General features: G+C 39.7%; 58 protein-coding genes, 5 tRNA genes, 1 pseudogene and 1 riboswitch (1 of these 65 only partly in view). Of the genes and pseudogenes, 18 read left to right on the forward strand and 46 right to left on the reverse strand.

The window, feature by feature from the left end; translation table 11 throughout:
* The 4 genes from alaS to ribA all read right to left on the reverse strand — a co-directional run.
* Positions 1-618, reverse strand: the start of a protein-coding gene (gene alaS / locus H5157_RS11060; RefSeq protein ID WP_008138921.1) for an alanine--tRNA ligase. Its footprint begins 1983 nt before the window's first position; the window shows 618 of its 2601 coding nt (coding positions 1-618); its start codon is at positions 616-618; its stop codon lies off the left edge, out of view.
* 19 nt (positions 619-637) lie between these two features.
* Complete coding sequence (locus H5157_RS11065) at positions 638-1090, reverse strand: regulatory protein RecX (protein WP_002961933.1); 453 nt, start codon at positions 1088-1090, stop codon at positions 638-640.
* A complete protein-coding gene (locus H5157_RS11070) occupies positions 1090-1878 on the reverse strand; it encodes a BPSS1780 family membrane protein (RefSeq protein WP_024595741.1) in 789 nt (262 codons plus the stop codon). The genes H5157_RS11065 and H5157_RS11070 overlap by 1 nt, the downstream gene beginning before the upstream one ends.
* Before the next feature lie 81 nt (positions 1879-1959).
* Entirely contained in the window at positions 1960-2583 is a 624-nt protein-coding gene (gene ribA / locus H5157_RS11075; RefSeq protein ID WP_002961931.1) for a GTP cyclohydrolase II, read from the reverse strand.
* A 249-nt stretch (positions 2584-2832) separates the two neighbouring features.
* Here ribA and H5157_RS11080 point away from each other — a divergent pair, with 249 nt between their 5' ends.
* Complete coding sequence (locus tag H5157_RS11080; RefSeq protein ID WP_182724686.1) at positions 2833-3948, forward strand: energy transducer TonB; 1116 nt, start codon at positions 2833-2835, stop codon at positions 3946-3948.
* A 67-nt stretch (positions 3949-4015) separates the two neighbouring features.
* On the opposite strand, the gene H5157_RS11085 is transcribed toward H5157_RS11080, so the two are convergent.
* The 3 genes from H5157_RS11085 to H5157_RS11095 form a co-directional block, all read right to left on the reverse strand.
* The gene (locus H5157_RS11085; RefSeq protein ID WP_182693685.1) at positions 4016-4525 is read right to left on the reverse strand and encodes a hypothetical protein; all 510 of its coding nucleotides are present in this window, start codon (positions 4523-4525) and stop codon (positions 4016-4018) included.
* A 99-nt stretch (positions 4526-4624) separates the two neighbouring features.
* Complete coding sequence (locus tag H5157_RS11090) at positions 4625-5074, reverse strand: low molecular weight protein-tyrosine-phosphatase (RefSeq protein ID WP_182724687.1); 450 nt, start codon at positions 5072-5074, stop codon at positions 4625-4627.
* Between the two features lie 34 nt (positions 5075-5108).
* The gene (locus H5157_RS11095) at positions 5109-5615 is read right to left on the reverse strand and encodes a DUF3087 domain-containing protein (protein WP_024606258.1); all 507 of its coding nucleotides are present in this window, start codon (positions 5613-5615) and stop codon (positions 5109-5111) included.
* A gap of 156 nt (positions 5616-5771) precedes the next feature.
* Here H5157_RS11095 and H5157_RS11100 point away from each other — a divergent pair, with 156 nt between their 5' ends.
* From H5157_RS11100 to H5157_RS11115, 4 genes are all read left to right on the forward strand, one after another.
* The gene (locus tag H5157_RS11100; RefSeq protein ID WP_182693686.1) at positions 5772-6401 is read left to right on the forward strand and encodes an energy transducer TonB; all 630 of its coding nucleotides are present in this window, start codon (positions 5772-5774) and stop codon (positions 6399-6401) included.
* Positions 6402-6414: 13 nt separating this feature from the next.
* Entirely contained in the window at positions 6415-7023 is a 609-nt protein-coding gene (locus H5157_RS11105; RefSeq protein WP_182720545.1) for a sigma-70 family RNA polymerase sigma factor, read from the forward strand.
* Complete coding sequence (locus H5157_RS11110; protein WP_182724688.1) at positions 7010-7633, forward strand: hypothetical protein; 624 nt, start codon at positions 7010-7012, stop codon at positions 7631-7633. Before H5157_RS11105 ends, H5157_RS11110 begins: the two co-directional genes overlap by 14 nt.
* Before the next feature lie 61 nt (positions 7634-7694).
* Positions 7695-8165 carry a DUF4760 domain-containing protein gene (locus H5157_RS11115; RefSeq protein ID WP_182724689.1) on the forward strand — a complete coding sequence of 157 codons (471 nt, stop codon included), beginning with the start codon at positions 7695-7697 and terminating at the stop codon, positions 8163-8165.
* A 70-nt stretch (positions 8166-8235) separates the two neighbouring features.
* Here the strand turns inward: H5157_RS11115 and H5157_RS11120 are convergent, their stop codons facing one another.
* Entirely contained in the window at positions 8236-8544 is a 309-nt protein-coding gene (locus H5157_RS11120) for a DNA-binding transcriptional regulator (protein ID WP_182694623.1), read from the reverse strand.
* Positions 8537-8910, reverse strand: a pseudogene (locus tag H5157_RS21100) (type II toxin-antitoxin system RelE/ParE family toxin). Before H5157_RS21100 ends, H5157_RS11120 begins: the two are co-directional and overlap by 8 nt.
* Before the next feature lie 185 nt (positions 8911-9095).
* Here H5157_RS21100 and H5157_RS11130 point away from each other — a divergent pair.
* The gene (locus tag H5157_RS11130; RefSeq protein WP_182694113.1) at positions 9096-9605 is read left to right on the forward strand and encodes a hypothetical protein; all 510 of its coding nucleotides are present in this window, start codon (positions 9096-9098) and stop codon (positions 9603-9605) included.
* A gap of 282 nt (positions 9606-9887) precedes the next feature.
* Here H5157_RS11130 and H5157_RS11135 read toward each other — a convergent pair whose 3' ends face one another.
* The 15 genes from H5157_RS11135 to xerD all read right to left on the reverse strand — a co-directional run bounded on the left by H5157_RS11135 (position 9888) and on the right by xerD (position 24502).
* Entirely contained in the window at positions 9888-11630 is a 1743-nt protein-coding gene (locus H5157_RS11135) for a potassium/proton antiporter (RefSeq protein WP_182724690.1), read from the reverse strand.
* Positions 11631-11867: 237 nt separating this feature from the next.
* Entirely contained in the window at positions 11868-13244 is a 1377-nt protein-coding gene (locus tag H5157_RS11140) for a Na+/H+ antiporter NhaC family protein (RefSeq protein WP_182724691.1), read from the reverse strand.
* A gap of 191 nt (positions 13245-13435) precedes the next feature.
* Complete coding sequence (gene pbp4b, locus H5157_RS11145) at positions 13436-15094, reverse strand: penicillin binding protein PBP4B (protein ID WP_182724692.1); 1659 nt, start codon at positions 15092-15094, stop codon at positions 13436-13438.
* A 9-nt stretch (positions 15095-15103) separates the two neighbouring features.
* Positions 15104-16279 carry an exo-beta-N-acetylmuramidase NamZ domain-containing protein gene (locus H5157_RS11150; RefSeq protein ID WP_182724693.1) on the reverse strand — a complete coding sequence of 392 codons (1176 nt, stop codon included), beginning with the start codon at positions 16277-16279 and terminating at the stop codon, positions 15104-15106.
* 520 nt (positions 16280-16799) lie between these two features.
* Positions 16800-16876: transfer RNA gene (locus H5157_RS11155), tRNA-Arg, on the reverse strand.
* A 115-nt stretch (positions 16877-16991) separates the two neighbouring features.
* Positions 16992-17068: transfer RNA gene (locus H5157_RS11160), tRNA-Arg, on the reverse strand.
* 148 nt (positions 17069-17216) lie between these two features.
* Positions 17217-17293 (reverse strand) — tRNA-Arg (locus H5157_RS11165).
* A 45-nt stretch (positions 17294-17338) separates the two neighbouring features.
* Positions 17339-17415: transfer RNA gene (locus tag H5157_RS11170), tRNA-Arg, on the reverse strand.
* 38 nt (positions 17416-17453) lie between these two features.
* Positions 17454-17546: transfer RNA gene (locus tag H5157_RS11175), tRNA-Ser, on the reverse strand.
* A gap of 128 nt (positions 17547-17674) precedes the next feature.
* Positions 17675-17857 carry a hypothetical protein gene (locus tag H5157_RS11180; RefSeq protein ID WP_010553261.1) on the reverse strand — a complete coding sequence of 61 codons (183 nt, stop codon included), beginning with the start codon at positions 17855-17857 and terminating at the stop codon, positions 17675-17677.
* Between the two features lie 321 nt (positions 17858-18178).
* Positions 18179-19714, reverse strand: a complete 1536-nt coding sequence (gene lysS / locus H5157_RS11185) for a lysine--tRNA ligase (protein ID WP_002961420.1) — start codon at positions 19712-19714, stop codon at positions 18179-18181.
* A 26-nt stretch (positions 19715-19740) separates the two neighbouring features.
* Positions 19741-20839 (reverse strand): peptide chain release factor 2 gene (gene prfB, locus H5157_RS11190; RefSeq protein WP_100218355.1). Its coding sequence is split into 2 segments (ribosomal slippage): positions 19741-20763 and positions 20765-20839, totalling 1098 coding nucleotides; the frame shifts between segments, so codons are not numbered across the junction.
* 144 nt (positions 20840-20983) lie between these two features.
* Positions 20984-22705 (reverse strand): single-stranded-DNA-specific exonuclease RecJ, encoded by a 1722-nt coding sequence (gene recJ, locus H5157_RS11195; RefSeq protein WP_182724694.1) that lies wholly within the window; start codon positions 22703-22705, stop codon positions 20984-20986.
* 78 nt (positions 22706-22783) lie between these two features.
* Positions 22784-23512, reverse strand: coding sequence for a bifunctional protein-disulfide isomerase/oxidoreductase DsbC (gene dsbC, locus H5157_RS11200; RefSeq protein WP_002961417.1), 729 nt, complete (start codon positions 23510-23512; stop codon positions 22784-22786).
* A 63-nt stretch (positions 23513-23575) separates the two neighbouring features.
* Complete coding sequence (xerD, locus tag H5157_RS11205) at positions 23576-24502, reverse strand: site-specific tyrosine recombinase XerD (protein WP_002961416.1); 927 nt, start codon at positions 24500-24502, stop codon at positions 23576-23578.
* A 94-nt stretch (positions 24503-24596) separates the two neighbouring features.
* Between xerD and fldB the strand changes: the two genes are divergently transcribed.
* On the forward strand, positions 24597-25118 hold the full coding sequence (gene fldB / locus H5157_RS11210; RefSeq protein WP_024605911.1) for a flavodoxin FldB: 522 nt from the start codon (positions 24597-24599) through the stop codon (positions 25116-25118).
* A 380-nt stretch (positions 25119-25498) separates the two neighbouring features.
* Here the strand turns inward: fldB and H5157_RS11215 are convergent, their stop codons facing one another.
* The 4 genes from H5157_RS11215 to H5157_RS11230 all read right to left on the reverse strand — a co-directional run bounded on the left by H5157_RS11215 (position 25499) and on the right by H5157_RS11230 (position 29175).
* Positions 25499-25966, reverse strand: a complete 468-nt coding sequence (locus H5157_RS11215) for a YHS domain-containing (seleno)protein (protein ID WP_182694485.1) — start codon at positions 25964-25966, stop codon at positions 25499-25501.
* Between the two features lie 137 nt (positions 25967-26103).
* Positions 26104-26550: a DUF2147 domain-containing protein gene (locus tag H5157_RS11220; RefSeq protein ID WP_182724695.1), complete on the reverse strand. Its 447-nt coding sequence runs from the start codon at positions 26548-26550 to the stop codon at positions 26104-26106.
* Between the two features lie 155 nt (positions 26551-26705).
* Positions 26706-28415: a DUF4153 domain-containing protein gene (locus H5157_RS11225; RefSeq protein ID WP_182724696.1), complete on the reverse strand. Its 1710-nt coding sequence runs from the start codon at positions 28413-28415 to the stop codon at positions 26706-26708.
* A 61-nt stretch (positions 28416-28476) separates the two neighbouring features.
* The gene (locus H5157_RS11230) at positions 28477-29175 is read right to left on the reverse strand and encodes a tRNA1(Val) (adenine(37)-N6)-methyltransferase (protein WP_182711814.1); all 699 of its coding nucleotides are present in this window, start codon (positions 29173-29175) and stop codon (positions 28477-28479) included.
* Between the two features lie 75 nt (positions 29176-29250).
* Here H5157_RS11230 and srmB point away from each other — a divergent pair, with 75 nt between their 5' ends.
* Both srmB and H5157_RS11240 read left to right on the forward strand, forming a co-directional pair.
* Positions 29251-30477, forward strand: coding sequence for an ATP-dependent RNA helicase SrmB (gene srmB, locus H5157_RS11235; protein ID WP_002961405.1), 1227 nt, complete (start codon positions 29251-29253; stop codon positions 30475-30477).
* A gap of 273 nt (positions 30478-30750) precedes the next feature.
* On the forward strand, positions 30751-31071 hold the full coding sequence (locus H5157_RS11240) for a BON domain-containing protein (RefSeq protein WP_002961403.1): 321 nt from the start codon (positions 30751-30753) through the stop codon (positions 31069-31071).
* Between the two features lie 571 nt (positions 31072-31642).
* Here the strand turns inward: H5157_RS11240 and H5157_RS11245 are convergent.
* On the reverse strand, positions 31643-32599 hold the full coding sequence (locus H5157_RS11245; protein ID WP_024596180.1) for a mechanosensitive ion channel family protein: 957 nt from the start codon (positions 32597-32599) through the stop codon (positions 31643-31645).
* 120 nt (positions 32600-32719) lie between these two features.
* Positions 32720-33499 carry a peroxide stress protein YaaA gene (gene yaaA / locus H5157_RS11250; protein WP_002961399.1) on the reverse strand — a complete coding sequence of 260 codons (780 nt, stop codon included), beginning with the start codon at positions 33497-33499 and terminating at the stop codon, positions 32720-32722.
* A gap of 225 nt (positions 33500-33724) precedes the next feature.
* Between yaaA and tal the strand changes: the two genes are divergently transcribed.
* Together tal and H5157_RS11260 are read left to right on the forward strand one after the other, a co-directional pair.
* A complete protein-coding gene (gene tal, locus H5157_RS11255) occupies positions 33725-34675 on the forward strand; it encodes a transaldolase (RefSeq protein WP_002961397.1) in 951 nt (316 codons plus the stop codon).
* A 213-nt stretch (positions 34676-34888) separates the two neighbouring features.
* Positions 34889-35077, forward strand: a complete 189-nt coding sequence (locus H5157_RS11260; RefSeq protein WP_002961395.1) for a DUF3545 family protein — start codon at positions 34889-34891, stop codon at positions 35075-35077.
* Positions 35078-35164: 87 nt separating this feature from the next.
* Here H5157_RS11260 and ung read toward each other — a convergent pair whose 3' ends face one another.
* The 8 genes from ung to H5157_RS11300 all read right to left on the reverse strand — a co-directional run bounded on the left by ung (position 35165) and on the right by H5157_RS11300 (position 42997).
* Positions 35165-35827 carry a uracil-DNA glycosylase gene (gene ung, locus H5157_RS11265; RefSeq protein WP_182724697.1) on the reverse strand — a complete coding sequence of 221 codons (663 nt, stop codon included), beginning with the start codon at positions 35825-35827 and terminating at the stop codon, positions 35165-35167.
* Positions 35824-36684, reverse strand: coding sequence for a cobalamin-binding protein (locus H5157_RS11270; protein ID WP_182724698.1), 861 nt, complete (start codon positions 36682-36684; stop codon positions 35824-35826). The genes ung and H5157_RS11270 overlap by 4 nt, the downstream gene beginning before the upstream one ends.
* Positions 36684-37283 carry a cob(I)yrinic acid a,c-diamide adenosyltransferase gene (gene cobO, locus H5157_RS11275; protein WP_182724699.1) on the reverse strand — a complete coding sequence of 200 codons (600 nt, stop codon included), beginning with the start codon at positions 37281-37283 and terminating at the stop codon, positions 36684-36686. The genes H5157_RS11270 and cobO overlap by 1 nt, the downstream gene beginning before the upstream one ends.
* Complete coding sequence (locus H5157_RS11280; RefSeq protein WP_182724700.1) at positions 37276-38760, reverse strand: cobyric acid synthase; 1485 nt, start codon at positions 38758-38760, stop codon at positions 37276-37278. Before H5157_RS11280 ends, cobO begins: the two co-directional genes overlap by 8 nt.
* Positions 38761-38764: 4 nt before the next feature.
* Positions 38765-39769, reverse strand: coding sequence for an iron ABC transporter permease (locus H5157_RS11285; protein WP_165724264.1), 1005 nt, complete (start codon positions 39767-39769; stop codon positions 38765-38767).
* Position 39770: 1 nt separating this feature from the next.
* Positions 39771-40583, reverse strand: a complete 813-nt coding sequence (locus H5157_RS11290) for an ABC transporter ATP-binding protein (RefSeq protein WP_182724701.1) — start codon at positions 40581-40583, stop codon at positions 39771-39773.
* Positions 40584-40828: 245 nt separating this feature from the next.
* A riboswitch (cobalamin riboswitch) is annotated at positions 40829-40963 on the reverse strand.
* A 61-nt stretch (positions 40964-41024) separates the two neighbouring features.
* On the reverse strand, positions 41025-41957 hold the full coding sequence (locus H5157_RS11295) for a porin (protein WP_002961381.1): 933 nt from the start codon (positions 41955-41957) through the stop codon (positions 41025-41027).
* A 167-nt stretch (positions 41958-42124) separates the two neighbouring features.
* Positions 42125-42997, reverse strand: a complete 873-nt coding sequence (locus tag H5157_RS11300) for a LysR family transcriptional regulator (RefSeq protein ID WP_024596245.1) — start codon at positions 42995-42997, stop codon at positions 42125-42127.
* 91 nt (positions 42998-43088) lie between these two features.
* Here H5157_RS11300 and H5157_RS11305 point away from each other — a divergent pair, with 91 nt between their 5' ends.
* Together H5157_RS11305 and H5157_RS11310 are read left to right on the forward strand one after the other, a co-directional pair.
* A complete protein-coding gene (locus H5157_RS11305; RefSeq protein WP_024596244.1) occupies positions 43089-43463 on the forward strand; it encodes a DUF413 domain-containing protein in 375 nt (124 codons plus the stop codon).
* An 86-nt stretch (positions 43464-43549) separates the two neighbouring features.
* A complete protein-coding gene (locus tag H5157_RS11310) occupies positions 43550-44785 on the forward strand; it encodes a response regulator (RefSeq protein ID WP_182724702.1) in 1236 nt (411 codons plus the stop codon).
* A gap of 16 nt (positions 44786-44801) precedes the next feature.
* On the opposite strand, the gene rarD is transcribed toward H5157_RS11310, so the two are convergent.
* Entirely contained in the window at positions 44802-45719 is a 918-nt protein-coding gene (rarD, locus tag H5157_RS11315) for an EamA family transporter RarD (RefSeq protein WP_039488332.1), read from the reverse strand.
* Between the two features lie 51 nt (positions 45720-45770).
* Positions 45771-46226: a thioesterase family protein gene (locus tag H5157_RS11320; protein WP_024596241.1), complete on the reverse strand. Its 456-nt coding sequence runs from the start codon at positions 46224-46226 to the stop codon at positions 45771-45773.
* A gap of 133 nt (positions 46227-46359) precedes the next feature.
* Here H5157_RS11320 and recQ point away from each other — a divergent pair, with 133 nt between their 5' ends.
* The 4 genes from recQ to H5157_RS11340 all read left to right on the forward strand — a co-directional run bounded on the left by recQ (position 46360) and on the right by H5157_RS11340 (position 50991).
* Entirely contained in the window at positions 46360-48183 is a 1824-nt protein-coding gene (gene recQ / locus H5157_RS11325; protein WP_024605058.1) for a DNA helicase RecQ, read from the forward strand.
* A 7-nt stretch (positions 48184-48190) separates the two neighbouring features.
* Complete coding sequence (locus H5157_RS11330) at positions 48191-48475, forward strand: DUF3630 family protein (RefSeq protein WP_002961372.1); 285 nt, start codon at positions 48191-48193, stop codon at positions 48473-48475.
* 169 nt (positions 48476-48644) lie between these two features.
* On the forward strand, positions 48645-50354 hold the full coding sequence (locus H5157_RS11335) for a BamA/TamA family outer membrane protein (protein WP_182724703.1): 1710 nt from the start codon (positions 48645-48647) through the stop codon (positions 50352-50354).
* 64 nt (positions 50355-50418) lie between these two features.
* The gene (locus H5157_RS11340; protein WP_138489650.1) at positions 50419-50991 is read left to right on the forward strand and encodes a mechanosensitive ion channel domain-containing protein; all 573 of its coding nucleotides are present in this window, start codon (positions 50419-50421) and stop codon (positions 50989-50991) included.
* Positions 50992-51095: 104 nt separating this feature from the next.
* Here H5157_RS11340 and H5157_RS11345 read toward each other — a convergent pair whose 3' ends face one another.
* The 3 genes from H5157_RS11345 to H5157_RS11355 are packed head-to-tail and all read right to left on the reverse strand — an operon-like array spanning position 51096 to position 53483.
* On the reverse strand, positions 51096-52154 hold the full coding sequence (locus H5157_RS11345) for a succinylglutamate desuccinylase/aspartoacylase family protein (RefSeq protein WP_002961978.1): 1059 nt from the start codon (positions 52152-52154) through the stop codon (positions 51096-51098).
* Complete coding sequence (gene rimK / locus H5157_RS11350) at positions 52141-53046, reverse strand: 30S ribosomal protein S6--L-glutamate ligase (protein WP_002961977.1); 906 nt, start codon at positions 53044-53046, stop codon at positions 52141-52143. The genes H5157_RS11345 and rimK overlap by 14 nt, the downstream gene beginning before the upstream one ends.
* Positions 53047-53048: 2 nt before the next feature.
* Positions 53049-53483, reverse strand: coding sequence for an ATP-dependent zinc protease (locus H5157_RS11355; RefSeq protein ID WP_002961974.1), 435 nt, complete (start codon positions 53481-53483; stop codon positions 53049-53051).
* A 288-nt stretch (positions 53484-53771) separates the two neighbouring features.
* On the opposite strand from H5157_RS11355, the gene H5157_RS11360 reads away from it, so the two are divergent.
* Positions 53772-54743, forward strand: a complete 972-nt coding sequence (locus H5157_RS11360; protein WP_024605062.1) for a zinc transporter ZntB — start codon at positions 53772-53774, stop codon at positions 54741-54743.
* Positions 54744-54800: 57 nt separating this feature from the next.
* Here the strand turns inward: H5157_RS11360 and H5157_RS11365 are convergent, their stop codons facing one another.
* From H5157_RS11365 to H5157_RS11375, 3 genes are all read right to left on the reverse strand, one after another.
* Entirely contained in the window at positions 54801-55973 is a 1173-nt protein-coding gene (locus H5157_RS11365) for a polysaccharide lyase family 7 protein (RefSeq protein ID WP_024605063.1), read from the reverse strand.
* A gap of 610 nt (positions 55974-56583) precedes the next feature.
* Positions 56584-56919: a ribonuclease E inhibitor RraB gene (rraB, locus tag H5157_RS11370; RefSeq protein ID WP_002961968.1), complete on the reverse strand. Its 336-nt coding sequence runs from the start codon at positions 56917-56919 to the stop codon at positions 56584-56586.
* Positions 56919-57632, reverse strand: a complete 714-nt coding sequence (locus H5157_RS11375; protein ID WP_002961966.1) for a 1-acylglycerol-3-phosphate O-acyltransferase — start codon at positions 57630-57632, stop codon at positions 56919-56921. The genes rraB and H5157_RS11375 overlap by 1 nt, the downstream gene beginning before the upstream one ends.
* Positions 57633-57671 lie beyond the last annotated feature (39 nt).

Here is a 57671-nt window from a genome sequence, read left to right on the forward strand (position 1 = left end):
AAGGTTCCAAATTTCGATGAAACGGTCGCCGTCTTCCTCGGGAGTGCCCGGAGGTCCGCCCCAAATATGCTCGCCGTGGTCATAAAATATTTCAGAACACGGACCACATGGACCAGTATCGCCCATAGACCAAAAGTTGTCAGAGGTCGCAATACGAATAATACGATCTTCACTTAAGCCAATATCTTTTGACCAATACTCAAACGCTTCTTCATCATCGTGATAAATAGTAACAAGCAGTTTTTCTTGAGGTAATTTAACAACCTCAGTTAAAAACTCCCACGCAAACTTAATCGCGTCTTGCTTAAAGTAATCGCCAAAGCTGAAGTTACCTAACATTTCAAAAAATGTATGGTGGCGAGCAGTGTAGCCTACGTTTTCTAAATCGTTATGCTTACCGCCAGCACGTACACAGCGCTGCGAACTTGTCGCACGTGTATAAGGGCGGCTTTCTGCGCCTAAAAATACATCTTTAAATTGCACCATGCCGGCATTATTAAATAACAACGTGGCATCGTTACCCGGTATAAGCGAGCTAGAAGGTACTATTTGATGTTGCTTGCTGGCAAAAAAGTCTAAAAACTGTTGCCTAATTTGTGCGGTAGTCATGTGCTGCATTTGAAAGTCTCACCTGTATTTACTGTGCTTGCATTGCAAAATTAATTTCATCGTAGCTAAAACCCCGATACATTAAGTAGCGCACGCGCTTAGCTTTATCTTTGTAATCGAGATCTGGCGGTGTATTCGAATATTTTTTATTGTACGCATCCTGCGCAAGCTCAAACCAATCTATTTCAAGCTCTTCAACTACCATTTCAAGTAGCGAACGATCAATCCCTTTGCCCATAGCTTCGCTTTGTATTCGCTTAAGCCCGTGGCATTTAAATATGTGTTTTCTTACAAAGCCTTCACAGTATCGCTGCTCGTTAATAAAATTGTGCTTTTCGCACCAATCAAGCAGCGTTTCAATAAACTCTTCTGTCGCTTCTTTTTGCTGTAATTTGAGCGTTAACTCACGACGCGAATATTCTTGGCGCCCTAGTAACCAAAGTACATAGTTTTTTAGTTTTTGCTTTAATTTATCATCCATTAAGCGTCAAAACGTCCGCTTGTTTCACTGCTAAGTGGCTTAACATTAATGTCGTCACTTAATGGTACAACAGGCATAAAAATGGCTTGATAAGATACAAAAAAGCTAATGTAGCAAATCGGCATTAAAATCAACAGTGGTAAGAACGATAAGAACATCGAAAGCGCCATAAATAATGCGCAAATAAGGCCAAAAACGCCAAGTGGCAAAATGTTATGATAAAACACCATTAACGATTTTTTAAGCGCCGTTAAAATGCGTGTTTCTTTACTAAAATAAACAAGTGGCACAGCGTACGCAAATGCCGTTAAATAAATTAGCATTGCCATAAAAAATAAAATTACATTCGCGCCCGAAATACTCTCAAGCATTTGTTCTAGCGCCACGTTTGGATCAAGTCCTGGTTGGCTCATAACAGCCACTGCATCGGCAAATAAGCCATTAGCAAGTAACGCCATTAAAATACCCGCACCCATTTGGTAAAGTGCTAAGCGTAATAACCCTAAACGATTTCCTTTAGCCGTAAATGGCTTGAGAATATCGGCTAGCATAATTTTTCCGCCCTGTTGCTTACTAAGCACCGCTTGGTAAAACCCTGCGGTTAAAAATGGCGTAGCGAGTGCTGCTACTACTTGCAGCAGCGGTAAAAATAAAGACAGCAGCCCTACAATACCAATAAATAAATGCATAAAAATAAAGGTTGCTGGCTGGGTTTTAAAAATAAGCCATCCGGCTTTTAACCACTTTAGCCCTGCATCGGCTTTAAAAATTCGTAATTGTGTAGACATACTTGCTCTTAATTTAAAACGAAACACGCCAAGTATAACTTGGCGTAAGGGGGGATTAATAGACGAAACGTAATTAAATGATTAAGGTTTTTTAATTTTCTTAATATCTAACATATGCGCGCCATGCTTAATTTTTGTTTCTAGGTACGATTTATTACCCGCAACACCCGCTTTTATGTGCGCATGTGTGCCCACAACCGAGTCAACATTAATACCGGCATCTTTTAATGCATTAAGCTTTTTAGGATTATTAGTCATTAATTTAACGTGACTTAAATTAAGCGCATTGAGCATTAATACCGCATCCGAAAAGTCACGCAAATCATCAGCAAAGCCTAAATGATTATTAGCTTCGTAGGTGTTCATACCTTGCGATTGCAATACGTAAGCGTCTATTTTGTTGTATAAACCAATGCCACGGCCTTCTTGGCGTAAATACAATAAAATACCGCCTTGCTCGTGCATCATTTCAATACATTCATTTAGCTGCTCGCCGCAATCACAACGCGATGAGTAAAATACATCGCCCGTTAGGCATTCTGAATGCATACGAATTAGCGGTACATCTTGCTCTGTATCGGCGTTGTTAAACACCATAGCAATATGTTCTTTACCATCTTTTAAATCAGTAAATGAGATTATTTCTGCAGGGATATCACTATTTCTGCCAACTTTAAGCTGGACTCTTGCTCTTACTTGCGCCACGACAAATCCAAATATTTAAATAACTACGACACGACAATAAAGTGATAGTATCACAAAATAGGATAAATACACCGTAGTACAAGACTGTTTATGGCAAATATATGGCGACGACAGGCGTTATTTTCAATGATTTTTAAGCAATAAATTAATACAAATAACCGCCAATATTATTTACGTTGATTTACCTTAATCAGTGACACCTGCAGGCACGTTTGGTATTTTGTATTTTAAACAACGATAGGGATTATTATGAAACGTCAGCAACTCGCTTTATTTATAGGTTTAAGTTTGTCTGCTTTAAGCGCAACAACTTTAAGCACTACAGCATTCGCCAGCCAAGCAAGCGATCCTCAAACGGTATTTAACCAAGCATACCAAGGCTATTTAGCAGCAGTTAAAGCAGACGAAAACGTACAACAAGCTGCCAAACTTGCTTACAAATCAGGTAAAGCCGTTTACGGTAAAAGCGACGACAATACTGCTAACTTAGCTATTAACTACGCTAAAGCTATTAAAGGCTACGGCGATGAGCTATACGAACAACGTTTTGCACTTTATGATGAAGCACATACTATTTTAGCGGCTAATCACGGCAAACAATCAATAGAAACAGTTGATGCACTGCTCGGAAAAGCTAACTACACAACATCAGCTTACAAAGCAGCTAACTTTTTAGAAGAAGTAATAGGTATAGCTAAAACACAAAATAACCCTAAGTTTGTAGCCGACATGAAACTTGAAGCTGCAACGCTACTGGCTAAAAAGTTTAGTTCTAAAAAATATCGTGAGGCTAAAAACTACCTAGAAGAAGCCGACGAATACTACCAAGAAAACTTACCTGAAAACTCACTAGAGCGCATAAAAGCCGATTTTTTAATGGCCTCATTCGCAGAGGGTCGTAAAAGATACAATCAAGCGATTGAAAGGCTAAACTGTATAGTTACTGTATTCGATAGTAACTTAAACTTTGATCACAGTGCAGAGCTAACAGCTCATTCAAAGCTTGTAGGCCTGTACGAAAAACAAGGTAAAAGCGAAGAAGCAACTAAACATTGCCTAGCTATCGCTCAAATGGTGCCATGGAAAGAATCGCAAGAGCAAACACCACTCTATCGTGTTAATCCTAAATACCCAGTTAACAAAGCCAGATTTAGTACCGATGGTAGCGTTGTTATGGAGTTTGAGGTAGACGCAGCTGGCTTTGTAAAAAACCCAAAAGTACTTAGCTCAGAAGGTGGCAGCGCATTTGAAAAATCAGCCAAAGCAGCGCTTGAGCAATGGCGTTACGCGCCAAAGTTTGAAAATGGCAAACCTGTTAGCGCTATTTCTCAGGTACAACTCGACTTTAAAATTAACCGCCACTAAAAGCGGCTCATTAAAAAAGGCGCTTTAAGCGTCTTTTTTAATACCAACTAATACAAATTCTACGTAGTTAAAATTCATAACTTACGCTAATTCCGCCATCGGCTCTTTTTTCATTGCTATCGCTTGCTTTACCGTAGCCCACCTCTAGCTCTAATCTAAAACCAGCGCTGTTCAATCCATTAAAGTTGTAGTTGTACGTAAGCCCTATACCATTTGTTGTTTCTTCATCAAAAATACCGCCAATTACACAACCTAGCGTATTAGCAAAGTCAGTTGCTACATCATTAGTTGAACTTTCGCACTCTTGGTCTGTATCTCTTGCACCAATAGCGCCCACAAGTACGCCAAAAGCATGTTTTTTATTATCGCTAACTGCTTGTTCAAAACCGGCAGAAAACCCATCATCAAGGCCTAGTTTATAGTTTGCATACCAGCGCTGTGTGTCGTCGTTAGCCGACAAAGACACTTCAGGAATAACTAAATAAGGATAGCCACCCCCAATCGAAAAACTAACATCGTTAGCAAAAGTAGAACAAGAAGCGATAGATAAAGTGAGTAGTAATATTTTTATTTTCATAAAGTTCCCTTTGAGCAAGTATAAAATGTACTCACTTTAGGAACGCCATGCAATACGACAAAAAGCTCGTTAAATTTAGCTTTAGTAATAAAATAGGGATTAAATTTTAGCGAGTATTTTATCGCTAGCCGCTTCTATTAAATCGAGCACATTTTCAAAGCCATCATCGCCGCCGTAATAGGGATCGGGAATAGCGCTTTGGGCTTGCTCGCCATATTCTAAAAATAGCGCCAGCTTATAGCGTAAATGCTCAGGGCATTGCGCTGTTAAATCAGCTAAATTTTGTGTATCGGCCGCTAAAATTAAATCGAACTCAGTAAAGTCGCTTGTACGCACTTTACGTGAATAAATACCTTTAAAGCTGTAACCGCGCCTCTCCCCTGCTGCCATTGAGCGACTATCAGGCGTTTTACCTTCGTGATAGCCAATAGTGCCCGCCGAATCTACTTTAACGTTAACGCCTAGCTTTTTAGCGCGGGCTTTTAATACCACCTCTGCGGTTGGCGAGCGGCAAATATTACCTAAACACACTATGAGTACTTTCTTCATTAAGGATCCTCTAACTAATTTAAAAACCTAAGCTTTAAAACTGTTTTAAAATGCTTTCATCGTAATCTTCAACATTAAGCGTTACGTTATGTTGCGCTGCAACAGATTCGAGCTCAGCTTGTTTAATGGCTAAATCGTCCATGGTGATTAGATTATCGTCTAGCTGCCACAATAACCGAGAGCCCGCGTAGCTATAATGAATCGCTAATAACGCATCGGCATTACCTTCACGGCCAGCGGCTTTTAACTTAGCCATTTTACGGGTTATTTTATTAAGTGCTTTTTTAAGCTCCCACACATAAACAACTTCAGTCATAAAGCTATGTGTACGGTATTTATTAAGTAACCACGCAAGCCCAACGCTTGTAATAGCAACGCCTATTAAGTTCCAATGAAAGTGGCTACCACTTTCATCAGGAAATAAAGCAATCAGCGTTTGCGATATAGCCAAGCTGCCTACAGCTAAACCAATACCGCATCCTGCAATAACACGGTTTAAATGTTTACGGTAACGCGCTTTATTTATTTCAATGAGTTGCATAACAGCCTAAAAAGTTAATAAGTAAAAGAATGCGAATGGCTATTGTAACTAAACCCCACATTTTTTATAAAATTATTTCACCCCTTTTTGATTTGCCACCCGTTATAGCTTTGAAAACACCCTAATTGTAGTGGTCAATAAAATTTGGAGCGGCTTATGCACACACTTGAAGTACCTAACAACCCAGTATTTATTAAAACATCGACTGCCGTTATCGGCGGCGCCGCAATGACCTTTGCAGCTTTTGCGTTTATGCAATATTTAATAAGTGGCGAGCAACGCGCACCGGTTAAACCAGGGGGCGATATTATAGTAGAGATTTTTCAAGCACCTGAGGATTCAAAAGTCAGGCATATACAAAAAATACAGCCGCCACCGCCAATGCCTAAAGTGCCGCAAAAAGCTCCACCGCTTGATGCATCAGCGGATCCTGTGTTGGCAATTAGCGACCTTACGCCAGTTACAATTGACGATTTTGGTGGCGACATTAACAATACCATTAATCGCCCTACAGGGGATGCAACACCCATAGTGCGCATAAACCCTAAATACCCAACTACAGCCGCGCGCGATGGTATTGAAGGTTGGGTGCAACTAAGCTTTAGTATTTCGCCCACCGGTGAAGTAATCGACCCGGTAGTTATTAACGCCGAGCCAAAACGCACCTTTGACCGCGAAGCAATAAGAGCTATTAAACGCTGGAAATATCGCCCCAAAGTAATTGAAGGTGTGGCACAATTACAAACAGGTCAAACTGTACAGCTCGATTTTAAATTACAACAATAAAAGCGATGAGCCTATGCTACTAAGTATTAAGTCATGGTTATTTGAAACGCCAAGCAAGGACTGCTTGGCAAGTTACGCAAAAAGTGGCGACAATCGTTACTTAGAGCAGCTTATTGCCCTCTACAGTAACGACTTATACCACTACCTTGTTACACAATCTAATACGCATTTAGCATACGACGTAAGCCAACAAACATGGCTAAAAGTAATCGAAAAACGCCACCTTTACCAAGCCCAAACCACACCAAAAGCATGGTTGTTTAAACTTGCCCGCAACACACTCATTGACGAATACCGCAGGCAACAGCACTTTGTAGAGCTTGACGAAAACACGCATTTAGCAGCACAAAATGATAAAAGCGAAAACAACTTAAATAGTGGTGACTTAACTAGCAAAGACTCGCATATAGGAAGCTCAAACATAAGTTACGAAGCGTTCGACGCCGCCCTAAAACAACTCAGCTTTGTACAGCGTGAAGCCATAACATTACAACAAGAAGGCTTTTCGCTCACCGACATAGAACTTATAACGCAAAGCAGCCTCGAGACCATTAAAACAAGGCTGCGCTATGCCAAGCAAAACCTTAAACGTTTATTAGGAGCAAACAATGAACAAGCCTGATGAGCCGCTTGATCAAAAGCTCACACAACATTACAAAGAGCGAAAAGCGCGCACTACACTTACAAGCACTCAGCAAAAAGCGCTACTTAAAAAGGCCACGCACACAAAGCCTAAAAAGTTCGGCTTTACGCTGCAGCTAACCAGCCTTGCCTGCGCACTGGGTGTATTTTCTTTTATTGTGTTTGATAATAACGATAGCATTAACCACGCGCCAAAAACCGTGCTTAACAGCGTATTTAACACTATAGACATTCACGACTATTCAATTATTAAAACACACGAAATAAACCAAGCTGGTAGCTACGCAAGCTCCATCACAGAACAAAAACACGCACTCGACAGCCAATTAGCTAACGATTTACACCGCCACCAACAACGCCACATAGAATACGGTACGCTCCTAAAGGTAGATAACGACTGGTACATAGCCAGCTGTAATGATGAAGTACTCGTGCAAATTAAGCATTCACTGTTGAGTGATTTAAAAGGTAAACACGCGGTTGAAAACGATATAAATACGGGTGATATGCTCGCTATGGCGCATAACGGTAAAGGGCAAATTATTGCGCTAAAACATGCAGGTGCTGGGGTTAGGCAGTGTGGGGCTTAGATATATTTTAGTCTAACCTAAATTTTAGCTAAGATTAAACTAATTACACGGAGTAATCGAAATGGAATTAAATTACATAATAGAAATAAGTAAAGTAGTCGCTGTACTGTTTACTGGATGCTCATTTCTTTTTGGTATTTATATTTATATAGTTAACTCAAGAAAAGAGAGAATCAAATCAACCTTAGAGTATTGGGGGAAGTTTCATCAAGAAGTTATCCCGTATCTTGTTAAGTTTAATAATAAATACCCAGGTAAGCTCCATGCTAATGAGGTCAGGGAAGTCGTAAATTTATCCGATACTAAAGAAACTCTTCACCATATCCTGAATAAATATGAGCAGCTAGCTACAGGAGTGGATTTAAAGGCATATGAAATAAAAGCATTAAACTCACTATCAGGTCAGGAGATAATTAATAGTTACCATAGGTACGAAGCATATATTTTCTATCGTCGAGCTCACAAAGAGAACCCTGAAATATGGTTACAATATGAGAAATTAGTAAAACTACTGATTAAACTAAGGAGATAGGATAAGGCTTTAGAGCAATATCGTGGAATTGGATTTCGTATCACTCAACCTTAGCTACCGGCCGCTTAGATTAATAAACAAGTATATCTAAGCCTTTATTGGCGACCAAATTTAACAGCTTTAAGGAAGCACCATTTGGGGACTTGCCACCTTGCTCCCAAGCTCTAACTGTTGAAGCACTGGTATTTAAATAAGCGGCGAATACCGCTTGGCTAACATGAGCGTGCTCACGAATTGCTTTAATATGCGCGGCATCATATTGCTCGACTTCAGGCAGACACATTGCATCAAACTTCCGCATAGTTTGTCTATCCATAACACCGGCATCATTTAGCCCTTTAGCTGTATCATGCATTACGCCTAAAATACTATTACTCATGATTTTTTACCTCTATTAGCTCGCCTTCATTAATAGCTATTTTGAGTTGCTGCTGTGAATAACTTAGTAACTCTTTCGCCATTAACTTTAGTGCCTTTAATTCTTTTTTATCGATATTGTCTCGTTGGTTTTTAGAAAAGCCAAACATAAAAAATGCTTTATCCGCAACTTTAAAAGCAACTATGGTTCTATAGCCACCTCGTTTACCCTGTCTTTCGCTGGTGCTCGCTTTTTATAAACATGAGCACCTAAGTCCCCATCGTTAAGTCCGTTTTCTAAATCTCTAACAGCATCAATTAACACCTTGTCAGGTAAGCCCTCTTTTGCAGCCCACTTGTTAAACCATTTTGATTTAAATATACCCATAAATATCACACCACCAACTATGACACTTAGTATTATAGTTCACCAGAATTAATGTACTAAAAACTTGAAAGCAACTCTCAGCACATTTAGAAATACACAATATTAGTTCTTTAAGGCTCAGCCCTATAAAGCTATAATTTAACTTAATTTTCATAGAGCTATTAGTTTAAATTTAAGGAAGAAATATGACAAAACTACTTATATTCGTTTTTGCTATTTATACATTTTGCTGCTCATTTGTGCAGGCTGAGACTTTAGTAAATAACGAATTTGTAGTACCGATTGAAAAGCACTTTGAAAATTTCACCTTAGTTAAGGTAAACCCTAAGTACACAAAACTTGATTACAAAGCGCTTATGTCTGCTCGCGAGTTTATTCAAATTAGCTTAGGCACCACATGGCCTGCTGATGACTTTACTTTGCAAGAAAACACGCAATCATTGGAAAGTGACTTAATCGCATTTAATAATAAAGAATCTTTTACTTTTCATGTAATGAATAACGATAAAACGAAGGTGATTGGCTGTATTTATATTACAGGTACGGTTGATAGTGAATTTGATGCCACTGTATTTAGCTGGGTTGCTAAAGAGCACCTTTCTACACCGCTTTTTGATGAGCTTAAAACAAACGTTAAAACATGGGTTAAAAACGAATGGCCTTTTACAAACGTTGATTACCCGTTTAACAGTTAAATAGCATATTAAATCATTCACTTCCAAACAAAAGGCCTGCGATTAAGCAGGCTTTTGAGTGTTTAAAAAATATACGTACAAAACAATAATTCTTGAAATAAAGTAAGCAAAAAATAAAGCTAACACCCGACGCGCTAACAAGCTAAGCGCCTACAAAAACAATGCATATATTTAACGTTAAAGCTGCAAAGTGGATTGGAGATCCGTTGGGTTTCGTGTCACTCAACCTAACCTACGCAGCTATGAACATGAGCCTAGCGCTAAATAAATCACTGTTAATGATTACTGCTTTAAAAGTCGCTTTTCTGGGTTATTTAAGTACTTTAAGCCAATGGTAACTATGCGTGTATGTACCATTGTTATAACGCGTATTTGCACATTACCAATAACAACTATAGCGCCTTTACTGACTTCACCTGAAAGCTTTTGATTAATTACTTCTTCCAAGCTTATCTCTTCTGGGGCGTCTATTTGCATGTGGTAAGAGTAAAATATATCGCCTACCAACGTTACCCCTTTCACTTTGAGTTCGTTGTGGGCTAAGTGGCTATCTTGATGGTTTGTTTTATCGGTTGCTGTAAAAACTAAATCAACAAAAGGTCTGTTATCTGGTTTTAAAACAACAAATAAATGATCGTTTGGTTTTAACTTAGTTGAGCCTCGTGGCGGTATGATTGACGGGCCTCGTGTGATCATAGCAACAACCACACTCTCAGGAAGTGCAGCATGTGACAAGCTACGCCCAGAAACCCGAGAAACGTCACTTAAAGTGTACTCTACAATTTCTATATCAATATCGTTTAGTGCTGTGATTTCGAGCGTTGCAGCAGCCAAATCAGGTGGCGGCTCTACTAAATTTAGTTTTTTAGCCATCCACGGCATTGTTGAGCCCTGTAACGTGGCTGAAATTAACACTACGAAAAAAACAACATTAAAAATAAGCTCAGCCCCTGAAAGACCAAATAATAATGGGAATATAGCTAAAATAATGGGCACTGAGCCTCTAAGGCCAACCCAAGATACAAATAAGGTTTCGCGATTATTAAAGCCAAACAGTTTTAAAATAGGCGCTACAGCTAATGGGCGAGCAACAAAAATGAGTGCCAATGCAATAAGCAGTCCTTCTAACCATACATCAACCAATGACGACGGATTTATAAGGAGGCCTAATACAACAAACATGGTTATTTGCCCAAGCCATGCTAAGCCGTCATGAAACAGAAAAATACCGCGTTTATATACAAATTTGCTGTTACCTAAAATAACACCCGTTATAAATACAGCTAAAAATCCACTGCCGCCGAGCGTTGCAGAAAGGCCAAAAGAAAGCAGTCCAAATGCTGTTACCATCACTAAATACAAACCCGATGCATTTAGTTTAATTCGATTAATAAACCAAACCGATATTTTACCAATTAAAAGACCACAAATAGCGCCAGCACCCATTTGTTGAGCAAATAACTGTAGTAAACCCAGCCCTACTGGCATGTCATTAACGAGCATTTCGAGCAAACCAACCGTTAGAAAAATAGCCATTGGATCGTTCGAGGCGCTTTCTATTTCAAGGGTCGATTTAAGCTTTTTATTTAAGTGAATACCCGCACTTCGTAAAAGTGCAAACACGGCTGCGGCATCTGTAGAGCCAACAATGGCGCCCAGTAATACACCTTGTAATATGGGCAGGTCTAAAATATAAGTGGCCACAAGGCCTGTAATTACAGCGGTAAATAACACCCCGATGGTTGCTAAAGCAGACGCGGGTTTCCACACTTGTTTAATAGAACTGGTGGGCGTTTGTAAGCCACCATCAAATAGAATAATAGCAAGCGCTAGAGTACCCAGAGCATGTGCGGCCTCTGCGTTGTCGAATGAAATACCTGCAATACCATCTTCACCTGCGAGCATACCTACAAGTAAAAATAGCACCAGCACCGGTAAGCCAACGCGTGCAGATAACTTGCTCGAGATCACTCCAAGTAAAATTAAAATGGCACTAACGAGAATGATATTATCAATTACAAACATAGTGTGGGTTTACAGCCTTATATGAGTTAAAAAGTAAGAATTTATAGCTACCAAAAAGCTTAAAGCTCATGCTATACAATAACCTAAAAAATATAAATACGGGTACATAAGTCAATATTTAAATTGTTTATTTAATAGCTAGAGCGTCGTTAAGCTTGGTATTACTAGCCTCGGTCTTAATTTAAAAACAAAAAAGCCTGCAATAAGCAGGCTTTTGACTATTTAAGCAATCGTATTTTATAAAACAATAATGCTTGTTATTAAGTACGCTAAAAACGTAAGGCCACCACCAAATAAGGCATACGGTAGCTGCGTTTTAACGTGGGTGAGTAAGTCACACCCCGATGCAATAGCCGATACAGCGCTGGTGTCGGATATAGGCGAGCAATGATCGCCAAATATACCACCACCCAAAATAGCACCAACAACAAGCGACGGCGGTAAACCTAGCGCTTGAATAAGTGGCACACCAATTGGGATTAATATAGCAAAAGTACCCCACGATGTACCTGTAGTAAACGACATTACCGCGCCAGTTAAAAACAGCACCGGTACTATTAAGTAAATAGGTAAGTAGTCGCCAACAAGTGACGCTACAAATACGCCAGTGCCAAGCTCTTTAAGACTTGCGCCGAGTGTAAGCGAAAGCAGTACAATGGCGACCAATGGCATTAATTCGCCCATACCTTTAAAGCCTGTATCAACTAATTGATGGTGCGTAAATTTACGCGAACCAATCATTAAAAAGTAAGCCACAACAATGGCTAAAACCGTTGCGTATAATACTGATTTAGAACCGCTGCCCTCGGCAAGTACACCATTACCGGTGTAATACATAAAGCCAACCATGCTGGTAATTAGCGTAATAAGCGGGATTAACATGTAACGCGCTTTAGAGGCTTTTATTTCTTCTTTTAAGTCAGTTGTTTGAAGCTCTAGTTTTTCTTCGGCTTCTTTCATTGGGCCATGCACTTTATCGAACGCGATTGTGTAAAAAACAATGGCAAGGGTAATTATGGCGTAAAAGTTATACCCTACACTGCCCCACAATACCGATACAGCCGACTCACCTAGCTCGTAGTTACCTAACAAACCAAGTACAAATGCACCCCAGCCGTTAAGTAGTATTAAAATACACACTGGCGCACTGGTGCTGTCAATAATGTAAGCTAGACGAGCTCGGCTCATTTTAAATTTGTCGAATAAGCCACGCGATAGAATACCTGAGGTAAGTACGCTCAAGTTAGATTCTATAAACACCGCAATGCCGGTAAACATGGTTAAAAAGCCCACTTGGCGTTTACTTTTTGCAATACCTTTATTCATTAGCATATTGACAGTTGCTGCAACGCCGCCAGATTCGCGAATGTAGGCAAGCAATGCACCAATTAAAATACTAAATATTAGTATGCGTGTATTACCTGGCGAACTAGCTACCGAAATAATGCGTTCAATGGTATTTAAAAAAGTATCAAACAAGCTATTACCTTCGCCCTGAAGGGCAAGTAAAAACTCAGAAGAAGCAACGGCAACAAGTAGTGCCATAATCACTTCTTTTCGCCAAAACACGATAGCAATCGCAATTAGCGGCGGTAAAATAGAATACCAATGCATAAAAAGTTAACCTTAGTTATTAGCGAGTAAACCTCGCTTTGTACGCGTTTTAACGCTTATTTGTTAAGCCTAACAACATAAACCGGCTTAGTTTTATAGACCGCTTAGCTTAATGGATTGGCTTACTCAAGTCACCTGTAAATAAATCACTTAAGGTGGCACAGTTAGTACGTTTTAACCTATACGATAGCTTATTGATTTAGTAACGCTTCGTAAATAAGCGAGACGACCGATCCGTACTGCGCGGTTTCAAATTGTTTGCCTGTAAATTCGTAACGTTTTAGCGAGCCTTTAATTGCGCTATGGCGAGCATTAGTAAGTAAAACAATAGCCAAGTCGTAAGCGGGGTCTATTACGGTTACTGTGCCTGTCCAACCGGTGTGGCCATAAGCCTGCGCGCTTGCATAAGGGCCAAAGTGCCAACGCCTTGCTTGGTTATTACCGGCAAGCCTAAAGCCAAGCCCGTAGGTTTCATCGCTTGATTGCGGCGTTAAAAATTGCGCTAAAGCGCTTGCACTAAATAATTGTTGATCGCCGTAGCCGCCATTATTTAGTAATAGCTGGCAAAGCACGGCTAAGTCGTGAGCGTTACTAAACAACCCTGCATGCCCTGCTACGCCATCAAGTGAGTAGTAAGCGCGCTCATCATGCACTTGGCCTTGTAAAACAGTGGTACGAACATTATCAAACTTAATGCGCCCGTCTCGTGTGTTGCCGCTAAGCTCAGTGGCTGCAAATTGCTGCGGCTTAAAGCCTTTTTTAAGTGGATTAAATAACGTGTTAGTTAGTTTTAGTGGCGCATACACTTGCTGCTCTAGGTATTCGTCAAGGGGCTGCCCAGTTATGCGCTCAATGAGTACGCCTAAAATCATGTAATCAATATCTGAGTAAACATGCTGCCCAGATGATTTACTACTAAAAGGCACGCTGGTAAGTAATAGCTGTTTGGTGGTTTTACTGTTTTGCGAATAAAACGCGTCACCGTAGCTGCCATCTTTACGATGAAAGTCAAATACTGGCGGGTATCCGGCGCTGTGTGTGAGTAAGTCTTTTACTGTGCGCTTTGCTCGCCCTTCACCTTTATATTCGCTTAGGTAGCTTTGCACGGGTTTATTAATATTTAATAGCCCTTCGCTTACTAGTTTCATAAGTGCAAAGTTGGTGGCAAATATTTTGGTGTTTGAGGCCAAATCAAACAAGGTATTAGTTTGCATTGGTTCTGGGCGAAGTAGCATTAAGTCACTTTGCTGATATTGTTTTGCATCGCCATAGGCGGTTAACTTTATTAGCTCGCCATTTTTAACAACAGCCAATACAGCCCCAGGAAAACCTGCTTTTACATCGCGTTCAATTAATGTGTCTACTTCAGTAAAATCTATATGCTTTTTTGGTTCATCACTTAAAGTAGGAAATGCAAAACGCAGTGTTAAGCTTGCGCCAGCAGGGAGAATATTTTCAACTTTAAAGGTATTAACACCGTTGTGAGTATTTTTTGCCAAACTGTAATTATATAAGGTGTTGGCGCTTAGTTGGTTAACGTCGAGCTTTTTATTATTAATGTAAATATCGGCGCTTTGTGCGTTGTGGTTTTGTATTAATAATTGCCCGCGCCCTTTGTAAGCTTTAAACGTTCCTCGGTTATTTACATAAAACCGGCTACTTGGATTTACCTCAGGAAACGTTACAACCACTTGTGCATTAGGCAGCTCTACAAGTTGGCTCTTTGTAAGTGGTAGCACCGAGCTAATAGGCTCCGGTGGTGTACTACAACCCACAATAATAAAGCTCAATGCCGCTATAAATGCTTGTTTGATATAACCACACCTTTGATTTTTTACAGCAATAAACATGCTTAGCCCTTATTTATATAACAAGTAAGGCGCTCTTTGCGCTTTAAATTGCGCAAGCCCCGCCTGCCAGCTTTGTTTTATTTGCGCTTCTGATTGCCCTGCTTCAATAGCTAAGCGCAATTTATTAGTACCCGCTAGTTTATCCATAAAGTCAGCGCGCTCAAAAAGCGAGATGTTATTTTTACTAAGCTTCGTGTACGCATTTATTAAGTAAGTTAAATTTAAACCTGTGATATTTGCTTGTCTTAAATCGAGCCCTTGCACGGTTTGGTTTTTAAATTTAGGGTTTAAAGCAGCGCCTTTAATTGCGCGCGGTGTAAAATTAAAATCACCTAATGCTACTGGCGAATAGCCAATTACTTGAAATGCAAAGTCGGTGCCTCTACCAATGCTAATAGGCGTTGCTTCAAAAAAGCAAAGTGATGGGTAAAGCGCAATGGCTTGATCGTTAGGTAAGTTAGGGCTGGGTTTTACAGGCAAGCTGTAAGTACTTTTGCGAGTGTAATGATCAACAGGGTTCACCGTTAATTTTAAATCGGCCGCTTTATTGATCCAACCCTCGCCCTTGATCATTTTGGCAAGTTCGCCAACGGTCATGCCGTGTAAAACAGGAATTGGGTGCATGCCTACAAACGATTTAAATTCTGACTCTAATATTGGCCCATCAACGTAGGCAATATTTGGATTGGGCCTATCGAGTACTAAAAATTCTATCCCCTGCTCTGCAGCGGCTTCCATCATGTAGTGCATAGAGCTTATGTAGGTATAAAAACGCACTCCCACATCTTGAATGTCAAAAATAATTACATCAACATCGGCTAAAGCAGCTTGGCTTGGTTTTTTATTTTTACCGTAAATAGAAATAAGCGGAATACCAGTTTTACCATCAACAGCATTTTTCACATGGGCGCCCGCATCGTGATCGCCACGAAAGCCATGCTCAGGTGCAAAAATTTTAGTTATGTTTATGTTTTTAGTCAGTAGAGTATCTACTAAGTGAGTTTCCCCTACGCTTGATGTTTGATTAACGACTAGCCCTACACGTTTATTTTTTAACTGCGGTAAATATTTAGCATATTGCTGCGCACCTACTACAAGTGAGTTATTAGCTTCGTTGGCTTGCACACTTGCAATAAAAATGGCGCTAAAAATAAAAAACAACGTAATAAATAGGGTTTTAAACATACTGCAATATCCTTTTAAACAAGGCGTTTAAAATAACATAGGTAATAATAAAGAGCAGCTTTAGAAAAGGGTTAAGTGGGCTTGAGTAGATATAGTGATTAGAAGCTGTCGCTTCTCACGCGAGCAGGCTCAGTGTCTACAACGGATAAATAAACTCGGAGTTTGGATTTAAAGATTGGGTTGGTTTTACTTTTAGGCGTGCAGCTTGCTGACGCGACGAACGAAGCTCGTAAATAAAGTATCAGTTATATCGGTGGTAAGTAATTAGAAGCTGGCGCTTCTCACGCGAGCAAGCTCTGCGGCTACAGGAGGGGAGTTTACATTTCACTTTATTTTAGGCACAAAAAAACCGACTTAATGTCGGCTTGTTTATGAAAGTGGTGGGCGCAGGACGTATCTTGTAAGAGTGAACCTCCGACTGCTTGGTTCTCAATTCGCCTAAACCTACACTTCACTTCACTTCACTTCACTTTATTTTAGGCACAAAAAAACCGACTTAATGTCGGCTTGTTTATGAAAGTGGTGGGCGCAGGAGGATTCGAACCTCCGACCGCTCGGTTCGTAGCCGAGTACTCTATCCAGCTGAGCTATGCACCCACTTTCATAGATTGCTTATTTAAACTCTAAGCAGAGCGTATTAATTCAGGCATAAAAAAACCGATTTCCATCGGTTTATTTTTCTTACACTTAAAAGTGTATGAAAACATGAAAGTGGTGGGCGCAGGAGGATTCGAACCTCCGACCGCTCGGTTCGTAGCCGAGTACTCTATCCAGCTGAGCTATGCACCCGCTTTCATTTTTACTATTACTTGTTTTTACTCTAAGTGAGAGTCTATAAAGTGGTGGGCGCAGGACGTATCTTGTAAGAATGAACCTCCGACCGTTTGGCTTTAGCCAACACTTTACTTTTTTATACTCTAAGTATGAGTCTATAAAGTGGTGGGCGCAGGAGGATTCGAACCTCCGACCGCTCGGTTCGTAGCCGAGTACTCTATCCAGCTGAGCTATGCACCCACTTTATAGTTTGCTTATTTAGACTCTAAGCGAGTTATTAAAGTATGGTGGGCGCAGGAGGATTCGAACCTCCGACCGCTCGGTTCGTAGCCGAGTACTCTATCCAGCTGAGCTATGCACCCATACTTTAAAATTTTACAAAACACGCCATTAAAAGAAATGGTGGAGAGGGAGGGATTCGAACCCTCGATAGAGCTACAAACTCTATACTCCCTTAGCAGGGGAGCTCCTTCGGCCACTCGGACACCTCTCCGTCTTGTGGGGCGTATAATAAAGATTTCAGAAAATATGTCAAACACTTTTCTACCAAAAACGACTATATGGTTACAGATTGCACATATGCTTGGTTTAAAAGTGTAATTAGTTTGAAATTTAAGCGGGTTACGTATTTTTATTTGAAGGATTAACACCTAGCACGGGAACTAAGTCATCAGTTAACTGAGCCAAATACTGTTCTTGGTAACCTAATTGTTGAAATTCAGCGATACAAGCACGGTAGTAAGCGTTTCGTTCTTGCTCTGATGTGCACTCTTCTGATAAATCATCTACTCGTTTGTCTTTCATACTATTATTCTAAGTCCTTTAAGAATCTATATTTAACTGCTAAATACCAGCAGTGTAAATTTCGTGCGTATTCTAGCTAAAACCTTTGTATAAACACAACATATGTTTAAAAAACAATCATACTAAAAAGTTATAGCACTGTTAGTTTTAATATTAAAAACTTCCAATAACAATAAGTTAGTGAAGCTGAATTGCACATTAATCAGCACTAATAATTACCTTTAATTTTTAGTGTAGTACTTATTAATTAAAACACTAATTATAAGCAAAAAAACGCCGCTATTAAGCGGCGTTTATTAACTTACTTTGTTCTACTAAAGATTAGTCAGCTTGTGGACGCATATGCGGGAACAAAATAACGTCTTTAATTGTTGATGAATCAGTAAACAACATTACTAAACGGTCAATACCAATACCTTCACCAGCCGTTGGCGGTAAGCCGTACTCTAGTGCGCGTATGTAGTCTTCGTCGTAGTGCATTGCTTCATCATCGCCTGCGTCTTTCTCTTCAACTTGACGAGTAAAGCGCTCAGCTTGGTCCTGTGCATCGTTAAGCTCAGAGAAACCATTTGCAAGTTCACGGCCGCCAACAAAAAACTCAAAACGGTCGGTAACAAATGGGTTTTCGTCGTTACGGCGTGCAAGTGGTGATACTTCCCACGGGTAACCAGTAATAAACGTTGGTTGAATAAGCATGTGCTCTGCTGTTTCTTCAAATATTTCACAAAGAAACTTACCTGGACCCCAAACACAGTTTTCAGGAATTTTAACGTGCACTTGTTTAGCGTACGCTTTTAACTCTTCAAAATGGTTTTCTGGGTCGTTAAATACCGCAGCATCAAACTCAGGGTTATATTTTAAGATAGCATCCGCCATACTTAAACGTGTAAACGGTTGGCCAAAGTCGTATTCAACTGAATCGATAACTTCGCCGTTTTCGTCCTTAGTTGTATTAACTACAATTGCACTACCTAGTACGTTTTCTGCAACAGTACGTAGCATGTCTTCGGTAATGTTCATCAGGTCGATGTAATCAGCGTATGCTTGGTAAAATTCAATCATTGTAAATTCTGGGTTGTGGCGTGTAGATAACCCTTCGTTACGGAAGTTACGGTTAATTTCAAATACACGATCAAAACCACCTACCACTAAGCGCTTTAGGTAAAGCTCTGGCGCTATACGAAGGTACATGTCGATATCAAGCGCGTTATGGTGAGTTACAAACGGACGCGCAGATGCACCACCAGGTATAACCTGTAGCATAGGTGTTTCTACTTCCATAAAGTCACGGTCTGCTAAAAAGCGACGAATACCTTCAACTACTTGTGAGCGAATGCGGAATGTTTCGCGCGTTGCTTCGTTAGTAATTAAGTCAACATAACGTTGGCGGTACTTTGTTTCTTGATCTGATAAGCCATGGAATTTTTCAGGTAACGGGCGAAGTGACTTAGTTAGTAATTGATACTCAGTCATTTCTACGTATAAATCGCCTTTGCCCGATTTATTTAGCGCGCCTTTAACACCTATAATATCGCCAGTGTCTAGCTGACCATATTTTTCTTTAAGGTCTTTTTGAACATCTTTAGATGCATACGCTTGTACGCGACCTTTCATGTCTTGAATTACAAAAAACGGTCCACGCTTTGCTAAAATACGTCCAGCAATAGACACAACTTCTTGTAGTTCAACTAATTCTTCTTTGCTCTTATCACCAAACTGGGCTTGCAAATCAGCCGTGTAATGCTCACGACGGAATTGGTTTGGATGACCGTTGGCTGGGCAATTTTCGCGTATCGCGTCTAACTTGCCACGACGCTCAGCGATTAACTTGTTTTCGTCTTGGATTTTATCAGTCATTTTTTAGCTCTTTATTAGCTTGGTGGTTATAGGCCAGATTTAAGGCTGGCTTCAATAAATTTATCTAAGTTACCGTCAAGTACCGATTGGGTATTGCGGTTTTCAACGCCTGTACGTAAATCTTTAATACGTGCGTCATCAAGTACGTATGAACGTATTTGGCTACCCCAACCTATATCAGATTTAGCGTCTTCTTGCGTTTGTTTTTCAGCATTTTGCTGCTGTAGCTCAAGCTCAAATAATTTAGCTTTTAACTGCTTCATCGCTTGGGCTTTATTTTTATGCTGTGAACGCTCGTTTTGACACTGCACTACGGTATTGGTTGGTACGTGAGTAATACGAACCGCCGATTCGGTGGTATTAACGTGCTGACCACCCGCGCCTGATGCACGGTAAACGTCTATACGTAGGTCTGACGGATTAATATCAATTTCAATATTATCGTCAATCTCTGGGTATACAAACGCAGAAGCAAATGAGGTATGACGACGACCACTTGAGTCAAACGGGCTTTTACGCACTAAACGGTGAACGCCTGTTTCTGTACGTAACCAACCGTAAGCGTATTCGCCAACAAAGCGAACTGTTGCGCCTTTAATACCGGCAACATCACCGTCGGTTGCTTCAACTAGCTCAACTTTAAAGCCTTTAGCCTCGCCCCAACGTAAATACATACGAAGTAGAATATTACACCAGTCTTGTGCTTCAGTGCCGCCAGAACCCGATTGTAAATCAAGGTACGCATCGTTTGAGTCATGAGGACCTGAAAACATACGACGAAACTCTAAACCTTCTAACTGCTCGTTTAGATCGCTAAGTTCGCTTTGTGCTTCATCAAAGGTATCTTGATCTTCGGCTTCTACAGCAAGTTCAAGTAGACCTTCAACGTCGTCAGTACCGGCTACAAGGTTGTCGATTGTTTCAACAACAGCCTCTAATGCTGATTTTTCACGGCCAAGCGCTTGTGCGCGTTCAGGCTCATTCCATACGGCTGAATCTTCAAGTTCGGCGTTAACTTCTTCTAGGCGTTCTTGTTTAAGAGCGTAGTCAAAGGTACCCCCGAAGCAATTCAGTACGTTCGCGAATTTCCTTGATTTGGTTAATCACAGGATTCACTTCAAACATGTACATCACTCCAAAATGGCTAGGTAATTGCGCCCCTTTACATGGGATTTTCGCAACAAATTATCGTCAAATGATAAAAACGCCCGATTTTAACAAAAAACCGCGCGCTTTATTAGCCTTTTATGCATGATTTGTGCATATTTTTTAGTGCACTTTTTCAAGCTCTCTAACTATTAATTGCAGCGTAAATTTACCTCTAAACTCATTTATATCGAGTTGATAGGCTACTTTTACAAACTTCGCTTCTGTGTCGGGCCATTCTTTTACATCAATACCAAAGGCAATGGCGTCAACTAATCGCCCTGATTGATGCTTTAATACAAGCTTTAAATGCTTTTCGCCGACTATGCGCTGCTGTATTACTTCAAATGTGTGCTCAAACACCGGCTCAGGAAATTGCTGCCCCCAAGGGCCCGATTGCTTTAATAGCTGGGCAAACTCCATCGTAAAACAGTCGTTTGGCAGCTCGCCGTCGGTAAATACAATGCAGCGTTTACTTTCTTCACTCAGTTGCGCACTCACGGCAGCATCAAATGCTTTTTTAAAGTCATTAAAGTGTTGCTCGTTAATACTTAAACCAGCAGCCATTGCGTGGCCACCAAATTTATTAATTAAGTGTGGCTCAGCAGTATTAAGCCCTTCGAGTAAGTCGCGCATGTGCAACCCTTCTATAGAGCGGCACGAACCTTTTATTTCACCATTTTCGCCACCAGCAAATATAACGGTTGGTCGGTGGTATTTTTCTTTTAAGCGACCAGCCAAAATGCCAATAACACCTTGATGCCAATCATCTTGAAACAAGCAGATTGCGTCAGGGACGTTATCGTCGCTAAATGCGAGTCTATCAAGCACGGCTTGCGCCTCGGCTTGCATGCCTTGTTCTATTTCGCGCCTTGCAAAGTTTAAGCTATCGAGCTCGCTGGCAATACTACGTGCTTGGTTTATATCGGTGCTAAGTAGGCATGCTATACCCAAACTCATGTCGTCTAATCGCCCTGCTGCATTTAAACGCGGCGCAAGTGAAAAGCCAAAGTCGCTTGCGCTTAAGCGCGCAGCATTGCGGTTAGCCACTTCAATAAGCGCGGTAATGCCTGGGCGTGTTTTACCACTGCGAATACGTGCTAAACCTTGATGTACTAAGGTGCGATTATTTGCATCAAGTGCGACCACGTCAGCAACCGTACCAAGCGCTACAATGTCGAGCAAGTTAGCTAAATTAGGCGGCGGTTGCTGCTCAAAATAACCAAGGTCTCGCATTACGCTTCTCAGTGCTATTAGTAAGTAAAAAGCAACGCCAACGCCTGCTATAGATTTAGACGGGAAGTTACATTCGTGCCTATTTGGATTTACTATTGCATCGGCATTTGGCAGCTGCTCACCTTGTAAGTGATGATCTGTTACCAGCACTTTTATACCAACCGCTTTTAAAATATCAATACCAGCAATACACGATATGCCGTTATCTACGGTGATCACTAAATCAGGCTTTATTTGTACTATTTGCTCTGCAAGTGCGGGGCTTAAACCATAACCTAAGCTAAACCGGTCAGGAATTAAGTAATCTAAATGCTTAAAGCCAAACATCTCAAGGCCTTGCATTAATGTTGCAGTGCTTGTTGCGCCATCAGCATCAAAATCGCCGACTATTAATATTTGGCTTTGCGTCTTTAATGCTTCAATTAATAAATCGCTGGCTTTGTCGATATCTTTAAACAACTTAAAGTCGTGAAGCGTAGCTACGCTGTTATTTAGCTCGTCGGCATTAAATACATTGCGGTTAGCATAAATTTGTTTAATTACAGGGTGTAAATTACTCGGTAGATGCGAGTCGTCAACGTTTTCACGCGCAATGATCAATTTTTTCATGCAGAGTTTTAACTTATTGGGTCGTATTAAAAAGACAAAAAAAGGCCATTAAGGCCTTTTTATTAGCTATAAAACGTATTACGACGCTTTGTTAGCATCTAATGCTGCTTTTAGTGCTGCTGCTGGCTGGTAACCTGGGATCATCGTACCATCTTCTAAAATAATGGCAGGTGTGCCGCTAATACCAAAGCTTTGACCAAGCTGGTAATGCTCTGCAACCGGTGCGCTACAGCCTGCAACTACTTTAGTGCTTGTACCCGACTTAGCTTCTGTTAGTGCTTCTTGCTGATCGCGTGCACACCATACGTTCATTAAATCGGCGTAGCCTGAACCTTGTAAGCCACCACGTGGAAACGCAAGGTACTTAACGGTAATACCCGCATCAAGTAAATCGTCTAACTCGCGATGTAATTTACGACAGTAACCACAGCTAATGTCGGTAAATACGGTAATACTGTGTTTTTCGTTTGGTGCTTTGTACACAATCATCGAATCTTCGTATTCTTTAATGCCCTCAACACGCACGCCGTTTAATGCTTGCTCTGTTAAGTTGTTACGATTATTTAAATCGATTAACGTACCTTGCATTAAAAATTGACCATCTGGACTTGCGTAAAGCACGCCCTTATTAGTGATCAACTCTTTTAAACCCGCTACTGGGCTTGGGTTAATTTGCTTTACAGTTACACCAAGCTCGGCAAATTTAGTAATAATAGGATCATTAGCATCTGGTGTTACAGCAACGCCATTTGCAAATGCACTAATACTTGTGCACAACATGGCACCTGCTAACATTAATTTTTTCATAACTTCTCTCTATCCTAAAAATACTTAATATATTGACCGGCTTAATAATATTTACTTTCAAACTTACGCTCGCGGATGATGCTCTGCGTGTACCGACTTTAACCGTTCATTGGCAACATGGGTATAAATTTGCGTCGTTGATAAATCGCTATGGCCCAACATCATTTGTACCACACGTAAATCTGCCCCATGATTTAATAAGTGCGTAGCAAAAGCATGGCGCATGGTATGGGGCGATAATGGAGACTCAACTGATGCCAAAATAGCATAGTGTTTAATTCTATGCCAAAAGGTTTGTCGCGTCATGCCTACTCCGCGCTTAGATGGGAACACAAAATCGGTGGCGTGTTTTATCATTTGTGCACGCCCACCCTTTAAAAACTGCTCCAGCCAATACATGGCTTCTTCACCCAATGGCACTAAGCGCTCTTTGTTACCCTTGCCTTTTACAAACACAACCGCTTGGCGCAAATTAATTTGCTCCATACGAAGCCCAACAAGCTCACTTACACGCAACCCCGTTGCATAAAGTAGCTCTAGCATGGCTTTGTCGCGCAGTCCCATCGCTTCTTCTGTGTTGGGCGCATTTAACAATGCCTCAACTTCAGCTTCTGAGAGTGTTTTAGGTAACGACTGTCCGGCTTTTGGTTGAGCTATGTTTAGCATGGGCGAATCACTAATTATTTTTTCGCGTACAAAGTACTGATAAAAACGCTTTAGCGCACTAATGCTACGTGCTGTACTGCGTGGTTTTAAACCTAAATCAACTCGATGCGCTAAGTAGCTTTCTATGTCTAGCCCCGTTACCGTCATTAAATTTTCGCCCTTTAAAAATAGGCAAAACTTATCTAAATCACTGCGATAAGCGCTTAATGTATTTTCGCTTACGCCTTGTTCTAAGTACAGGCTATCTAAAAAGGTTTCTAGGTAGTCGCTATTACTGCTCATACTGCTGTTATTTTCAAAAGAATCGTCAGATAGCGTTGTCACATTATGCTCTCATGCTTTGCTAAGGTATCAATTAAAAATACCTTACGGTAAACTTGAGCCTATCATATCAGGCAATTACACAGTGATAAATACGATGCAAATTGGTTTATTTTTTGGTTCTACTACGTGCTACACCGAAATGGCAGCAGAAAAGATTCGCGACATTATTGGTGCCGATATAGTTACCCTGCACAATATTAAAGACGAGCCACTAAAAAATGCAGAGCAGTACGACTTTATCATCTTTGGTATTTCAACATGGGATTTTGGTGAAATACAAGAAGACTGGGAGTCAAAGTGGGACGACATAGCCGACGTAAACCTAAATGGTAAAACCATTGCTTTATTTGGCATGGGCGATCAACAAGGTTACGGGCAGTGGTTTCAAGATGCACTAGGCATGCTACACGATGAAATAAATACGCAAACATTTACTCAACTTGGTTTTTGGCCAAATGACAGTAGCTACGAGTTTGAAGCTTCAAAAGCATTAACGCCTGATGGTAAACAGTTTGTAGGACTCGCGCTCGACGAAGACAGTCAATACGAGCTAAGCGATGAGCGTATTGCAACATGGGTTGAACAGGTAATGACTGAATATAGCGAAACGCTTTAATTAGCTAATAAGTAAAAAGCCCGCAACTAGTTTAGTTGCGGGCTTTTTAACTAGGGTCTGTTGATCTTTTAAGGTTAAATTTGCAGCAGTCTGTTTGGTATTTAGGCAAGGCAGAGCCTATGCAGTGTGATTATTCCCCATAAATGGGCGATAACGTAGCATTAATGCCAAACAGGCGCTGCCCAAAGGGTTCTTCCTAGGGGCGATCAACTCTTTGTTGCCTACATGGATGTAGGTAAGGGGCGTGAGCAGGACGCGGAAGCTTTGCTCGGTTTTTACTTAGCCCACTAGGTTACAAATCTCGCGCCGCGATTAAATAGCCCCTAGTTTGAACAAATTTTAATCCGCAAAGTTCAACAGACCCTAATAATATGAGTAATTTATTGAAACGTCATAACATTGGTCGTTTGTGGGTAATATCCATCAGCCATTACAATGTACGGCAATAAATTACTTAACCATTTTTGCTGCACGCTTTCGCTATAATTTAAGTAAAGCTTACCTTCGTGAATATAAAATGCTTCTGGATCTATCCCTACGGCATTCCCCTCATCAGCCATTGCATAAGCGCACCAGCCACCGTATTGCGGTGCATAACGCTTTGGGTTTTCTGCAAATGCCGTTTTGTTTTCTTCACTCGAAAAATGCCAGTCGGCACCTAAATAACTAAACGTATATTTGTCGCTGCCTTTAACGGCTTTATTTTGGGTAAAATAAGCAACACTGTCATACCCTTTAATAGCCGTGTTATTAAACCAGCCCGTGTTTACCGCATCATCCTTTGCGTTTGCCCCACCGCTTATTAACAGTGTGCTAAGCATTATTAAAGCAACTATGTACTTAATCATATTTTACCCTCTTATTTACTCAAAATTTTATGCCAATTAAATATGGCAGGCTTAGTGAGTAAGAAAGGCAAAGCGCAAAAATGATTTCAGTTAATGCTTAATTATTTAACGTTTAGTAATTAAGTAAGTAGTTAAACTTACTCAACTCTTAGCCAATATTGGTTTCGGTAAAAAAAGCCAATGTAACCGCGCACTTCGAGCTTTTTACCTTCATCTTGCGGGGTTAATTGTAAGGTGTAGGTTTTACCATTTGTTGGGTCGAGTATTTCACCGTCTCCCCATACGCCATCATCTTGTGCTTTTACACCCGTGATTATGGTCATTCCTAAAATAGGCTGATCTTTTAGCTCATCATCACACTTACTGCATATATCATTTTGTTTTGCAGGGTTAAGAATGGTTTCAACTTTGCCGCTTAATACACCGTTGGTTTGGGTAATACGTACATACGACTTAGCTTGGTTTGTATCCTCATCAATCGTTTTCCAAAGGCCTACTGGCGTAATAGCAGCAAGCACACTTTGGCTTGCAAAAATGGTGGCTGCTAACGTGCTAAGTAATGCTATTTTATTTAACTTTTTCATTGTGTTGTCTTTAAATCAAGTAACTAATGACTTAATCATAACAGGTGATTTATAAACACACTACCAAAGCGCCCCACCTAAAATAACAACAAACCTAAACTAATAATCATTAGTTTAGGTTTAAGGATCTGTAGCATAAAAAACAAAGCAACGTATTACCTTACTTTAAAAACAACATCCCCTATTTTTAGATTTGAATATTCAGGCTCAACTAAAGATAATTCGTTATTATCAATCATGCTTTTAAGGTATCTAATCTCTTCAGGATTTTCGACATTCATATACTTTGAGCGCCACTTACCCATGTCGAATAACCAGAAATATGCGGATATATTTTCATTACTTTCGTCAATCACTATAAAATCGAGTTCATCATCTTTGTTTAAATCCATGCCAATGAAATAGTAAGTATGTTCTTTTAAAGAGTTACGATCGTAAAAATGTTGTTCAGAAAATACTGCCTCTATTAAACCTTGAGGTATTAGCACTTGTGATGGCCAAAATACACTGCGCTCAATAAAATCATCGACTGTGTGTTCAAGCGTTAAAGCAAACTCATTATTTACATACATCCTATCGATGATAGCGTATTGCTCTGGGTGACTCGTTTCAATTTTCTGTTTTAATAACTGCATAGCTAAATAACCTTGGCGACCTAAGCTGTGCTCAAAATAGTAATAGTCAAACTTTTCTATTGTTACTTTATCTGCATCTAAACGCGCTATTTGGCTGTTTGTAGATAAGCTTTGAAAATTTAATAAAGGGGAGTTAACAGCAAGCATACTAACGAGCACCACCCACCCCATCACAATATTTATTTTGCTAAGCGGCTCTAGCCAATTGTCTCGCTTTGTTATAATTCCAACAAGATAACTAAACGAAAAACACGCCAATAAAAACCAAATTAAAATGCCCCAACAACGATCTACTGTTAGCCCATGCTGCTCTACCCGTAAGTAAATTCCATAGGCAGAAATAACACTATAAACTGGAAGTAACGCAACGCTTATAAAAACGAGTCGGTGCAAGAGCATGTGATAAGGGCGAACTGATGAGTCATCTTTATAAACAGTGTTAACAAAAAACAACGTGAGCACCTGCAGCCACATTACTAATAAACTGCCACTTCCGGTCTCCCATAATTTATTGAGTCCGGTAAAAGGAAGTGTTGCTAAAAAACCGAGAGAAATAACTGATAAAACAGGCAATAAAAACTTAATTAAAGTTTGTAGTAAAAAAGCAATATTATCTTCAATGTTCAAAAGCTTTCTAAATATGACACTCGCAAAGGCAAATGCGAGCGTTAAGGTTGGGATCCAAAACCATTCATTTCTTAGTAGCTCAGAGAAAAATTCTATATCTAAAATATCAAATAAAGCCGCACCTAAATTTAGAATTCCCCAAAAAATAAGTACAAACAGCCAGCATTCTCCAAATATTATAAAATTACGCCAAGAGAGCTTAAATAAACGACTGTAACTAACATTTTCTGAGCTACCAAATTGTTGTATGTACATAAGGCCTTTAAAGCCAGCTATTAAACTAGTAAAAATAAAAACTGACATTAAAGTGTTATTACTTACGTACTCTTGAGGCTCTTGCTGAAAGCCAACATACGCCCCCAATAAAGATAACAACAAGGAAAAAGGAAGGATTAAAAGCAACGACGTTTTTATATTATTTTTATTAACGGTCATTAGCATTAATAAAGGAAAGCTCATAGAAAATGTAATAAGTGAGACTAACAATGTAGGGCTTGTTGCTGGCCACACATTATTTTCTATACTGCTATACAAAAGGGTAAGAGCAATAGCCTGTAATACGGCAAGTATAATTATAAAAGATTTTGGTAACTGACTATCCATATCTGTTCTCAACAATAGGTTTTAGTCAGTTTGCGTTATTCGTTCCTATTTTACAATTGCTTTACATTTTCAAATAAAATGCTTTGCATAGGGCTATATAATCAGCGGTGTAGGTATTATCTAAGTTTCTAATACACAGAATTGACGTTTCTAAATCGCTTTTTACGTAGCTAAATGCCATTAAACTGCGGCTAATATCTTTATTGGGCGTGGCTTTTACTTGGCAATGAGTATTTAAATAAAGCCCATTTTGAGTAGCAAGCTCAATAAATAATGCACCTTCAACGCTTGGGAGTATTAAGCTAAAGCGAGAGCGGCTATGGCTTAAACGTTTAAACGCATTTATTAACTCTTCAAAACTTAAGCCGTCGGTATGGCGTGCGGTATTACGCGCAGCATTATCGCCTTTTAAACTGTGATTAAAATACGGTGGATTAGAGATAACAACATCAAACTTAACTTCGCTACTAAAGCTTTGAATAGTTTGGTGCTTAATACTTATTGTTGGCCACGGACTATTAGCTACATTTTGTAATGCTTGGGTATAGGCGCTTTTGTCAATTTCTACCGCAGTTATATCAAGCTCATTACTGCGCTGCTTACACATTAATGCTAGTAAGCCGGTGCCAGTGCCTATATCAAGTAATGACTTTGCACCGCTTAAATTAGCCCATGCGCCAAGCAAAATGCCATCGGTAGAAACTTTCATTGCACAGTGGTCGTGTTCAACTTTAAATTGTTTAAATACAAAACCAGACATTTTTTCACCTTTTCATTCACCAAGCGCAGCATAGCGCGTATAATCAGGGTAATTGTCCCTTATTTTAGACACTCTATGCAATTTTCTGAATTTGATCTTGATAACAAGCTACTCGATGCCATTAATAAAATGGGCTACGAGACGCCAACCAGCATTCAACAACAAGCTATTCCTGAAGCACTACAGGGGCGCGATATTTTAGCATCTGCGCCTACTGGTACAGGTAAAACAGCGGCATTTTTAATTCCGGCTATTCAGTACTTACTGGATTTCCCACGTCGTGATCCTGGTTTTGCGCGCGTCCTCGTTATGACCCCGACTCGTGAGTTGGCTTATCAAATTCATGAACAATGTGAACTGTTAGCTAAACGCACACACCTAAAAATTGGTGTAGTAACAGGCGGTATTAACTACGGCACGCATAAAGAAATTTTCGAAAAAAATAACGATATTTTAATCGCCACACCAGGTCGATTAATGGAATACCTAGAAACCGAAAACTTTCATGCTGAACACGTAGAAATGCTTATTATCGATGAAGCAGATCGCATGTTAGACATGGGTTTCAAAAAAGAAATGAGCCGTATTTGTGACGAAGCTAAAAATCGTCGCCAATGTTTTTTATTCTCAGCAACACTCGAAGGTGACAGCGTAGAAAGGTTTGCTGAAAAAACATTAAACGACCCTGCACTGCTTGAAGCTGAATCGTCACGTAAAGAAAAAGCTAAAATTCACCAGTGGGTACATTTAGCCGATGACTATCATCATAAACTAGAGCTTTTAGTAAATACCTTAAATGGTCCAGACGTGACTAAAGCAATTGTGTTTGTTAAAACCCGTGAGCGTTTAGAAACACTGATTGGCGAGCTAACCAATAACGGCGTTAAAGCAGCTTGGTTACGCGGCGAAATGCCACAAGACAAACGTATGAAAGCCATGGAAAACTTTCACAGTGGCAAAACACGTATCTTAATTGCGACCGATGTAGCCGCACGTGGTATTGACGTATCTGACATTAGCCACGTTATTAACTTTGATATGCCGCGCACTGCCGACGTATACGTACACCGTATTGGTCGTACTGGCCGTGCTGGTAAAAAAGGGATTGCAATATCGTTAGTTGAAGCACATGACATTGGTATTTTGTATAAAGTAGAGCGCTACGTTGAACAAAAACTAAAACGCCGTGTAATTAAAGGTGTTGAGCCACAGCATAAAGAAGCTAAGCCGCCGGCTAAAAAGCGTAAAGATCCAGTAAAAATGAAAGCCAAGAAAAAGGCCAAGGTTAAAAAGAAAAAGTAACCTAACATATTTTTATTCTAAGCCGACTTTTGTCGGCTTTTTTAATGCAAGCCTTACAGGCTCTGCTGTTTGTACCTGTTACATATGTAACCCAAGCATGTAACTCATACTCATTTAAATGTAATTTTTGCCCACCTTAATTTCCACTTAATAAAATTATCTTATATTTCATAGCGTTAATATTGGCACCGAAATTGTAACTACAAAGATAACCTAGCCGATGGAATTTCCATTTTGTGGCTGCACTATTCACCGTAATGTAAGGATTAAGTTATGAACCGCTTCAAGTTAACTATCGCTTTAGTATCATTTTGTTGTTTATTTTTATTAGCTTGCGCTACAAAGGTAAGTGCAGCAACCAATATGGCCGTAGTAAGCAGTGTAGCCACTCAACCTAACCTACAACAAACTATCACCAACACCCTACGAACTAACCCTAACCTGGCGTTAAGTGATATTCGTGTGCAGGTAAAAAATGGTGAAGTAGATTTATACGGTGAAGCACAAACTGGTTTTCAGCGCGCACTAGCTCAAAAGTTTTTAGAAAATATAGATGGGGTTAAAATCATTCGTAACAAAATTAGCGTTATTTAATACGCACCACAAAACCTATTTGTATAACTAATTCATAAGCGCGGCTTGTTACTCCAACACAAGCTGCGCTTTTTTATATTCAGTTTAAGGCAAATTTTGCTGCTGTAAAAGAGATAAAATAAAGCCTAAGCAATACGATTATTCCTCCCCTTAAAACGATAGCTCACACTTATACTTATGAAGATAAATTTAGAATTGATGCTAGCGTGTTTGTCTTTGCTCTTTTAACCCTTAAGTTAACCCAATTGATACTGAAAAAGCTTACACAGATTCTTTAGCCGACCTAACGGGCTTAAAAAGGATGATTTAGTTATTGAAATAGATGAGGGCGTTATTTCAGAGTGTGCAGCAAAGGCAGTAAAAAAATCGTTAGGTAAACACTACTTTTACTTGTTAATACTCCCATGACCAAACGCAACTAATTAGAATTGATATTCAATAAACACAAAACTAGGTATTTAAACTTTTAGCTAATAATCCATTTATAAAAAAGCGCAATTTTACTCTGTAAAATTGCGCTGTTGGTAAGTAACTATTTCCCAATGCTTTTGCCTAATGAGTTTTAACTAAATTACTCACTTTGGCTAGAGTCAGCACCGTCGCTACTGTCTTTATTGGATGACTGCTGGCTTATTTTATCGCTTATCATGGCATCGAGTTTCTCACCGCCTTTAATACCAAAATCTAAAGTACGAATTGGGAAAGGAATACTAATATCAGCTTCGTCTAATGCTTGCTTAACGGCAACAACACCTTTGTGGCGTACCGTCATAAAGTCAGGCTCGCCTGGGTATTTAATCCAAAACCACACCAGTAAGTTAATGCTGCTGTCGCCAAAACCTTCAGCGTATACAGCGGTTTCGTCTTTACGTATTACAAAGTCAAATTCGTTAATTTTATCGACTATAACGTCTTTTGCTTTTTCTATGTCGTCGCCATACGAAATACCTACGGGTACTTCTATACGTCTTATACCTAGCGTGGTGTAATTTTTTAGTACATTTCTAAATAAGACTTTGTTTGGTACAAGTATTAGTTGCCCGTAAAAGCTCTCTATTAGCGTGTTACGTAGGTTTATAGAATGCACCGAACCAAACACATCATCGGTTTCTATTACATCACCTGTTTTAAATGGCTTACGTACACCCATTGCTATACCTGCAATTAGGTTTTCGGTCATGTCTTGAAACGCAAAACCAATGGCTAAACCCACAATACCCGCACCAGCAAGTAGCGAAGTAACAGTGCCTTTTAAGCCAACAAAATCGAGCGCTATAAATAAACCTATGCACAACACAATAACTTTAAATATTGACGCCATTAAGTCGGCAATTTGCGTTGAATCGAGAGAGCGGCGCAACACGTTTTTCATCAGCTTGCCAGCAAAGCGCGCCAATATTGAAAATACTATGGCAATTACAATTGCCACTATAAAATTAGGGATATGGCTGATAACAACATCAAACCACCCTCCGAGCTTTTCCTCTATTAGTTTTTCGGCTTCGCCAACTGACGGAATACTGATCATTTTGTTTGCACCTATTTAATTAATAATCTCATTAATATTAGATATAGTTGCAAATATAACGCCAGTATCAAAAAAGCCATGCAATGCATGGCTTTTCAATTGTTTATTTAAGCTTATGACCTAATTTTGTTCGTCACGCATAAATACCGGCTCAAGCTCTTTAACTGTTGCCTCAGGGCTAAAGTAATAACCCGCCACAGTAAACTCTTTAAGCTGACTTAATTGCGTTACTTTATTTTCGATAATGTAGCGCGCCATCATGCCGCGTGCTTTTTTAGCGTAAAAGCTAATTACCTTATATTGACCGTTTTTACAGTCTTTAAAGTGTGGGGTAATAATTTGTGCATTTAATGCTTTTTTATCTACCGCTTTAAAGTACTCGTTTGAAGCAAGGTTAACTAAGTATTGCGCGTCTTGTGCTTTTAATACGTCGTTTAGTTTGTTCGCTATTACGCTGCCCCAAAACTCGTATAAGTTTTTGCCACGCGAGTTTTCAAGCTTGGTGCCCATTTCAAGACGGTAAGCTTGCATTAAATCAAGTGGTTTTAATAAGCCGTATAAACCCGAGAGAATACGCAAATGGTTTTGTGCGTAATCAAGCTCGCTAGCTTTAAGCGTGCTTGCATCTAAACCGCCGTATACATCGCCATTAAAGGCAAGCACTGCTTGTTTAGCATTACTTTGTGTAAACGGCTGTGCCCACTCACTAAAGCGTGCTGCGTTAAGCCCAGATAGCTTATCGCTAATTTTCATTAAACTGCCAATTTGCGCTGGTGTTAGTTCACGGCATACTTTCATGAGCTCTTCGCTGTGCTCTAGTAATTCAGGCTGAGTGAACTTGTCTGTTGCGGGTGGCGTTTCGTAATCAAGATTTTTTGCAGGTGAAATAACAGTGATCATAGTTAGCTATTGACTTGTAATTTATTTAGTGTCAATTTCAACATTAAATGAAACGAAAAGCACGTTTTGTTTAAATAAATCCTCTCTTAATAACCCATGCATTGCCGTTTTTCTATTGATAAGGACATAAGACCTATCAAGCATTGTCACACTGTTGCAGTATGGATTGTATATATTAAGAGTGATTAGATTTTTCTTTTAACTTGCTTGGAATGAGGAAAGCAAATGACTTCAGCTCTACAAAGGCTAAAACAACATTCATCTATCGTAGCCGACACTGGTGATATTGAAGCTATTAAAAAGCATCAACCAGAAGATGCAACTACAAACCCGTCGCTTTTATTAAAAGCGAGCGAGATTGAAGCATATAAGCCTTACCTAGATAAAGCTTGGAGCTATGCAAAAGAAACCGAGCAAGAGCCAGCTAAACAGCTTGAACTAGCATGTGATTACTTTGCCGTGTTACTTGGTAAAGAAATTAGTGAGATTGTACCTGGTTATATTTCTACTGAAGTAGATGCACGCCTTTCGTTTAATACGCAAGCGACTATTGATAAAGCACATACTCTACTTAGCCTTTACGAAAAAGAAGGTGTAAGCAAAGATAAAATTTTAATCAAAGTAGCGTCTACGTGGGAAGGCATTAAAGCCGCTGAGCAGCTAGAAAAAGAAGGTACTAAATGTAACCTTACTTTACTATTTAGCGATGCCCAAGCTCGCGCATGTGCCGATGCAAACGTATTTCTAATTTCGCCATTTGTTGGTCGTATTTTAGATTGGCATGTTGCTAACGGTATGGAAAAACCAACCGATCCGCTACAAGATCCAGGTGTTCAGTCTGTACGCAGCATTTTTGAATTTTACAAACGCCATGATTACAAAACAGTTGTGATGGGTGCAAGTTTCCGTAATACAGGCGAAATTATTGCTCTTACTGGTTGCGACAAGCTAACTATTAGCCCTAATCTTTTAGAAGATTTAGGTAACCTTGAAGGCGCACAGGAATACTTGCTAGAAACAGATATTCCTAAAGAGCCAAAACCAGAGCCACTTACAGAAGCGCAGTTCCGTTGGTTACATAACCAAGATGCTATGGCTACTGAAAAACTGGCTGAAGGTATTCGCTCTTTTGCTGATGCACAAGAACAACTAGAAGCGCGTTTTAAAGCAATGTAATTTGCTATAATCGTGTTTTAGAAAACGTCGCAATAGCGGCGTTTTTTTATGCCTAAAATTGGCTACTTCTCTATTTAACCTTCATATAATCTTCGTATAAACCTTCATCAATTAATCACACTTATGTAACATAACTGTCACTTTTTTATTCTATTTTAACTAGGCCTGTGGTATAGGTATTCTTGAGGTAAATAAAATCAATAGGAGAAGTTCATGGATAGCCTAAACGATATATTAGAGATATTAGAAGGACCAGATACAACAAGAAAAACCTCTCAAAAAAATAAAAAAAGAAAATGGCGTGAAATAGAAGCAATAAAAGACAAACAGCGCCTACGTAAAGAACTACAAGAACTAGACTACTTTACAGACAGTATTGCAATTGATGAGCTCGATTTTTAATTCAATACGCCCCAACTAAACAAAAAGGCTTCCAGAATCTGGAAGCCTTTTTTAATGGTTTAAACAATTTGAGTTCTTTGGAATAAATTAGATTTGCCAGTTAATTGGCTTATCTTTTTGGGCTTGCAATAACTCATTCGTTTGTGAGAAATGCTGACAGCCAAAAAAGCCTCTATGCGCCGAAAGTGGCGATGGGTGCGGCCCTTTTAAAACATGATGGCGAGCGCTATCTATGCCTTTACCTTTTTTTTGTGCATGTGCCCCCCATAAAATAAATACCACACCTTCGCAGTGCTTATTAATATGGGCAATTACATTATCGGTAAATAGCTCCCATCCTAAATGCTTATGTGAATGCGCTTGCCCTTGCTCAACGGTCAATACTGTATTGAGTAAAAACACGCCCTGATCTGCCCAGCTTTGCAGGTAACCATGCTCAGGAATAATAAACCCGCTGATATCGACAGCTAACTCTTTGTACATATTTTTAAGCGACGGTGGCAGTTTTTTTACATCAGGCAATACCGAAAAACACAAGCCATGCGCTTGCCCTTCCCCGTGGTATGGGTCTTGTCCTAAAATTACGACGCGGATGTCATTAAGTGCGGTGGCATCAAAAGCACTAAATACTTGAGCTTCAGGCGGGTAAACAGCAACACCTTCATTGCGGCGATTAGCCACATACTCTAACGTTTGCTGCATGTAAGGTTGCTGTAATTCACTTTCTAAAAATGTAGCCCAATTGCTCATTGCGTACTCTTAATCTGTTTACGTGATGCGTCTATTTTAACACACATATCCGCGAGTCCATCTAGCATGCGCGGGGTAAAACGATGTAATAAATCGGCATTTACGCTAATAAATTGATCATTTTTAACTGCTGGTACTTCTGGCCACTTTTGCCAATTAACAACCGGCTGTGGTGTTTTTGATTTTTCATCAGGGATAATAATAACTTGTGGCTTAGTAACAATAACATTTTCGATACTAATTTGCGGGTAATCTGTAACGCTCTGTGCAAATACATTGCTTACATGGCATGTTTCAATCAGCTGATTTATCCATGTGTTTTTACCTACCGTCATCATAGGCTCAGCCCATAACTGATAAAATCCGGTAATATTTTTTTTATCTTGCTGGCTTTTAATAATCGCGTTTAGTTTTTGTGTAAATGCATTTGCCGCTTGCTGGCTTTGCTCAATATTCCCTGTAAATTCACCAAAAGTAAGTAACTCGTCGGCTACACCAGCGATTGTGACGGGGTTACTCAAATACACTTTTATACCTAAACGCTCTATTTGGGCTAAATCTTCGCTTTGATTTCCGCTTTTCCACGCAATAACTAAGTCGGGTTTAAGCGCCAATACTTTTTCAAGCGAGATGCCGTAATAACCCCCTATGCGCTCAATACTTTGGGCTTCACTTGGGTAGTCGGCGTAATCAACTGTGCCCACAATATTATCGCCCGCCCCTATGGCAAATAGGTTTTCGACAATGTGCGGTGCAAGCGCGATTATTCGCAGCTTTTTAGAATCATTAGCCTGCTCTGCAAGTGCACTGCCCGATACACTAAAAAGCAGCAGCCCAATAAAAAACGCTTTAAACATTAGTAATCAAACCCTTCAAGCGCTTTTATGCCTGAGTCGAATGCGTGTTTTACATTACGCACTTCACTTACTGTGTCGGCAAGGTCAGTTAAAGTGCGGTGTGCTGCACGCCCTGTGATAATAACTGACTGCATTAGCGGGCGGTTATTAAGGGCTGTTACTACTTCATCTAAATCAACATAGCCGTAAGTCACCATATACGTAAGCTCATCGAGTAATACTAAATCAATACTGCTATCAGCAAGCATGCGTTTTGACTCTTGCCATGTTGCCTGCGCGGCTGCAGTATCGGCTTCTTTATTTTGCGTATCCCAAGTAAAACCGGTGTTCATTACAACAAACTCAACACCTGCACCTTGTAATAAATTACGCTCGCCACATTCCCACGTACCTTTAATATATTGGCAAACGGCTGCTTTTTTACCATGTCCAACGCAGCGTGCTACAACGCCAAAGCCTGAGGTTGATTTACCTTTACCATTACCGGTGATTACCTGAAAAATACCTTTTACATCTTGCGCTGCCGCAACACGTGCATCCACTTGTTCTTTTACTTTTTGTTGGCGCTGCTTATGCTTATCGTTGTTTTGTTCAGTCATTATTGTGCCCTTCATAAATCGAGATAATTTGCTGTATGTTTAAATGCGTTTCGCACATGGTTGCTAATAGTTCTAACTGCTGCTCGCGGTGAGCGGCAATACTAATTGGGTTAATTGAGGCGCTTGGTTTTACCCATTTTAAAATTTGCGATGTAGCATCGGCTTCATCAAATAAGCCATGTAAATAAGTGCCCGCAATGGCGTTATCATCGCTAATAAAGCCATCAAACGTAAAGCCATGTGGGTGGCTTTCATCAAAGGTTAAAAATGGCTTATTAAGCGCTGCACCTTGGCTAATCCCTGCATGTATTTCGTAACCACTACAGGGTGTTGATTGGTTATTTAAAAGCAGTGTAGCGGTTATTTTAGTTAATACTTTTTGTGTTGTTAGCGTGGTTTCAAAATCGCACAGAGCAAGCCCATTTACTTGCTTTAATGATGACTCAATACCCTCGGGATCGTTGAGCGTATTGCCCAGCATTTGCATGCCGCCACAAATGCCAAGTACTTTGCCACCATAGCGTAAGTGGCGTTTAATTTGAGTGTCCCAGCCTTCATTTTTCAAAAAGGTTAAATCGCCCAGCACGTTTTTACTGCCTGGAAGAATTATCAGATCAACGTCTGGGATCGTTTGCGTATGGCGCACGTAATTTATATTAATGTTTGGGTGCAAACGCAGTGCGTCAAAATCGGTGTGGTTACTAATGTGGGGAACAAGCAGCACTGCAATATTAATTGAGGCGTTGGTTACGTTATTATCAATTGCGACGGCGTCCTCGGCATCAAGCGCAAGGTCGTGTAAATAAGGTAATACGCCAAGTACGGGTTTGTTTGTGTATTCTTCAAGCCAATCAAGCCCGCCTTGCAGCAAACCTATATCGCCTCTAAAGCGGTTTATAACAAAGCCTTTTACGCGCGCCTGTTCTGACTCGCTTAACAACGCAAGCGTACCTACCAAATGTGCAAACACACCACCTTTATCAATATCAGCAATTATAATTACTGGGCAATCTACCTCTTCGGCGTAACCCATATTGGCAATATCGTTTTCACGCAGGTTTATTTCAGCAGGGCTACCTGCCCCTTCAACGAGGAGTAAATCAAAGCGTTTAGCTAAGCGGTTATGTGAGGTAATTACTGCATCCATCGCCGCTTTTTTATAGTCGTGATATTTGCCCGCTTCCATATTACTAATGGCTCTTCCGTGAATAATCACTTGTGCACCAGTATCGCTATTAGGTTTAAGTAAAATAGGATTAAAGTCTATTTCTGGCTCTACTTTAGCTGCTATTGCTTGCAAAGCTTGCGCACGACCAATTTCGCCGCCATCTTTTGTTACTGCGCTATTGAGTGCCATATTTTGTGGTTTAAAAGGCGCAATCTTTACCCCACGCTTAGAAAACACCCTGCAAAGGGCAGCAACTAAAGTGCTTTTACCAGCATCTGATGTAGTGCCTTGCACCATTAAGGTTTTCATGGAATTACACCCTTCGCTTTCTAAAAAACAATAAACTCAAAAAGAACACGCTACCAATAGCTGCAGTAATAACACCAACGGGCAGTTCTTGGTTTTTCAGCAATGAGCGCGAAAGTACATCAACCCACACCATAAATGTACCGCCCACCAAGCTGGTTACCAGTAAGCCAGCGATGGTGCCTTGGGATATAAAAAAGCGCACAATATGCGGCACCATTAATCCTACAAACCCAATACCACCACACATAGCCACCAGCACAGCGGTAATTAATGAGCTTAAAACCAGCATAAGTATTCTAAAGCGCTGAACCCTCACACCTAATGTAATTGCGCTTTCATCGCCCAGTAACATAGCATTTAGCTGCCTTCTAAAGCTCAGCATTACAAACGTACACAATGTAATTACCAATAAAGGCAACCAAAGCGTAGCCCACTGCGCACGCGAAAAGCTGCCCAGTGTCCAAAATAAAATAGCGGCTACCGCCTGAGGGTCGCTCCAATAAAGCAGCAAGCTGGTAAATGCACTAAATAAAAACGACAGAGCAACACCAGCTAATAACATTGATTCTACCTGTGCACTTTGCTGCCTACCTGCAATAAGTATTAATAAACTCATAGCGAGTAAGCTACCTAATAACGCTGCTGCCGATAACATAAAACCTGCGCTAATACCTGCTAATGCCATAAGTAACACCACGCCAAATGAGGCACCCGACGATATACCAAATAAGTAAGGATCGGCTAAAGGGTTACGCGTTACCGTTTGTAAAATAAGCCCCGCAATTGCTAAGCCAGAACCGGCTAAAAAGGCGAGTAATGTGCGTGGCATTCTTAGTTCAAAAATAATACGCGAATTAAAAGACGCATCATTTGAGAGTAAAAAGCTATTAAATACATCTTGAAGTGAGGTCTCTGCTGCGCCAAAACTAAGTGCTGCAAATAAGCTAAATAAAGCAGCTGCAGCACTGATAAATAGCGCAAGTGATTGGCGAGTATTAACTGCGCTCATATTATTCGTAACCATAAAAGTAAGTGATATGAGGGATGCTATTTCCCGACTCCGATATTTGCGGGTGGTTATTTACTTGAGCGCAGACACCAAAAACGTCGCCTAGCATGTTTTCGGTTAATACCTCACTTGGCGTGCCTGTATGTGTAATTTCACCATTTTTAATAACCACTAGTTCATCGCACATTGCAGAAGCTAAGTTTAAATCGTGAAACGATGCAAACACCGTTACACCCAACGATTTAGCAAGCTCCATTACCTGTATTTGGTATTTAACATCTAAATGGCTAGTTGGTTCGTCCATTATTAACAACTGAGGTTGCTGAACTATGGCGCGGGCTATCAAGGCACGTTGCTTTTCACCACCCGAAAGTGACTCAAAGCTTTGATCGCTATGATCTGCCAACCCTACAGTGTTGATAGCTTGGGTAATTTTTTGTTTATCAATGTTAGTTACTGAGCTAAATAGCGATTTATGAGGCGTTAGCCCAAGTGCAATAACATCAAATACGCTTAAGTTAAATTGCGACGGGGTTTCTTGTAAAACAACCGCTACTTTTTTTGCGTACTCATCGCTTTTTAGCTGCCAAATATCGGTGTTGTTAAACTCTACAACGCCATCACTGGGTTTATTAAAACGATATAAACAACGCAATAAGCTCGATTTACCTGCGCCATTAGGTCCAATTAAACCAACAAATTTACCTGTGGTTATTTTAAGGTTTATTTTTTTGAGGATCGTTTTATTGCCAATACCCCACGATACGTTTTTAACGTTTAGTAATGGTATATTTAATGGCGTTTGAGTGTGCAATAGTCAGTCCTAGACGGGATTAAACTCACTAAAATGCGATAAAAATACTAATGCACTACAAGAAAAAATGAGTAAACCCGCTCGTTAAAAGAATTTATACCAATTGCACTAAATTAGTGATTTATTATAGCGACAAAGAAATAGCTTAATAACAAAGCGGAAATTATGACATATACTTGTTCTATATGAATAATTTTTAACGAAGTTAGTAAGTTATTTAATTCGCTAGAAAGATCATGTTTTTAATAAAATTGGTATTATACCATTTGTATCTGACTTAAAGCTTTGCGCTAATTACAGTTGCGGGAACAGTCGAGGACTCGCACCTCATTCCAAATGAAGCTCTATTATGGGCGGCTAAGTAAATAATTTAAAGCAAAAAAAACCGCACTCAAAAGAGCGCGGTTAAAAAGGGAGTGTTTTAACTAATTTAGCGAATAGTTAAAACTTGTATTCCATACCTAAGCCTACGTAGTCTTGGTCAACGTTGTTGTCCATGTCGAAGCTTGAGTAAAAGCCAAATACTTTAATGTTTTTATTTAATTTGTGATCAAGACCAACTGATATTGCTGACTTATCGTCGCTGTCGTCAAAGTCCATGTCTTGGTATTGTACTTTAAATGTGTTGTTACCCATGCTGTAAGCTGCATTTAATAGATAACCATCCGCTTCTGCGCTGCCGTCAACTTTTTCTTGTGTTTGGTACATTGCACCTAACTTAAAGTTTTCAACTTTACCTTGGATTGACGCGCGTACTACATCGTAGCCATTTACTTCACTATCGGCTGCGATAGAGGCATATACTGCGCTCTTTTTAAGTGCCACGTCACCGTAAGTAACCGCCATTGAGTAACCGTTATCAGCGTCTACATCATCTTCAGCTACAAAAGTAGCAAGTACTTTAAAACCTTCGTATGAGTTTGATGAATAACTAACAGTATTCCCTAAACGGTTTTCACCTTTAAATACATTTTTAATATCGCCTTCAAGGTCGTTAAACAAGTCTAACTTACCTTGAGATTGTTTAAGCGCAGTATCGTTACGACCAATAACCACTTGGCCAAACGCACCTTTTAAACCAACGTATTGGTTACGCGCAGAAATATTGTCGTCGTTATCGCCTTTTGAATCAGCATCAGACACATCAACTTGAAACTCAAACTTATATACCGCTTCTAAACTATCATTTATTTTTTCAGAACCTTTAACACCAAGACGAGATGCATTACTTTTTATCTCAGTAAAAGATCCTTCGCCGTCATCAGATGATTGCACTGTTACATTCGCTTTACCGTAAATGTCTACATCGGCAAGTGCATTAAAAGATAAACCACTTAATAGTGCTAAGCATAAGCTCGATTTTACAAATTTCATGTTATTTCCTTGGATAATCACAAAAGACTAATTTTTTAAAACTGCTGCATTTTGTCACCGCTAAATGACAGTAATATTACAATGGAAATATTAATGTCTTTTTTTATTAATAAAAATGCATTAAATTTGAAATCAAAATAACATGAAAGCCTAATAAACGGCCGAACTTACTTACTTTTCTTTAATGACAAGCTTGGGGTCATTTGCGATAGTAAATTAACTAAGGTTTCTATTAACTCTTTTTGCTCGTTGTCTCTGTGATACGCTATAAACACGTCTCGCGAGGTATTTTCTACATCTTTAACATGAAACAGTTCACCTTTTTCTAAATGCCCTTCTACCAATACTTGAGGTATAAATGCACTGCCGCCACATTGCAGTATTAAATCAAGTGCAATACGTCCTGTGCTGGTTCTAAAATAAGGCGGTGTTTTACCGGTAAACTGACGCGCATGCCAAAGTGAGAAAGTAGTTCCCCAATCAACATATACATACTGATTATCAAAAAAGTTTTCGTTCGTTGCAGTGTCGTATCCGCTTACGGGAATGATTGGCAACTCACAGATTCGCTCTACCACTAGCTCGTCTACTTTTGGTGGATCAAACAATATTGCCAAATCAAGCGTGCGTTCTAATAACAGCCGAGTGCTTTCTTGTTGTGCTTTAACTTCTGCGACTAATGACACGCCCGGCATCGCTGATACAATATTTGTTATACCAAACTGTAAAAAAGCATCCCAAATATTGGGCGTTCCTGCTAAGCTAATTTGCTTATGCATATTATCGGCAAGCGCAACATCCACTTTGGCGCGTTGCATGCCCGTAATAATCATTTGTGCATGGGGTAATAAACGCTCGCCAGGTGCTGTAAGTTGAATGTTATTACGCTGGCGAATAAACAAATTAACACCAAGTCCTTGCTCTAATTGGCGAATTCTAAAGCTCACTGCAGACTGCGTAATATAAAGGTTTTCGGCCGCTTTACCAAAGTGACGCGTACGCACTACCTCAACAAATGTTTTTAATAAATCGATATCCAATTTTTTATCCTCACGATAAAAATAATTTGTTTAATAAATTGCCAAACTTGCATCATACTCCAGCTAATTACTAAGGTATGAGGATAAAGCTATGAGCAATAACATTTCATTACTACGCCAAGCATTTGTTAGCCAACGTCAATTTTATGATGATCAAAACTTTCCACGAGGCTTTAGCCGCAGCGGAAACTTCACCTTATTAGAAGCCAGCATACTTGAACAACACGGAGTTGTTTTAAAAGGCTTATACAGTAAAACAATTGAGCCGCAAAACGAACACCAAGAACAGTTTGTAGCAGTCGTAACTGGCTCACAAGAACCTACCAACCCAATCGAACGAGCTTGGGTAAAATACTTAAAACTAACGACCTGCAAAACTAAGTTTCATACTTTATTTGGCCGTTCAAAAATGTCGAGCCCAGCGCCGATTAGCCAAGAGTATTATTCAGAAGCGGATAATCTGTAAGTATTTAAGTTATTTGCTTTTTTGCGTTTTAACAGTTACAACTTGTATAAGCAAATATTTTTGCAAAATATATATAGGGTTGTTCCGTGACGCGAAAAATACTAATAGTTGAAGATACACCTGCCATGGCGCGAGTGCAAAAGCACATCGCGCTTAAGGCTGGTTATGAAGTTGATATAGCTGAGTCATTAGCGCAAACAAAAGAGCTTATAAGTAAAAATAGCTATTTTTGCGCTGTAGTTGACTTCATATTACCTGATGCCCCATTAGGTGAGGCAATACCTTGTACTATTAATGCAGACATTCCAACTATTGTAATGACGGGCAATATTGATAAAAAAACTCGCGACACTGTAGAAAAATACCCAATCATCGATTACATCATTAAAGAAAATAAACAAGCTTATCAGTACCTCGAAAAACAGTTACAGCGCCTGCCTCGCAACGAAAATGTAAAAGTACTCGTTGTTGACGACTCTAAATCGACCCGACGATACATTTGTAGTTTATTAGTGCGCCATAAGTATCAAATTATTGAAGCACAAGACGGACAAGAAGCGTTAAACCTGCTTGAAGCTTCACCTGATATTTCAGTTATTATTACTGATAATGAAATGCCCAATATGAATGGCGATGAACTATGTAGCGAGATTCGTCGCTTATATAGCAATGATGAAAAAGCTATTATTGGTATTTCGGGTTCTGACTCTGTAGGGCTTTCTAGTTTATTTTTAAAAAATGGCGCAAACGATTATTTGCACAAACCTTTTAATAGCGAAGAGTTTTACTGCAGGCTTAGTCAAAACGTCGATATGTTAGACCTTATAGCTACCATAAGGCGACAAGCCAACACGGATTATTTAACTAATTTACCAAATCGTCGTTACTTTTTTGAAGAAGCTGAAAAATCATTAAAGCAAATAAAACATACTAAAGGTGACGGTGCTTTAGCTATGCTTGATATTGATCACTTTAAATCAATTAACGATACATACGGACACGATGTTGGCGACGAAGTATTAAAAGGGCTCTCTATTTGCTTCAGTAAATACTTTAAAAAGTATTTAGTAGCGCGTTTAGGTGGTGAAGAATTCGCAGTGTACTTTGCCGACACTGATAAACAAGAAGCACTAAAAAGGCTTGAAGGTTTTAGGTATTTTATAGAAATGAATAGCCAAGAATTTAGTAAAGCTAAAATTAAATTTACTATCTCTATTGGCTTCTCAAACGGGCCTGTTTATCAAATTGATGAACTTTTAAAACAGGCCGACTTAAAGCTTTACGACGCTAAAGAATCTGGTCGTAATAAAGTAGTTAGTTAACCATTTTATTAGTTAATTATACTTCTGCGGCTGTAATAGCCGCTTTTTTACGTTTGCGTGATTGATGGTAAGAGTCCCAACTAAAAATAGCCAGTGCACTCCAAATACATGCAAATGTTACTACCCGCTCTGCATCAAACACTTCACCATAAAACACCACAGCTAGTATAAACATTAAGCTTGGCCCAATGTATTGAAAAAAGCCAAGTGTAGTATATTGCAAACGCTTAGCTGCACCGGTAAAACACAGCAGTGGTAATGTAGTTACAATACCTGCACTAATCAGTAGTACATTAGTATGCCAATCATTAGCTGGCAGGCTTGATGTTGCTGTAGGCACCATTAACCACCAATAAATAAGTGCGACAGGCAGTAATATAAGTGCTTCGAGTAAAATGCCAGGCAAGGCTTCAACCGGTAACTTTTTACGTAATAAACCATAAAGTGCAAATGATATAGCCAGTGAAAAGGCAACTACCGGAAACGAGCCAAAACTAATTAGCTGCAGCACTACACCGCTAAAGGCAAGGGCTACTGCTACGCCTTGGAACTTACGCAGGCGTTCGCCTAAAAAAAGCATACCCAGTAATACATTTAAAAGAGGATTTATGTAATAGCCCAAGCTTGCATCAAGCATGTGGTTATTATTTATAGCCCATATAAATAAACCCCAATTAAACCCAAGCAGTGCAGAGGTGATAACAAGCATAAGCAAAAGCTTAGGTTGAACGATAATGCGTTTAATTTTACCCCAATACCGTAAAACACTTACTACCAATACTAAAAACACAACCGACCAAATAACCCGATGCATTAAAATTTCAAAAGCAGAAACATGCTGAATCAACTTAAAGTATATTGGCGCAAGGCCCCACATTAAAAAAGCAAGACAAGCAAAAATAGCACCTTTACGCTGCTCAGTATCAATCGACATAATACACACTTAGTGATTTAAAAGGCCGCTAGTTTACTTGCCATACGCGTTTTATCCAACTAAATACGTGCCGGTTCCAAAAGCAATTTGAACAGACTGTTCGTTATGTAATTCCATTCTGCATACACATACTTTATTACCTGAACGAATAAGTGTTGCGCTGGCAGTAAAGCTCTCCCCTTTACCAGGGCGCAAATAATCAGTACGTAAGTCGATAGTCCCAAGCGTGGCTAATTTTGTTTGCACGCTTGTAATATCTAAATCGGTGAGTTTATCAATTACACTTGCTGCAGCGAGCATACCGCCTACATTATCAAGTACGGCTGAAATAACACCACCATGGAGTATTTTTTGCGCAGGGTTACCAATTAGTACATCCTGCCACGGGAACGTAATTTTGGCCTGTTCAGGGCTCAACGACTCAACCGATATTTGTAAAAACTGGTTAAACGGCATGCCATTTACAAATAACGCGCCCACTTGTTCAATTAACATTTCTTTATTCATTATTATTCTCTATGTCAAAACAGGTAAGATGAGTAAAACATACATAGTGTAAAACTACGAGACTCCACTTAAATAATTTATCAAGTAACTCAGCTAAAGACATCTCACTAAAAAACCACTAAAATACCCGCCAATGAATACATCAACTCCACCTTCTAGCACCCTTGTGCGTAAACCCGAAACTGTCCTCAAACAAGTGTTTGGCTACAGTGAATTTCGCGACGGTCAAAAAGCAGTTATTGATGCCGCTATTAACGGTCAAGACTCGCTTGTATTGCTTCCTACTGGCGGCGGAAAATCGGTGTGCTACCAAATCCCTGCTTTAGTACTCGAAGGCGTAACCATTGTTATATCTCCGCTTATATCGCTAATGCAAGATCAGGTAACGCAACTGCAAGCTCTTGGGGTAAAAGCCGCTTACGTTAATAACAGCTTAGCACGAGAAGAACAGCAATTGGTGTATCAACAGCTTCATCAGGGGCAAATTAAGCTCTTATATGTGGCGCCTGAAAAAGTATTACAACACGAATTTTTAGAGCGTTTATCGCATTTAAATGTGAGTTTATTTGCTATTGACGAAGCGCACTGTGTGTCGCATTGGGGTCATGACTTTAGACCTCATTACTTTCGCTTAAACGAATTAAAGCAACGTTTTGCACATGTCCCAATGATGGCATTAACCGCCACCGCCGATAAAGCCACACGGTTTGATATAGTTGAGCAATTAAAACTACAACAGCCTTATATTCATACAGGCAGCTTTGATCGCCCCAATATTCGTTACACCATAGAAGAAAAATTTAAACCTATGGTGCAATTGCTTCGCTACCTAAAGGAGCAAAAAAGCCAAAGCGGTATTATTTATTGCACCAGCCGTAAACGCGTAGACGACATTGCTGAAAAGCTTGCAGATGCAGGACTAAACGCTGCCGCTTATCATGCTGGTATGAGTAACGAGCAACGACAATTTGTACAAACCGGGTTTGCCCGTGACGATATACAAATAGTGGTCGCAACCGTTGCTTTTGGTATGGGCATAAACAAGCCTAATGTGCGTTTTGTACTGCATTACGATATTCCAAAAAGTATAGAGTCGTACTATCAAGAAACTGGTCGAGCTGGGCGAGATGGACTTGCCGCAGAAGCTATAATGTATTTTGACCCAGCTGATATAGGTCGCGTAAGGCGCTTTTTTGAAGACATAGACGACGAACAACGCCGCCGCGTAGAAGAACAACGCTTTAACGCAATGGCAAGCTTTGCCGAAGCGCAAACATGTCGTCGTCAAATATTACTTAACTACTTTAGTGAATATCAACGCGAACCTTGTGGCAACTGCGATATTTGCTTAAATCCGCCAAAAAGTTTTGATGGTACGTTAGTCGCTCAGCAAGCACTTTCGTGTGTGTACAGAGCGGGACAACGTTTTGGACTTGGTTATATTGTTGAATTACTTCGCGGTGCAAACACGAGCCGCATCCGCGATAATAATCATCATGAGTTAAGTACCTACGGCATAGGTAAAGATAAAAGCAGTGAGTTTTGGCTCAGTATTTTACGCCAACTTATTCATCAAGGCTTACTTAGCCAAGATATAACACAAGGTGCGTCACTTAGATTAACCGAAGCCGCGCGTGTAATTTTAAAAGGTGAATACGCACTGCAATTAGCCGAGCCACGCCTGCAAGCCAAACACGTTTATCAAGATAAGTTAGCGCAATTTAATTACGACAAAAAACTGTTTGCTCGCCTGCGCGCACTTCGTAAAGAACTTGCTGATGCCGACGATGTGCCACCTTATGTAGTATTTAATGATAAAACGTTAGCCGAAATGGCGCAGCTTATGCCAACAAACGACAGTGAATTTTTAAAGGTCTCAGGTGTTGGTTTTACTAAGTTAAATAAGTACGGCGGCGAATTTTTAACGGCAATTCGACATTACCTAGCTACTAATTAAGAGCATTATGACCCAAATAGAATATGACCATACACACAAATGTATTTTGATTAATCCCATTGAGCTACCAAACGATGAAGACTTTGAGCTGTGGAGTACATTATTTTTACACTCAGACGAAGTAACACTCAACGAATATTCTGCAGGCGCCGATCGCCATCAAGTTCGCTTTACCTATAATCATCAAACCTTTAATTTAAACTATGAGCATTACAGCCAAAGCATCTGGATTAATGCCGAAGGTCATGAAGCTGAACACTTACTCGCCGCTTTAGCATTTTATTTAAGCTAGCTTTTAATGCTTAGCGCATAGGTCGCTGCAAACCAGCTGGCTATTAACAAAAGTGAATATGGGTAACAATTAATTAATTTCAAAATCCATACCTTTTACTTACATTATAATAACAATGATGTAAGCTGATATTACGATAGTCATTTGCTACGTAGCAGTAAGAGGTTTAATGGTGAGCAAGAAATGGATAGCACAATGTTGTATTAGTTTAACGGTTTTAAGCTTTTATGTGCCTAATACGTTCGCACAACAATCTTCAATGAAAACTGATAACTGCCTTGTAGAACAGACAGATTTAAGCACAAATAAAAACCTACGCCGAGAAGTTCAAGACAAAACAACCCTCACGCACAGTAATAGTAACGCTAAAATAGCCTCAATAAAGCTCAAGCAACTTAATGTATTTAATACTGAGCTTGAAGAGGAAAATATTGCCCTATTCCGTTTTGCTAATCGCGCTCACATTCAAACAGAGCCCGATGTCATTAATAACCTTTTATTATTCTCCCCAGGTGACAAGTACGACGCTAAAAAGCTCGCAGAATCAGAGCGTTTACTTCGCAAAGAAAGCTACTTATATGATGCACAAATTAGTGCTACCGAAAACTGCGACGGCGACGTTAATGTAGAAGTGGTTACCCGTGATTTATGGACACTTTTACCTGAAGTGAACTTTAGTCGGAGCGGTGGAGAAAACAAATCGAGTATAGGTTTTAGAGAATCTAACCTGCTTGGGTGGGGTAAGCGCCTTTCTTTTTCGCGTACCACTGACAGCGATCGCAGCGGTTACTTATTTGTTTACGACGATCCTAATATTTTATCTACTCGCTACCGAGGCCGTTTAGAGTACGCCGATAACAGCGACGGCAAGCGCCATTTGCTTGAGCTAACCTATCCATTTTACGCAATTGACACCCCCTTTAGTTACGGTATTTTAAGCTATTCTGAGCAACGCGAAGAGTCATTATATAAACGCGGCGAAGAGTTTAGCGAATTTGATCAAACTACCGACTTAAACCGTGTATTTATAGGACACTCTAAAGCGCTTAATAATAATTGGACCCAGCGACTAACGTTAGGCTATACCGACGAGCAGCATACCTTTGAAGCTATAGACACCACATTTGCACCACTTGCCGATGACAGAAGCTTAAGTTATCCCTTTATAAGCGGCCATTGGTTTGAAGATAACTACATAAAAGTACGCAACTTCGACAGTATATCTCGCACTGAGGATTTAAATTTAGGTTGGAATATTAAAAGCTTAATTGGCTATTCAGATGAGTCCTTAAGTAATGACGACAGCCGCGCGGTGTATTCTTTTAACTTCAAAAAAGCCCACTTTACTAACGATAATACTTTATGGCGTTTTAGTGCTGATATTGATGGCTATTGGAATAAAGAACAGAAAAAACTCGAAAACTTTATGGCCACCAGCCAAGTACAATATTATTTAAATACCAGTGAAGACCAATCTTGGTATGTTAAAGCCCGCGTGCAATACGCCAAAAACCTGACTGCTGATCAACAGCTTACTTTAGGTGGCGAAACAGGCCTGCGTGGTTACCCGATGGATTATCAACATGGCGATCGCAGCTTTTTAGTTAATTTAGAAAAGCGCTATTACTGGGAGTACGATTTACTACAACTATTTAAAGTGGGTGGCGCAGCTTTTGTAGATGTAGGCAGAGCATGGTTTAACAATGAAGATAACGGTGAAAATGCACATGTATTGAAAAATGTAGGCGTTGGTCTGCGTTTGGCACCGAGTCGCGCAAACTCAGGAACCATGATCCACATTGATATTGCCGCCCCTGTTGATAGCTACGACGATGTAGACTCAGTCCAGTGGCTAGTAAGCGTTAAAAACACTTTTTAAATAATACAAACACGTTAAACTAATACCAATTGCATTAAATTGTTATGAAAGTTCAGGACCTAATGTGGAAATAATAGAAGTTTTAGAATTGTTTGCATCACAATATAAGTTAGTTGTAACTATAATCGCTATTTTGGTTTTCCCTCTTCTATTAAAAATAACCAAAAAACTACTCGAAAAAGCGATTAAAGGCAAAGTAGATTTGCACCGAAAATACCGTGCAGAGCTTTTACTAAAAATTATACTTGCCTTTGTAGTACTGTGTTTGGTTTTAGTATTTTGGGGTATAGAGCTGCGTGGTTTATTGGTTTTAGGCTCTTCTTTATTTGCCATGTTAGGGGTAGCGCTTTTTGCCGCTTGGTCATTATTGAGTAACCTCACCGCATTTTTACTGATGTTTATTCAAAACGATTGCCGCGTTGGTTATTGGGTAAGAATTATTGATGGTGCGAATCATGTTGAAGGGCGCATTGTTGAAATGGGCTTAATGAATGTAGTACTTGAACATATTGATGGGCACCGTGTAATTTACCCTAACAATTTATTTGTGACCCGTCCTGTCATGGTTTTAAATAAAGAACCAAAGCCAACTAAAACCCCTGTTATAAAGCGTATTATTGGTCCTAAAAAAACATAGTTTAAAAAGCATCGTTGATAAAGCAATGTCCACAAAAAAGCCGCAGTAAGTAATTACCTACTGCGGCTTTTTAATGCTTAGCTAAACAGAATTTAGTTTAGCTATTAGTTATTTAGTTCAGCTGTTTTAAGCTCGTCATCTAAATCATTTATCTCATCAATAAAGTTCTCTAGTTGCTGCTCTACTAAACTATTGTCGTTTGCAAAGTAAGCAAGGTGGAATACCGCATCACCTTCATTTACCAATGGCATCGTTTGCTGACCAATAACAATACCGCCTTTAGGCGCTAAAAGCTCAAGCTCAGAATCCCCTAGAGGGCTACTTATATATGCAAGCACTTGCCCTTTAGTTACATGCTCCCCTAGTGATACTTGTGCACGCACAATGCCATCAACCTCTGCACGTATCCAACTAGTCGAACCTGCAATAATAGGATCTGGTAACTTTTTAGGGCGCTTGCCACGGATCATTTTTAAATGGCGCATAACATAATCAACGCCCTGCACACCTGCCGCAATAGCGATAGGGTCAAAGCGTAGCGCTTCGCCTGCTTCATAAGTAATAACAGGTATACCTAAATTTGCGGCTTCACTGCGTAATGAACCATTACGAAGGGATGCATTTATAACCGCCGGCGTACCAAATGCTTTAGCCATTTCAGCGGTTGCTTCATCTTCTAAATTAGCGCGAATTTGCGGTAAATTAGTACGATGAATAGCGCCAGTATGCAAATCAATAATGTGAGTACAATGTACTGCCACTTGATTAAAAAACATATAAGCCATACGCCCAGCTAATGAACCACGTTCAGAACCTGGGAAACTGCGATTCATATCGCGTCTATCTGGTAAATAACGCGATTTGTGAATAAAGCCAAACACATTCACAATAGGCACAGCGATTATTGTTCCGCGCAGTTGGCTTGGATCTATTTTAGCAAGTAACTGACGCACAACTTCTACACCATTTAGCTCATCACCATGAATAGCCGCACACACCATAAGCACAGGGCCTTCCATTACACCATTAACCACTTCAATAGGAATATTAAGTGGTGAATGGGTGTAAAGCTTAGCTGCTTCTAAGGCAAGCGTTTTACGCTCGCCTACGCCTACATTTTCTCCTAATAAGGAAAAAGGACGGTTAATTTTAACCTTTGCCACGTGTTGCTGTTCCTTTACTTGAGGCATTTTTTTCGATGAAATCAATCACCATACCTGCAATATCTTTACCTGTTGCTATTTCAATGCCCTCTAAACCCGGTGATGAGTTAACTTCCATCACAAGTGGCCCACGAGATGAGCGAAGTAAATCAACTCCCGCTACATTTAAGCCCATTGATTTAGCCGCTGCTACTGCCGTTTTACGTTCCTCTGGAGTAATGCGAACTAATGTAGCGCTACCACCACGGTGAAGGTTAGAGCGGAACTCACCTTCTTGTGCTTGGCGCTTCATTGCTGCGATTACTTTGTCGCCTAGTACAAAACAACGTATGTCTGCACCACCCGCTTCTTTAATATATTCTTGAACCATAATATTGGCTTTTAAGCCCATAAACGCTTCAATAACACTTTCAGCTGCTTTGCGTGTTTCAGCAAGTACAACACCAATGCCTTGTGTGCCTTCAAGTAATTTAATTACAACAGGTGCACCGCCTACCATTTCTAGTAAGTCTTTTACGTCATCGGGTTTGCTGGCAAAACCTGTTACTGGCATACCAACGCCTTTGCGCGAAAGTAACTGAAGTGAACGTAATTTATCGCGCGAACGAGAAATAGCGACTGATTCGTTTACAGGATAAACACCCATCATTTCAAACTGACGAAGTACCGAACAGCCATAAAATGTAACCGATGCACCAATACGCGGGACAATTGCGTCAAATTCTTTTAAGTTTTCACCGCGATAGTGAATTTCTGGTTGCTCAGAGTTGATATTCATATAACAACGCAATGCATCAATCACTTTAACTTCGTGGCCGCGTGCTTCTGCTGCCTCAATTAAGCGACGTGTTGAATATAGCTTTCTGTTACGAGATAAAATACCGATTTTCATAGTTAAACCTTACGACCTAATAGTTGAGATAAAGCCGGGTCAACGACTATACGATTTTCCATGGCTGTACGCCCTAATAACATTCTAAACTTCATTGTTGCACGGCTTGTTAAAGTAAGCTCGATAGGCCAGCTATGCTCGCCTGCATGTAATGTAGTTTCTATAAAGTAGCGTAGCTCTTTTTGCCCACTTGAGCTGGTTACGTACTTCATTTTTTTAACTTTTGCATTGCAAGTGACTTGCGTTTGTTCATCATCTTGCAGTGGTTGGGCCGTAAATTTAACCCATTTTTCTGAGTCAACTTCGTATTCTTCAATGTTAATTGCATGAATACATGAAGTGCGAGCGCCAGTATCAATTTTTGCTTTTATCTCGTTAATACCAAGCTCAGGTAAACTTAACCACTCACGCCAACCAACTGTGATCTTTGCTGTCATAAATGTGCCCTTAATAAAAAAGTGACTTATACTCTACAGACCAAAAAACACCAACGAAATAAATTTATCTAGTCGATTAGTAAATTAAATTGATCTTTTTAAGCAACTGGTCACACAATGCACGCCTTGCTAAGCCGTACTTTAATGCCACTTTGCTCAACACAGAGGCTCTGCATATATTTTGCTATTTAAGCTTAACTTATTAAAAGTAAAGGTAAGCCTGTAAGCAACTAAGTAGATACTACTATAGTTAACAGTATTAAAAATACACTATTATGAGAACTAATTATGATTAATGGTTTACTACATGCACTTGTACTTGATGGACAAGGCGGCGCTCGTCCTATTGGAAGCACTAATGAGCTAAATAGCTGGCAACCAAGCCAAGGTAAACTTTGGGTGCACATGGATTATAGCCAAAGTGAGGCAGTTGAATGGCTCAAGGCACAGCCTCATTTAAACGATTACGAACTAGAGTCTTTAATTGCTGACGAAACACGCCCACGTATTACGGCTACAACTAACGGGCACATGTTATTTTTACGTGGTGTAAATTTAAATCCAGCACAAAGCCCTGAAGACATGGTATCAATTCGTTTATTTATTAGCGAAGACATTCTTATTACTACCCGTAAGCGCCGTTTATTATCGGTGCAAGATACGCTCGCCTGTTTAAATGAAAATAAAGGCCCATGCAATATTTCTGAATTAGTGTGCTCTATTACACAAAAATTAACCTCACGTATGCAAAGCGTTATTGACTCACTAGATGAAACACTCGACGAGTTTGAAGAAGAAATAGATGAACCAAGTAAAAAGTTTGACAACCAAGGCTTATCACAATTGCGACGCCAAACTATTGCCTTAAAACGTTATTTAAAACCGCAAAAAGAAGCCCTTAGCTCAATGGTAAATAACCACTACCTATGGTTATTAGATGACGATAAAGCAAAACTTAATGAAACCACCAACTTATTAATTCGTTATCTTGAAGAGCTAGATAGTTCAATTGAGCGTGCGCAAATTATTCAGCAAACAATCACTAACCAAGTTTCTGAGCAGTTAAACCAGCGAATGTATGTAATGTCTGTAGTGGCAGCACTTTTTTTACCACTGGGCTTTTTAACGGGGCTTTTAGGTGTAAACGTAGGAGGCATTCCTGGTACAGAGAGCCCTTATGCGTTTAGTGCTTTTGTCATATTTTTAATTGTGCTCACTGGCGGTATTGGTGTGTATTTTAAAAATAAAAAATGGCTGTAAATTAAAACGCATATTTAATATGGCCACTCAATTGAGTGGCCATAATTAAGTGGCTACTTAGTTTGTTTGACGGGTATAAGTAACATTAGTCATTGTTACTTTTGATTGGGTAATGCCTAAATCTTCAAAGCAATTTTTGAATGAATTAGAGTTACCTGCTTCACCGCATTTATCTAGAGTATTTGGATCTTGAGACTGTAAGTAGTTACCAAACTTAAAGTAAGATTCAGAATCATCTTCTACAGGAATACCAAACGAATTACCTAGTGCACTTACATCTACATCGCCGTAATTATTTACCACTCGCAAGTTAAATGACTCACCGCTTGTAATAGTACCTAGCGCAAATTTTTCTTCATTGCCACTGGTATTACGCAAACGAACATAGACATCAAAAATGCCATTACCCGCTACGCTGTCGTTAAAACCTGATTCATCAGTATCTGAAACATACACTTTAGAAATAGTCCCAGTATCGCTGGCGTGGTGCTGTGAAATAATTGTTTTACCGCCATCAGACATTTCAACTTTTACAGTTGCTTCAAATACTTCGTAAGACTGTGTCATGGCAACACGCAAGCTTTCTTTTACCTTGTACTCATGACGCCAGCCATTCCCGTTAGGCGTAATATGCTGTGCCTCCAAAGGTACAAACACTAACGTACTATCGTTAACTAACGGGTTAGGGCTATCCCCTTCTAAATCAAAAACACTACCACTTGTAATGCTGCTTGGAATCGTTGTACCGTCTCCAGATCCTGCACCATCATCAGTGCCACCGCCATTATTACTGCCCTCAACTAATGTAAAATTATCAAAGCGTACATCACTTGAGCTATTGTAATGCTTAGCAAATACTTGCAGTGAATTGGTATTCGCTGAAGTAAACGTTTTAGTTACCTTAGTCCAAGACGATACATCAAAGGTTTTGTTTTTAAATAAACCGTTTAAGTCGTTAACCCCAATCTGCCCTTTACCAAGTACATAAGCACTTAACGTATATTCAGTGTTTGGCTGAATATTTACTAATTGATAAACACGTGCAGGACTACCCTGAATTTTTAACGATTTAGATCCGCTATATGCATCAGATGAAATAGCCGCTGGCTCAGTTTCGTTCCAACTACTAAAACCGCTTTCAAAGCCAGGGTTATTAATAGTTGCAGCGTGAGATAACGCTGAGGTTGCAGTAATTGCAGTGCAAATAAACAATTTCTTGTGGTTAATCATTATCTTTATTCCTTTAAACCTGAACATAAAAACAACCTAACTACTTAGGTTAGTGAAATTCACTAACACTTAGATCTTACCGCTATACAGGTTTTTAATTGTGTATGAATAGTAATGGTAATTTAAATGGCAAACAAAACTTACCAATTAACATTACCAAAAAGCATGCCCGAAGGCGGGGTAAAGGTTATATTTATTGTTACCAATATGTCAACACAGTGTGGTACAGCAAATAAGTATTACTTACATCTTTATTACCACTTAAAAACAAATTTAATTTTCAATTTAATCAACACATTAGATTTTATTAAGTAACGAATTAATTTTTAAAAATAAATTTTAATTTCAGACATAAGTACTAAAAAATAAATAACACTACTTACCAATAATTATGGACAATATTAATTTAGTATGAATAAAAAATAAAAATAGAGATAAATTAAAGACTAATTTCAAATTGGTAATAACCAGATTTAAATTGGTAATGTGCATTTTTGATTTATATAGAGGCTAATGAGTGTATTTAAAGCTTAAACAGGGAGTAAAACTAAAAAAAGGCGAGCATTGTTAAATGCTCGCCTTTACTATTTTTCTAATGCTGGGTAATTAATTACTCTTGAAAGTAAGTGCCCCAACCGTCGTATTCAACATCGCACTCAACGGCTAGTTGCGCTAGCTTATCAACGTCTTCCATAATAACGTCTACGTCTAGCTCAGCTTCAACTACAATGTCAAAGCTCCAAATTTTACTGCCATCTTCAAGCTCAAGCTCTGCTGGCTCTTCAACATCGTAGCCTAATTTAAAAGCAGCCAATGCAGCTTGCTCTAGTTTAGGGAAGTCTTCACACACAAAATGGTGTTCTACTTCATAAAGTATTTCAGGATCTGATCCATCTTCTAGTAGTGAACTTACGATGTCTTCACTTATTTCACGCCAGTTTTCCATTATTTTTCTCTCACTTGAGCATCTAATTCAGTTATTTTAGCAGCCATAATGCTATGCACGCTTTTAGCATGCTCACGCGCGCTAATTTCTTTATCAAGCGGTATAGGCGCTAACATTTCGATGTAAATTGTACCATTATCCCAACGATTTAGCTTAATGGTTTTATGTGTTGTATTCATACATACCGGAATTATGGGTACATCTGCGCTCATTGCGGTGTGAAAAGCACCTGTTTTGAACGGTAGCAACCCTCTTCCATAGCTTCGTGTGCCTTCTGGAAACATCCATACAGATAAGCCATTATTTTTAATTTTTTCGGCTGCTTTGGAGATAGTTCCCGCTGCTTTGGAGCGATTCGATCTGTCTATTAATATATTACCCGACAACCAATAAAGCTGACCGAAAAATGGGATCCACTTTAAGCTCTTTTTCCCCAAACTTACGCAGTTTTTAGGCACCATTGCAGGCACTGTAAATAAGTCGTAGCTATTTTGATGATTAGCAACATAAACTGCAGGGCCTGCATCAATTGCATCTTTATGACGTATTAAAACTAATTTAACGCCAATCATTTTAGCCATTGAGCCAAACCAGCCCGCTATAATATGTACATTATTGGGATGAAATGGTCTTACTATCGAAAGTAATAAACCAAAAATACAACTGAATAATATAAACATCAGCATAATAAAAACGCGTATAACAGCTAGCAAATGAGTTTCTCCAAAGATCAATTATGATTATTATAGCGT

Source organism: Pseudoalteromonas sp. SG43-3, assembly GCF_014164385.1.
GTDB lineage: Bacteria > Pseudomonadota > Gammaproteobacteria > Enterobacterales > Alteromonadaceae > Pseudoalteromonas > Pseudoalteromonas distincta.

Excerpts from the sequence above, each read along its gene's own strand:
- H5157_RS11105 (WP_182720545.1), top strand. The coding sequence starts at position 6,415 with ATGCTACTAAGTATTAAGTCATGGTTATTTGAAACGCCAAGCAAGGAC.
- H5157_RS11215 (WP_182694485.1), bottom strand. The coding sequence starts at position 25,966 with ATGATTAAGTACATAGTTGCTTTAATAATGCTTAGCACACTGTTAATA.
- H5157_RS11225 (WP_182724696.1), bottom strand. The coding sequence starts at position 28,415 with ATGGATAGTCAGTTACCAAAATCTTTTATAATTATACTTGCCGTATTA.
- H5157_RS11095 (WP_024606258.1), bottom strand. The coding sequence starts at position 5,615 with ATGCAACTCATTGAAATAAATAAAGCGCGTTACCGTAAACATTTAAAC.
- rarD (WP_039488332.1), bottom strand. The coding sequence starts at position 45,719 with ATGTCGATTGATACTGAGCAGCGTAAAGGTGCTATTTTTGCTTGTCTT.
- tal (WP_002961397.1), top strand. The coding sequence starts at position 33,725 with ATGACTTCAGCTCTACAAAGGCTAAAACAACATTCATCTATCGTAGCC.
- H5157_RS11295 (WP_002961381.1), bottom strand. The coding sequence starts at position 41,957 with ATGAAATTTGTAAAATCGAGCTTATGCTTAGCACTATTAAGTGGTTTA.
- H5157_RS11335 (WP_182724703.1), top strand. The coding sequence starts at position 48,645 with ATGGTGAGCAAGAAATGGATAGCACAATGTTGTATTAGTTTAACGGTT.
- H5157_RS11150 (WP_182724693.1), bottom strand. The coding sequence starts at position 16,279 with ATGTTTAAAACCCTATTTATTACGTTGTTTTTTATTTTTAGCGCCATT.
- H5157_RS11360 (WP_024605062.1), top strand. The coding sequence starts at position 53,772 with ATGATTAATGGTTTACTACATGCACTTGTACTTGATGGACAAGGCGGC.
- ung (WP_182724697.1), bottom strand. The coding sequence starts at position 35,827 with ATGAGCAATTGGGCTACATTTTTAGAAAGTGAATTACAGCAACCTTAC.
- H5157_RS11140 (WP_182724691.1), bottom strand. The coding sequence starts at position 13,244 with ATGCATTGGTATTCTATTTTACCGCCGCTAATTGCGATTGCTATCGTG.
- H5157_RS11230 (WP_182711814.1), bottom strand. The coding sequence starts at position 29,175 with ATGTCTGGTTTTGTATTTAAACAATTTAAAGTTGAACACGACCACTGT.
- H5157_RS11220 (WP_182724695.1), bottom strand. The coding sequence starts at position 26,550 with ATGAAAAAGTTAAATAAAATAGCATTACTTAGCACGTTAGCAGCCACC.
- pbp4b (WP_182724692.1), bottom strand. The coding sequence starts at position 15,094 with ATGTTTATTGCTGTAAAAAATCAAAGGTGTGGTTATATCAAACAAGCA.
- H5157_RS11270 (WP_182724698.1), bottom strand. The coding sequence starts at position 36,684 with ATGTTTAAAGCGTTTTTTATTGGGCTGCTGCTTTTTAGTGTATCGGGC.
- H5157_RS11245 (WP_024596180.1), bottom strand. The coding sequence starts at position 32,599 with ATGATCAGTATTCCGTCAGTTGGCGAAGCCGAAAAACTAATAGAGGAA.
- H5157_RS11320 (WP_024596241.1), bottom strand. The coding sequence starts at position 46,226 with ATGAATAAAGAAATGTTAATTGAACAAGTGGGCGCGTTATTTGTAAAT.
- H5157_RS11120 (WP_182694623.1), bottom strand. The coding sequence starts at position 8,544 with ATGAGTAATAGTATTTTAGGCGTAATGCATGATACAGCTAAAGGGCTA.
- lysS (WP_002961420.1), bottom strand. The coding sequence starts at position 19,714 with ATGACTGATAAAATCCAAGACGAAAACAAGTTAATCGCTGAGCGTCGT.
- H5157_RS11180 (WP_010553261.1), bottom strand. The coding sequence starts at position 17,857 with ATGAAAGACAAACGAGTAGATGATTTATCAGAAGAGTGCACATCAGAG.
- H5157_RS11260 (WP_002961395.1), top strand. The coding sequence starts at position 34,889 with ATGGATAGCCTAAACGATATATTAGAGATATTAGAAGGACCAGATACA.
- H5157_RS11365 (WP_024605063.1), bottom strand. The coding sequence starts at position 55,973 with ATGATTAACCACAAGAAATTGTTTATTTGCACTGCAATTACTGCAACC.
- H5157_RS11110 (WP_182724688.1), top strand. The coding sequence starts at position 7,010 with ATGAACAAGCCTGATGAGCCGCTTGATCAAAAGCTCACACAACATTAC.
- H5157_RS11080 (WP_182724686.1), top strand. The coding sequence starts at position 2,833 with ATGAAACGTCAGCAACTCGCTTTATTTATAGGTTTAAGTTTGTCTGCT.
- H5157_RS11240 (WP_002961403.1), top strand. The coding sequence starts at position 30,751 with ATGAACCGCTTCAAGTTAACTATCGCTTTAGTATCATTTTGTTGTTTA.
- srmB (WP_002961405.1), top strand. The coding sequence starts at position 29,251 with ATGCAATTTTCTGAATTTGATCTTGATAACAAGCTACTCGATGCCATT.
- H5157_RS11085 (WP_182693685.1), bottom strand. The coding sequence starts at position 4,525 with ATGAAAATAAAAATATTACTACTCACTTTATCTATCGCTTCTTGTTCT.
- H5157_RS11355 (WP_002961974.1), bottom strand. The coding sequence starts at position 53,483 with ATGACAGCAAAGATCACAGTTGGTTGGCGTGAGTGGTTAAGTTTACCT.
- yaaA (WP_002961399.1), bottom strand. The coding sequence starts at position 33,499 with ATGATCACTGTTATTTCACCTGCAAAAAATCTTGATTACGAAACGCCA.
- H5157_RS11285 (WP_165724264.1), bottom strand. The coding sequence starts at position 39,769 with ATGAGCGCAGTTAATACTCGCCAATCACTTGCGCTATTTATCAGTGCT.
- H5157_RS11065 (WP_002961933.1), bottom strand. The coding sequence starts at position 1,090 with ATGGATGATAAATTAAAGCAAAAACTAAAAAACTATGTACTTTGGTTA.
- H5157_RS11305 (WP_024596244.1), top strand. The coding sequence starts at position 43,089 with ATGAGCAATAACATTTCATTACTACGCCAAGCATTTGTTAGCCAACGT.
- H5157_RS11280 (WP_182724700.1), bottom strand. The coding sequence starts at position 38,760 with ATGAAAACCTTAATGGTGCAAGGCACTACATCAGATGCTGGTAAAAGC.
- recQ (WP_024605058.1), top strand. The coding sequence starts at position 46,360 with ATGAATACATCAACTCCACCTTCTAGCACCCTTGTGCGTAAACCCGAA.
- H5157_RS11100 (WP_182693686.1), top strand. The coding sequence starts at position 5,772 with ATGCACACACTTGAAGTACCTAACAACCCAGTATTTATTAAAACATCG.
- H5157_RS11130 (WP_182694113.1), top strand. The coding sequence starts at position 9,096 with ATGACAAAACTACTTATATTCGTTTTTGCTATTTATACATTTTGCTGC.
- cobO (WP_182724699.1), bottom strand. The coding sequence starts at position 37,283 with ATGACTGAACAAAACAACGATAAGCATAAGCAGCGCCAACAAAAAGTA.
- dsbC (WP_002961417.1), bottom strand. The coding sequence starts at position 23,512 with ATGAAAAAATTAATGTTAGCAGGTGCCATGTTGTGCACAAGTATTAGT.
- H5157_RS11070 (WP_024595741.1), bottom strand. The coding sequence starts at position 1,878 with ATGTCTACACAATTACGAATTTTTAAAGCCGATGCAGGGCTAAAGTGG.
- H5157_RS11090 (WP_182724687.1), bottom strand. The coding sequence starts at position 5,074 with ATGAAGAAAGTACTCATAGTGTGTTTAGGTAATATTTGCCGCTCGCCA.
- H5157_RS11135 (WP_182724690.1), bottom strand. The coding sequence starts at position 11,630 with ATGTTTGTAATTGATAATATCATTCTCGTTAGTGCCATTTTAATTTTA.
- rimK (WP_002961977.1), bottom strand. The coding sequence starts at position 53,046 with ATGAAAATCGGTATTTTATCTCGTAACAGAAAGCTATATTCAACACGT.
- H5157_RS11115 (WP_182724689.1), top strand. The coding sequence starts at position 7,695 with ATGGAATTAAATTACATAATAGAAATAAGTAAAGTAGTCGCTGTACTG.
- rraB (WP_002961968.1), bottom strand. The coding sequence starts at position 56,919 with ATGGAAAACTGGCGTGAAATAAGTGAAGACATCGTAAGTTCACTACTA.
- recJ (WP_182724694.1), bottom strand. The coding sequence starts at position 22,705 with ATGAAAAAATTGATCATTGCGCGTGAAAACGTTGACGACTCGCATCTA.
- H5157_RS11330 (WP_002961372.1), top strand. The coding sequence starts at position 48,191 with ATGACCCAAATAGAATATGACCATACACACAAATGTATTTTGATTAAT.
- fldB (WP_024605911.1), top strand. The coding sequence starts at position 24,597 with ATGCAAATTGGTTTATTTTTTGGTTCTACTACGTGCTACACCGAAATG.